The 57,671-nt window shown below is 53.5% G+C and carries 49 protein-coding genes and 1 tRNA gene (1 of these 50 running past the window's edge); 20 read left to right on the top strand and 30 right to left on the bottom strand.

The window, feature by feature from the left end; translation table 11 throughout:
• Positions 1-482: 482 nt before the first annotated feature.
• From CHB83_RS22035 to rpmH, 9 genes are all read right to left on the bottom strand, one after another.
• A complete protein-coding gene (locus CHB83_RS22035; protein WP_179225605.1) occupies positions 483-1,760 on the bottom strand; it encodes a serine hydrolase in 1,278 nt (425 codons plus the stop codon).
• 145 nt (positions 1,761-1,905) lie between these two features.
• Positions 1,906-3,138: a hypothetical protein gene (locus CHB83_RS22040; protein ID WP_089334323.1), complete on the bottom strand. Its 1,233-nt coding sequence runs from the start codon at positions 3,136-3,138 to the stop codon at positions 1,906-1,908.
• A gap of 67 nt (positions 3,139-3,205) precedes the next feature.
• Positions 3,206-4,036 carry an ion transporter gene (locus tag CHB83_RS22045; RefSeq protein ID WP_089334324.1) on the bottom strand — a complete coding sequence of 277 codons (831 nt, stop codon included), beginning with the start codon at positions 4,034-4,036 and terminating at the stop codon, positions 3,206-3,208.
• Between the two features lie 26 nt (positions 4,037-4,062).
• Positions 4,063-5,394, bottom strand: a complete 1,332-nt coding sequence (locus tag CHB83_RS22050; RefSeq protein ID WP_089334325.1) for an APC family permease — start codon at positions 5,392-5,394, stop codon at positions 4,063-4,065.
• A 161-nt stretch (positions 5,395-5,555) separates the two neighbouring features.
• The gene (locus CHB83_RS22055; RefSeq protein ID WP_045689545.1) at positions 5,556-6,074 is read right to left on the bottom strand and encodes a DUF2480 family protein; all 519 of its coding nucleotides are present in this window, start codon (positions 6,072-6,074) and stop codon (positions 5,556-5,558) included.
• A 58-nt stretch (positions 6,075-6,132) separates the two neighbouring features.
• Positions 6,133-6,849: a tRNA (adenosine(37)-N6)-threonylcarbamoyltransferase complex dimerization subunit type 1 TsaB gene (gene tsaB, locus CHB83_RS22060; protein ID WP_089334326.1), complete on the bottom strand. Its 717-nt coding sequence runs from the start codon at positions 6,847-6,849 to the stop codon at positions 6,133-6,135.
• Positions 6,850-7,060: 211 nt separating this feature from the next.
• A complete protein-coding gene (locus CHB83_RS22065; protein ID WP_089334327.1) occupies positions 7,061-8,770 on the bottom strand; it encodes a S41 family peptidase in 1,710 nt (569 codons plus the stop codon).
• A 26-nt stretch (positions 8,771-8,796) separates the two neighbouring features.
• Positions 8,797-9,225, bottom strand: coding sequence for a ribonuclease P protein component (locus tag CHB83_RS22070; RefSeq protein WP_089334328.1), 429 nt, complete (start codon positions 9,223-9,225; stop codon positions 8,797-8,799).
• Positions 9,226-9,259: 34 nt separating this feature from the next.
• Entirely contained in the window at positions 9,260-9,418 is a 159-nt protein-coding gene (gene rpmH, locus CHB83_RS22075) for a 50S ribosomal protein L34 (RefSeq protein WP_045689549.1), read from the bottom strand.
• Positions 9,419-9,648: 230 nt separating this feature from the next.
• Here rpmH and CHB83_RS22080 point away from each other — a divergent pair, with 230 nt between their 5' ends.
• Entirely contained in the window at positions 9,649-11,382 is a 1,734-nt protein-coding gene (locus CHB83_RS22080; protein WP_089334329.1) for a M61 family metallopeptidase, read from the top strand.
• 13 nt (positions 11,383-11,395) lie between these two features.
• Complete coding sequence (locus tag CHB83_RS22085) at positions 11,396-12,214, top strand: TolB-like translocation protein (RefSeq protein WP_143437248.1); 819 nt, start codon at positions 11,396-11,398, stop codon at positions 12,212-12,214.
• Positions 12,215-12,300: 86 nt separating this feature from the next.
• Here the strand turns inward: CHB83_RS22085 and CHB83_RS22090 are convergent, their stop codons facing one another.
• The 3 genes from CHB83_RS22090 to CHB83_RS22100 all read right to left on the bottom strand — a co-directional run bounded on the left by CHB83_RS22090 (position 12,301) and on the right by CHB83_RS22100 (position 13,873).
• A complete protein-coding gene (locus tag CHB83_RS22090) occupies positions 12,301-12,576 on the bottom strand; it encodes a hypothetical protein (RefSeq protein WP_045689551.1) in 276 nt (91 codons plus the stop codon).
• 133 nt (positions 12,577-12,709) lie between these two features.
• Entirely contained in the window at positions 12,710-13,645 is a 936-nt protein-coding gene (locus tag CHB83_RS22095) for a PfkB family carbohydrate kinase (protein WP_045689552.1), read from the bottom strand.
• A 154-nt stretch (positions 13,646-13,799) separates the two neighbouring features.
• A tRNA-His gene (locus CHB83_RS22100) sits at positions 13,800-13,873 on the bottom strand.
• 167 nt (positions 13,874-14,040) lie between these two features.
• Between CHB83_RS22100 and CHB83_RS22105 the strand changes: the two genes are divergently transcribed.
• Entirely contained in the window at positions 14,041-15,471 is a 1,431-nt protein-coding gene (locus CHB83_RS22105; RefSeq protein ID WP_089334331.1) for a DEAD/DEAH box helicase, read from the top strand.
• A gap of 137 nt (positions 15,472-15,608) precedes the next feature.
• On the opposite strand, the gene CHB83_RS22110 is transcribed toward CHB83_RS22105, so the two are convergent.
• The 3 genes from CHB83_RS22110 to CHB83_RS22120 all read right to left on the bottom strand — a co-directional run bounded on the left by CHB83_RS22110 (position 15,609) and on the right by CHB83_RS22120 (position 17,919).
• Positions 15,609-16,022 carry a hypothetical protein gene (locus CHB83_RS22110; RefSeq protein WP_045689563.1) on the bottom strand — a complete coding sequence of 138 codons (414 nt, stop codon included), beginning with the start codon at positions 16,020-16,022 and terminating at the stop codon, positions 15,609-15,611.
• A 230-nt stretch (positions 16,023-16,252) separates the two neighbouring features.
• Positions 16,253-16,978 (bottom strand): uracil phosphoribosyltransferase, encoded by a 726-nt coding sequence (upp, locus tag CHB83_RS22115; protein WP_082455614.1) that lies wholly within the window; start codon positions 16,976-16,978, stop codon positions 16,253-16,255.
• Complete coding sequence (locus tag CHB83_RS22120) at positions 16,966-17,919, bottom strand: GNAT family N-acetyltransferase (protein ID WP_179225606.1); 954 nt, start codon at positions 17,917-17,919, stop codon at positions 16,966-16,968. The genes upp and CHB83_RS22120 overlap by 13 nt, the downstream gene beginning before the upstream one ends.
• A 177-nt stretch (positions 17,920-18,096) precedes the next feature.
• On the opposite strand from CHB83_RS22120, the gene CHB83_RS22125 reads away from it, so the two are divergent.
• The 7 genes from CHB83_RS22125 to CHB83_RS22155 all read left to right on the top strand — a co-directional run bounded on the left by CHB83_RS22125 (position 18,097) and on the right by CHB83_RS22155 (position 26,388).
• Positions 18,097-19,986, top strand: coding sequence for a hypothetical protein (locus tag CHB83_RS22125; protein ID WP_143437249.1), 1,890 nt, complete (start codon positions 18,097-18,099; stop codon positions 19,984-19,986).
• Positions 19,987-20,097: 111 nt separating this feature from the next.
• Positions 20,098-20,457 carry an ADP-ribosylation/crystallin J1 gene (locus CHB83_RS22130; RefSeq protein WP_089334334.1) on the top strand — a complete coding sequence of 120 codons (360 nt, stop codon included), beginning with the start codon at positions 20,098-20,100 and terminating at the stop codon, positions 20,455-20,457.
• Positions 20,458-20,516: 59 nt separating this feature from the next.
• Positions 20,517-22,364 (top strand): ABC transporter ATP-binding protein, encoded by a 1,848-nt coding sequence (locus CHB83_RS22135; protein WP_089334335.1) that lies wholly within the window; start codon positions 20,517-20,519, stop codon positions 22,362-22,364.
• A gap of 150 nt (positions 22,365-22,514) precedes the next feature.
• Positions 22,515-22,961: a hypothetical protein gene (locus CHB83_RS22140; protein WP_143437250.1), complete on the top strand. Its 447-nt coding sequence runs from the start codon at positions 22,515-22,517 to the stop codon at positions 22,959-22,961.
• Positions 22,962-22,970: 9 nt separating this feature from the next.
• Positions 22,971-23,558: a D-sedoheptulose 7-phosphate isomerase gene (lpcA, locus tag CHB83_RS22145; protein ID WP_089334336.1), complete on the top strand. Its 588-nt coding sequence runs from the start codon at positions 22,971-22,973 to the stop codon at positions 23,556-23,558.
• A gap of 147 nt (positions 23,559-23,705) precedes the next feature.
• Positions 23,706-25,244, top strand: a complete 1,539-nt coding sequence (locus tag CHB83_RS22150; RefSeq protein ID WP_089334337.1) for a YifB family Mg chelatase-like AAA ATPase — start codon at positions 23,706-23,708, stop codon at positions 25,242-25,244.
• Positions 25,245-25,356: 112 nt separating this feature from the next.
• On the top strand, positions 25,357-26,388 hold the full coding sequence (locus tag CHB83_RS22155) for a quinone-dependent dihydroorotate dehydrogenase (protein ID WP_045689383.1): 1,032 nt from the start codon (positions 25,357-25,359) through the stop codon (positions 26,386-26,388).
• Positions 26,389-26,443: 55 nt separating this feature from the next.
• Here CHB83_RS22155 and CHB83_RS22160 read toward each other — a convergent pair whose 3' ends face one another.
• The gene (locus CHB83_RS22160; RefSeq protein WP_089334338.1) at positions 26,444-27,553 is read right to left on the bottom strand and encodes an acyloxyacyl hydrolase; all 1,110 of its coding nucleotides are present in this window, start codon (positions 27,551-27,553) and stop codon (positions 26,444-26,446) included.
• 291 nt (positions 27,554-27,844) lie between these two features.
• On the opposite strand from CHB83_RS22160, the gene CHB83_RS22165 reads away from it, so the two are divergent.
• The 4 genes from CHB83_RS22165 (at position 27,845) to CHB83_RS22180 (ending at position 31,337) form a co-directional block, all read left to right on the top strand.
• Complete coding sequence (locus tag CHB83_RS22165; protein ID WP_089334339.1) at positions 27,845-28,600, top strand: porin family protein; 756 nt, start codon at positions 27,845-27,847, stop codon at positions 28,598-28,600.
• 156 nt (positions 28,601-28,756) lie between these two features.
• Positions 28,757-29,419 (top strand): porin family protein, encoded by a 663-nt coding sequence (locus CHB83_RS22170; RefSeq protein ID WP_089334340.1) that lies wholly within the window; start codon positions 28,757-28,759, stop codon positions 29,417-29,419.
• 139 nt (positions 29,420-29,558) lie between these two features.
• Positions 29,559-30,251 (top strand): porin family protein, encoded by a 693-nt coding sequence (locus CHB83_RS22175; protein ID WP_045689387.1) that lies wholly within the window; start codon positions 29,559-29,561, stop codon positions 30,249-30,251.
• 174 nt (positions 30,252-30,425) lie between these two features.
• The gene (locus tag CHB83_RS22180) at positions 30,426-31,337 is read left to right on the top strand and encodes a porin family protein (RefSeq protein ID WP_179225607.1); all 912 of its coding nucleotides are present in this window, start codon (positions 30,426-30,428) and stop codon (positions 31,335-31,337) included.
• Here CHB83_RS22180 and CHB83_RS22185 read toward each other — a convergent pair.
• The 11 genes from CHB83_RS22185 to CHB83_RS22235 all read right to left on the bottom strand — a co-directional run bounded on the left by CHB83_RS22185 (position 31,275) and on the right by CHB83_RS22235 (position 48,698).
• Positions 31,275-32,639 carry a dipeptidase gene (locus CHB83_RS22185; RefSeq protein WP_089334342.1) on the bottom strand — a complete coding sequence of 455 codons (1,365 nt, stop codon included), beginning with the start codon at positions 32,637-32,639 and terminating at the stop codon, positions 31,275-31,277. The genes CHB83_RS22180 and CHB83_RS22185 overlap by 63 nt on opposite strands.
• Positions 32,640-33,144: 505 nt before the next feature.
• Positions 33,145-33,786 carry a glycerol-3-phosphate 1-O-acyltransferase PlsY gene (gene plsY / locus CHB83_RS22190; RefSeq protein WP_089334343.1) on the bottom strand — a complete coding sequence of 214 codons (642 nt, stop codon included), beginning with the start codon at positions 33,784-33,786 and terminating at the stop codon, positions 33,145-33,147.
• Positions 33,787-33,936: 150 nt separating this feature from the next.
• Positions 33,937-39,129, bottom strand: a complete 5,193-nt coding sequence (locus CHB83_RS22195; protein ID WP_089334344.1) for a hypothetical protein — start codon at positions 39,127-39,129, stop codon at positions 33,937-33,939.
• Positions 39,130-39,374: 245 nt separating this feature from the next.
• Positions 39,375-40,211 (bottom strand): 50S ribosomal protein L11 methyltransferase, encoded by an 837-nt coding sequence (prmA, locus tag CHB83_RS22200; protein ID WP_089334345.1) that lies wholly within the window; start codon positions 40,209-40,211, stop codon positions 39,375-39,377.
• A 99-nt stretch (positions 40,212-40,310) separates the two neighbouring features.
• On the bottom strand, positions 40,311-41,681 hold the full coding sequence (locus CHB83_RS22205) for a hypothetical protein (RefSeq protein ID WP_089334346.1): 1,371 nt from the start codon (positions 41,679-41,681) through the stop codon (positions 40,311-40,313).
• Positions 41,660-42,421: an ABC transporter ATP-binding protein gene (locus CHB83_RS22210; RefSeq protein ID WP_089334347.1), complete on the bottom strand. Its 762-nt coding sequence runs from the start codon at positions 42,419-42,421 to the stop codon at positions 41,660-41,662. Before CHB83_RS22210 ends, CHB83_RS22205 begins: the two co-directional genes overlap by 22 nt.
• Before the next feature lie 158 nt (positions 42,422-42,579).
• Positions 42,580-42,960: a DUF6150 family protein gene (locus CHB83_RS22215; protein WP_245855409.1), complete on the bottom strand. Its 381-nt coding sequence runs from the start codon at positions 42,958-42,960 to the stop codon at positions 42,580-42,582.
• Between the two features lie 74 nt (positions 42,961-43,034).
• Entirely contained in the window at positions 43,035-43,799 is a 765-nt protein-coding gene (gene tpiA / locus CHB83_RS22220) for a triose-phosphate isomerase (protein WP_045690406.1), read from the bottom strand.
• A gap of 88 nt (positions 43,800-43,887) precedes the next feature.
• Positions 43,888-44,706: a tryptophan-rich sensory protein gene (locus tag CHB83_RS22225; RefSeq protein WP_089334348.1), complete on the bottom strand. Its 819-nt coding sequence runs from the start codon at positions 44,704-44,706 to the stop codon at positions 43,888-43,890.
• Between the two features lie 169 nt (positions 44,707-44,875).
• On the bottom strand, positions 44,876-47,710 hold the full coding sequence (gene uvrA / locus CHB83_RS22230; protein ID WP_089334349.1) for an excinuclease ABC subunit UvrA: 2,835 nt from the start codon (positions 47,708-47,710) through the stop codon (positions 44,876-44,878).
• A gap of 298 nt (positions 47,711-48,008) precedes the next feature.
• Entirely contained in the window at positions 48,009-48,698 is a 690-nt protein-coding gene (locus CHB83_RS22235) for an SGNH/GDSL hydrolase family protein (RefSeq protein ID WP_089334350.1), read from the bottom strand.
• A 382-nt stretch (positions 48,699-49,080) separates the two neighbouring features.
• Between CHB83_RS22235 and CHB83_RS22240 the strand changes: the two genes are divergently transcribed.
• A complete protein-coding gene (locus CHB83_RS22240) occupies positions 49,081-50,547 on the top strand; it encodes an alpha/beta hydrolase family protein (RefSeq protein WP_179225608.1) in 1,467 nt (488 codons plus the stop codon).
• Between the two features lie 198 nt (positions 50,548-50,745).
• Here the strand turns inward: CHB83_RS22240 and CHB83_RS22245 are convergent, their stop codons facing one another.
• Entirely contained in the window at positions 50,746-52,017 is a 1,272-nt protein-coding gene (locus CHB83_RS22245) for an MFS transporter (protein WP_089334352.1), read from the bottom strand.
• Positions 52,018-52,267: 250 nt separating this feature from the next.
• On the opposite strand from CHB83_RS22245, the gene CHB83_RS22250 reads away from it, so the two are divergent.
• From CHB83_RS22250 to nth, 5 genes are all read left to right on the top strand, one after another.
• Entirely contained in the window at positions 52,268-52,690 is a 423-nt protein-coding gene (locus tag CHB83_RS22250) for a hypothetical protein (protein WP_089334353.1), read from the top strand.
• A gap of 66 nt (positions 52,691-52,756) precedes the next feature.
• Positions 52,757-53,338 carry a DUF6799 domain-containing protein gene (locus CHB83_RS22255; RefSeq protein ID WP_143437251.1) on the top strand — a complete coding sequence of 194 codons (582 nt, stop codon included), beginning with the start codon at positions 52,757-52,759 and terminating at the stop codon, positions 53,336-53,338.
• Between the two features lie 327 nt (positions 53,339-53,665).
• Positions 53,666-54,301, top strand: coding sequence for an RNA polymerase sigma factor (locus CHB83_RS22260; RefSeq protein WP_045688220.1), 636 nt, complete (start codon positions 53,666-53,668; stop codon positions 54,299-54,301).
• On the top strand, positions 54,240-54,470 hold the full coding sequence (locus CHB83_RS22265) for a hypothetical protein (protein WP_045688213.1): 231 nt from the start codon (positions 54,240-54,242) through the stop codon (positions 54,468-54,470). Before CHB83_RS22260 ends, CHB83_RS22265 begins: the two co-directional genes overlap by 62 nt.
• Positions 54,471-54,623: 153 nt before the next feature.
• Entirely contained in the window at positions 54,624-55,343 is a 720-nt protein-coding gene (gene nth, locus CHB83_RS22270; protein ID WP_089334355.1) for an endonuclease III, read from the top strand.
• Positions 55,344-55,386: 43 nt separating this feature from the next.
• Here nth and CHB83_RS22275 read toward each other — a convergent pair whose 3' ends face one another.
• Both CHB83_RS22275 and gldB read right to left on the bottom strand, forming a co-directional pair.
• Positions 55,387-56,601, bottom strand: a complete 1,215-nt coding sequence (locus CHB83_RS22275; RefSeq protein WP_089334356.1) for a glycosyltransferase family 4 protein — start codon at positions 56,599-56,601, stop codon at positions 55,387-55,389.
• A 71-nt stretch (positions 56,602-56,672) separates the two neighbouring features.
• A protein-coding gene (gldB, locus tag CHB83_RS22280) for a gliding motility lipoprotein GldB (protein WP_089334357.1) crosses the window boundary here: on the bottom strand, positions 56,673-57,671 show its 3' portion. The gene runs 30 nt beyond the window's last position; 999 of the gene's 1,029 nt are visible here — the last part of the coding sequence; its start codon lies off the right edge, out of view; its stop codon occupies positions 56,673-56,675.

Genomic DNA, 57,671 nt, shown 5'->3' on the forward strand with positions numbered 1-57,671 from the left:
GCTAGTTTCCAGTTGAAACTAACCCTGTGCCGCGCTGAGCGTGGCGGCTGCAACTCCTTCGAGCCGTAGCGGGCTGCAAAGGTACGAAGCATTTTGCTATTCGCAAGAAAAAGAAGGAAAAATTTTCTCTTTCTTTTCTGCTTACCCTCTTCCGATTGAAGCGGGCTGCAAAGGTACGAAGCGTTTTCGTTTGTGCAACTAGTAGTAGAAAATATTTTCTGTTCTCTTGGCTGCTGTTCCCCTTCCTACTGAAGCGGGCTGCAAAGGTAACATCTACTGTTTTGCATTTCCAACTTTCGAGCGCAACTTTTTTTGTTACTTCTCGTTGCCCGCCTCCGTTCGATTCGGGAGTGCAAAAGTAGTAGATCTTGTAGAGAAAACAAGATTTTAAATTAATCTTTCGATTATTTATTTACCCCTTTTTCGGCAGCTGCTATCAGTCAGGATATTGCGAACTACCAGACTCGATTATCGGTTCCCAGTCAGCGCATTTTTCTGCTTTTATCCTCTGGCAATTCTTGTTGACTTTCCTTTTCAGGAACATTGTGTGGCCGTTTTAGCTCGAATCTGTATATATGCTGGCCTAAAGCAGCTAGAAAGGGGTAACCAATGGAATCGTATTCATATACACCATCATTAAGAACGCCATCCTTGTTAACGTATAGAACAGCACTAAGCATAAATTCTACCGCTTGTGTCTTATCTGTTATGTAGGCCACGTCCGCTACGTAGCCGTGTGACAAGCCAACTACATTATATATGTGTATGCCGGGCTCATTAGTAGCTGTCCGCTGGCGCCCATAATAGAGGTATTTCTTATAGGCATCAAAGTACTGCGCAGAACGGTAGGGTGTATATCCTGAGGCGTGGGGAGTATAGCGGAGGTACTGACGAAGAAAACCGTAGTCGGCGGCGGTGAGTTGGAAACGGTTAGCAGCAGATACCGCTTCAGGGAACAGGATTGCTTTCAACATGGTAGTCACCGTTTCCAATGGCAGGTAGTTGGCTGTAGTGAAATCATAGGGCTTAGTGACAATATGCCCCCCGGTCTGATACGCTCGTCCTTTGGTGATGCGCCCTAAAGGGAAACCTAATGACTGATGATTTGTGGCTGGCGGCTGCTGGTAGATGATTTGCCCAGCTGCATTCTTAAAACTGATGGGATTAGTATGACGGTTAGCAGCCGTATCGCACGGAGCAAATCGGCGGACGATGCGTGCTTCTGGATAACCAAGCTGCCATAACCGTTCGTTGAGTGGGCGTTGCCCCACAAATTCATACAAGCGGTTGTATGCTTGGTTGTCACTTACCAGGAGCATCCGCTTAATATAATTCCCGACGGAATTGATTCTATCCGAATCAGGAGAGCTGACGAAAGGGGCAGCAGTTTGGCAACGGAAGGCCGTTCCGGTAGACATGGCGGCATTGCGCGTGAGTCCGGGAATATTCAGTTGGTGCAGCTTTTCTAAGGCAAGCGCTGCCGTGGGCAACTTCACTAAGCTAGCTGGGTTGAAATACTGACGGGAATTAACATGAAAGGAATGCTGAGTGAAGTGCGGTTGATTCTGGTTGTCACGGTCAATTTGGATATAGATAACTTGAAGCTCATATGCACTGGCTTGGCTTACTACTGGCAGTAGGCGAGCATCCGCACGCAGTAGACTATCAAGCAGTGGGCTATCTGGAAGAGATGCCGGCAAAGCTGATGCTGGAAGGGCAGCTTGGTGAGATGCAGGAAGAGCTCCTAGCAGCAAGACCATAGGTAGCAGCTTAAGACGAGTCAACATTGTATATAAGACGCTAGTGAGCGAAGGCAAGATCTTACGAGTTTCTATGCTGTACTTGATCTTTAGAAAAGCAGAAGCCGCATTCCTGTTAACAAGTGCGGCTTCTGCTTTTTTAGTGCTACTGTACTTCTTGCGCCTGCACTGGTTGGCGACGGTGCGCTAACAAGAGGTTGGAGTCGTTTTGACGCCAGTTGTACCCGGTACCGAAAGGCAACGGGCGCGGAGGGTTGGCCTTGTCAGTATAAGTAGCGGTTAGCTCGGGTTGGTAGTGCTTGGCAAACAAGTTGATGGGACGCTTGTAGGTACCGTAATACGTAAACTGCCAGTCGGAAGCAGGGAAGTACTTCATTGCAATGCCGGAATCGTCTTGCAAAACATAGTTGCTACGTTCCAAGATGAGGTTTCGCACTTTGCTGAAATAAGCCTTGTGCATCAAATACGTCGCCGACTTTACATAGGTAGTAAGCGGCCCGAGCGTGCGCACGTACGTTAGAGCCGCTTCTTTGGTAGTACCCAATTTCCAGTCACTCAGATCAGCAGACAGGTAGAGCACCGTTTTCTCGGGTCCGTTTTTAGCTTTAAGCTTCATTTCCACACCAGGAATGGTCTTGAGGCTGGGTTTGCGGATTGTAGCCGAATCGGCTTCGATGAGTTCTCCCTGCGGGCTCAGTTGGATGTAGCGTACGCCTAGCACTTGGTGATTTGTGCGAGCCGCAAACAGCATCATTAAGGGTAGAGCCCCATCCAACTCCACTGATTTTAGGTCTACGGCCATATCATTGGTGCGAAAGAAGCTAAAGTTCAGCACCGACCACAAAGACGCTTTGAGCGCAGTGAACAGATTGGGGTTTTCAAGGGTACTGCGTTGGGGCACCGTACCAACAGGCTCCAAACCCATCAACACGTATGTGGTGCTGGTGGGGAACATTGTGGTGACATTCAGGAAATCGGGGCCGCTGAAGGGATAGAAAATGGTAGGGCTAGTAGCTTGCACAGAGTCTAGTTCAGTAGCTGCCCAAGCCTCTATCTTGGCTGTGCGCGTGCTGTCGTAGGTAGCCCAGCTTTTGTTAGAGGTTGTGGCATAGGCTTGCCAGCCAGGCTGGCCCTCCAATGTGCGCAAGCTGCTCTGACGGCTACTAGGTAACCCGGCTAGGTAAGCGGCCACATTATGCACGGCGCTAGTATCGGGTGCGGGTGGTTGGGCCGGAGCTATTGCTGGCTGAGCAACTGCGGTATCGGAGGAGGTAGTTTGGGCAACTTGCTGCTCGGCTGAGGTGGATTTCTGGTCGGAGCAAGCAGTAACAGCAGCTAGAAGCGCCGGCAATAACAGCCGGATAAAGAGAAAGCGCATACGTGAAGCAGAATGTTCAGGAAAGGCGAAAGTAAGCAAACGCCTTAAGCTGCCTGAACTAGTTACCCTAGAGCTTTTCGCCGCAACGCCAGCAGTACTCCGCTTCCGGATTGTGCTCGGTGGCCTGGCACACGTGGCAGATTACTTGTTTGTACATGGGCGCAGCTTTACTAGGAGTAGCCATTTGGGCCGATACTATACCGGTAGGCACGGCAATGATGGCGTATCCCAAAATCATCAGAACGGAGGCCAGCGTCTGACCGAGCACTGTTACGGGTGAGATGTCACCGTACCCGACAGTTGTAAGCGTAACAATAGCCCAGTAGATGCTCTTTGGAATGCTGGTAAATCCGTTTTGCCCGCCTTCTACCACGTACATCATCGTGCCGATAACTACCACGAGGGTAAGTACAGCCGTCAGAAACACCAGGATTTTGAAGCGGCTAGCTTTAAGAGCAAGGACAATGAACTCGCCTTCACCAACAAAACGCCCCAGCTTGAAAATGCGGAATACCCGCAGAAGCCGCAGCGTACGGATAACGATAAGGTATTGACTACCTACTAGAACTAGGCTAACCAAAGTGGGCGCAATGGCCAAGAAGTCAATAATGCCTAGTAAGCTGAGCGCATACGTGAGTGGGCGGCGCACTACCAGTAGCCGAGCTATGTACTCAACGATAAATAAGCCGGTGAAAAGCCATTCGACGGCCCGCAAATAGGGTCCGTACTGGGCGTTAATGCTTCGCACACTTTCCAGCATCACAACCAGTACGCTGAGCAGAATAGCTATTAACAGTCCAATGTCAAACGCTCGTCCGGCAGAAGTATCCGATTCGAAAATAACGCTGTAGGCTTTCTGTTTCCAGCCGACGGCCAATGGCGGAGAAGGTGCTTCCATACGCTAGCATAAAGCTCTGCTTACGGCTAGTTTGCACTCTGAGGTTGGCGAAATACGCGCTGACTTCCAAAATACACCAGCAAGCCCAAGCCAAGCGTAGCTAATCCATACAGGGTTTCGGTCGGCTTATCCTGAGCTATGAAGCGCAGCGTCCAGCCATTGAGCAGCAGGAACAGTAGCGGTGTGAGAGGATAGCCCCAGGCTTTGTAGGGCCGTGGCAGCGCTGGCTGGCGTACTCGGAGAATGAATAGCCCCAGCACCGTCAGGAACGTAAATAAGTTGAGCACAAAGCCCGCATATACTACTACCTGCGCAAACGAGGACTGAAGCACGAATAGTAATGTAAGAGCGGTTTGAAAGATCAAAGCCCGCACGGGTACGCCGCCTGGGCTCCGGTAAGCAAGAAACCGCAGGGCTGGCAAGTCCTCCCCCATCACCTGCACAATGCGAGGGCCAGCAAAGATCATAGAGCTGATAGTGGAGACAAGCAACGCCGCAATGAGGCCGCCCATCAGCCTCCCTCCTGCCGTGCCAAATAAGGATGTAGCTGCTACAAACCCTACCTCTACTTGTCCCTTCAAACTCGTAATGGGAGTTGAGTGCAGAAAAATAAAGTTTAGTCCTATATATAATAGGAGTACAGTACCTGTACCGATGAGTAAGATGCGCGGCAAATTACGCTGCGGTTGCTCTATTTCCCCTGTGAGGTATACCGCTGCATTCCAGCCGGAATATGCGTAGGAAACGAAGATGAGCGACACGGCAAAGGCAGGACTAAGAAGTAACTGCCACTCGGGCGAACCCTGAGGCGTGAAGACTACTGGCTGGGGAACCGCAACAACTAACCCGACCCCAATGAAGCCAACTAGGACGGCTACTTTGACAAGTGTGACGACTACTTGCAGACGGCTGCCTGCCCGACTACTACTGGCATGCACCCCAGCTAGAGCTAGCACCACCCCTACGGCAAGCCACTTGGGTGGTAAGGTGGGCCAAACGCTGGTGGCATACTTTTCGAGAGCCATGGCTGCCGCCGCCGTGGGAGCAGCAAAGCCTACCGTAGCCGACACCCAGCCTGAAAGGAAGCCGAGGGCAGGGTGATAGATGCGCGATAAGTAATGGTACTCGCCACCCGAGCGGGGCATAGCAGCAGCCAGTTCACCATAGCAGAGCGCACCGCATAGCGCAATAACACCTCCTACCAGCCACAACATCAGCAAGGCAAAGCCACTCTGAATATCAACCACCTGAAAGCCCAGGCTGGTGAACACACCCGTACCAACCATATTGGCTACTACAATGGCAATACCAGTTACTACGCTGATTTTGTAGGGCTTTACAGAAGTAAGGTTGGACATACAGGGCAACGTTTAGCGAGCTAAGATGGCGCAAAAACGCGTCATCCTGCCCACGGCGGGAGACTTCCTACAATAGAACGAGTCGCAAACACGGCCCTTGCTCTAGTAGAAATACCTGCGCGCGGCTCAGGATGACGCGTTTTCTTAGGGGTTAGAAGACCCTAGCTTACAGCAACTTTCGGCCGCTTATAGAGAGGCACCGTGCTGCAGGGCTCGCCATACATAATGCTGGACGTAACGGGCAACAGCTTCTGCATAATGGCGACGTAGGCATAGGTAGGCACAGGCTTTTCACCGCAGCCTTTCACTACCACCTTAGCGTCGCGATACTGCTCGATATCCACCTTGGCAATTGCCTCATGAAACAAGTCTTGTTCCAGCGCCTCTAGGCTACCGAATACGTAGCGGTGCGCATGGTTTTGTAGCTTCGAAGCCAGCAGCATATAAGCCCACGTGGGCACAATAGCATCGGCGGAGCAGATGATGGCAACGTTTTTACCATCGTACTGGCTCCAGTCATACGTTTTGATGAACTCGCGGAAATCCTTTTCGCGGAGGATAAGTCCATGAAACAGGTTTTCCTTAATGTCATAAACTACCCGCTCGCCCGGATGAATAAACTCCTCTAAGTTGAGCGTGGTAAGGGCGCTTTGCGCAACGCGGTTGATAAACTCTTCCATGGTATAGATAGAAGTGAGAGGCTGAAGACTGAGCCGATTTAGCGGCTTTGGTTGCTCACTAACCCTTTTTCGGGAGGCTAGCGGCTTTAGGAGTGGTGGTGTACACCTCCTTCAGATAAAACGGCTCGTAGTAAGCCACGCTCCGGAAATCCTGCCGACGATAAGCCTCCACTGCCAATGCACCAACGGCCACGGCCGATGGCTCAATGCCAGTGAGAAACCCCGCCCGCGGGTGCTCAGCAACGAGAGCCTGAAACTTGGCTGCCCCGCTACCAAAGAACAACAAAGACTGGTGGGCTAATTGTTCGGCCAAGGTGTCGGCATCCAAAATCAGAGGAGTTGGAGCCAGCACTTCGGCCCCCGTACACTGGTAGAGGGCCGCATACACTTCCATCCGGCGAGCATCCAACATGGGGCAGAATAGGAACTGCTCGGGGCGGGCCGTGACGCTAGCTACTTGGTGCGCCATACTCTGCAAGGTACTAATAGCTACTAGCGGAATATCCAAGGCGTAGCATAGTCCTTTAGCCGCCGCGGCCCCAATGCGCAACCCCGTATAGGAGCCAGGCCCATCGGAAACGGCTACTGCCGCCAGATCAGCCAGCGTGTGCAAAGAATTTTCCAGCAACTGATTGATGAGTACACTCAAGTGAGAAGAGTGTGACTTCTCTAGTCGCAACTCCGATTGCCCCACTAGCGCGCCCGTTTCCATGCGGTGTAAGGCAATAGAGCAAATGGGGGAGGAAGTTTCGAGGGATAGTAGCAGCGTGGACATAGTGCAAAGGTACAGCAGCTACCGGGAAGCTCGCTACAGTGCTTTTAGCTACCGCTTCTTACCAAAGCTTTACCACATCCTTCTCTATACATTTCTCCTTAGTACCTCATTTAGGTAACCGTTAGAAGTAAGGCTATTCACTTGGAGTAGGCACAAATAAAAAGCAGCCCCAAGAAGAGGCTGCTTTCTGTGGTTCCCAATAAGCTGTTTCTTACTTCCCGCCGGCGGTGCTGCGCTTGGCTTCGGGGCGGGTTTTAGCTTCTGCGGTACCCGGCTTGAGCAGGGCACCATACCGCAACGGGTCTTTGAGCACGTTCATCGCCATTAGGATGTTAGGGTCGTCATCAAAAGAAGCTTCTACACTTCCTTTCTGGAAGTAATAGCGCGACACAATCTCCTGCTCTAGCAACTCCCGAATTTCGGGTTTGAAGCGCATCAAGTCGTTGGCTTTATTGGTCGTTACCTTGCGGCGCATGGCTTCCAATTCCGTTTTCACGTCGTCGTAGTGCTTCTCGTCCTTCACTTTTTTGGTGAGGTCAGCTAAGGCTTTCTCCGCGTCGGTGCTGTAGTTGATGTCCTTATTTTTGAGGTAATCAACAAATTTCTGGTAGTCAGCATCCGTCAGCGCAAACTGCCGTGCCGGCGCAATGCTAGGATGCTCAGCTCGGTAGCGGGTAGCATAGTCAAACAGGTAGCTCTTTTGCAGTAGTACCCGGGTAATGTCCGCAATTTCGGGATCCTGCACCTCCACATCGGGTGCTACACCGCCGCCGTCGTATACCGTGCGGCCAGCCTGCGTTTTGAAAGCTGTACGCAAGGAATCGGGCACCTTGCCTAGCGTACCATCATCGGCACGGTGGCTGTAGTCAATTTCTTGAATGCAGCGCCCACTGGGAATATAGTACTTGGCCGTCGTCACTTTGAGCTGTGAGTTATAGCTGAGCGGACGAGTAGCCTGCACCAAGCCTTTACCAAACGTTCGCTCTCCTACCAGCACTGCGCGGTCGTAGTCTTGCAACACCCCCGACACAATTTCAGAAGCGGATGCCGAACGATTAGAGGTAATCACTACGATTGGCATCTGCGTATCCAAGGGCGTATCCAAGGCTTTATAGGTCTTGTTCCAGTCCGTTACCTTGCCCTTAGTACTTACGATATCCAGCCCCTTATCTACAAAAAGGTTAGAGATATTAACGGCTTCATTGAGTAGGCCGCCCGGGTTATCCCGAATGTCAAGTACCAGCTTCTTCGCGCCTTGTTCCTTCAGCTTAGAAACAGCCATGCGCACTTCCTTGCCAGCATCCATGGTGAAGCCGGTAAGCTGGAAGTAGCCCACCTCAGGCGTGAGCATGCCATAGTAGGGCACGTTATCGACCTGAATTTTATCACGGGTAATATTTAGCTCCACTGGGGCATCCTGCCCGTAGCGGGTTACCATCAGCTTCACCTGCGAGTTGGCTTGGCCTTTCAGAAGCTTACTGATATCGGAGTTAGACTTCTTGTCGACGTTTACGCCGTTGATGGTCAGGATTTCATCGCCGGGGAGGAGGCCAGCCTTTTGAGCGGGAAAGCCCTCATAAGCGGCCTGCACGACCGTCTTGCCGTTGCGCTTCAACACCACCGCGCCAATGCCACCGTACTGTCCGGTAGTCATCGTGCGGAAATCCTCAATATCGTCCTCGGGAATGTAATTGGTGTACGGGTCCAGCGACTTGAGCATGGCGTCAATACCCGTCTTCACCAGTTTGGCCGGCGGAATCTCATCAACATAGTACGTATTGACCTCTTTAAAGAGGGTAGCGAAAATGTCGAGGTTCTTGGCTATTTCGAAATACCGCTCATTATCGGAGGCTGGGCGGAACGATACGAGTAGTGCGGCGCCGCCGAGCAAGGCAACAGCAGCCAAAGATTTTTTGCGCATAAAGGGGCTGGCAGCTAGTAAAAATCCTACGAAGGAGACGCCGCCCGGGCTTGCGGGGTTGCGTCAGTCAGCAAACGCTCCAGCCCTGAAATTAATTTTTTTTCGACCAGCGTGAAAGGCTTTTTTTCCTTCCCGGTATAGATAATAGCTAGCTGCCCTACCCGGTGCCCACCGGGGGCCTCCAACAGGCGGTATTTGTTGAGTCGGTAGGCTTCCCGCATGAGGCGCTTAAAATAATTCCGATCAACGGCCCGCTTAAAATTGCGTTTACTGACGCTCACTAGTACTTGTGGAGCAGCAGTGGTAGCATCTGCGGTAGGAAGCCACACTATACGCAGAGGATACAAACCAAAAGAAGAACCCCGGCCGAAAAGCTCGTCGATGAGCTTTTTGCGACACAAGTGTTCTTCTTTCGGAAACGAATAAGAGCGCGCGCCCGGCGTAGAGTTTACCATCGTCAGGAGCGGTGCGGCAGGCGCCGTCAGCGGCTTAGCGCTTATGACGACCTTCGTCGGATACAGTCAGGCGCTTGCGGCCTTTGGCACGACGACGAGCAATTACGCTGCGGCCGTTAGCGGTTTCCATGCGAGAGCGGAAACCGTGCTTGTTGCGGCGTTTGCGCTGCGAAGGCTGAAAAGTACGTTTCATGGTATTGTTAAGTGGCTCAGTGACAGGTAAGGCCGGCAAAGGTAAGAGTATGTTTCGGAAAAGACAACGCTTAGGCTTGCTTTTTCCACTTTTACTATCCTCCTCCTCGGCTACCCACCGTACAAAACCCGCACTGTTTTATGGTGGAAACCGTATGATAAGCCGGGCATCCCGGCCCGCAATTTGTAGCTTTACGTCAGGTTTACCGGCTGTTGCCGTTCCGCGCTTCCATGATCCACTATTACGCCTCTTTCGAGAACCCGCTTACTTTCTACGTGCAGATACAGATGACCTTTGAGGTAGCCGCTGATGCTACCCAAGCACTGGAACTGCAACTTCCGGCCTGGCGCCCGGGCCGCTATGAGCTGCAAAACTTTGCTCAGAAGCTACAACATGTTGTGGTGGAAGATGCCGCATCGGGCGAGCCACTACCCTCGCGTAAGCTCACGAAAGACCGATGGCAGGTAACGGAAGTAGCCGGCCGTACCGTGCGGGTGCGGTACAACTTCTACGCGCACCAGATGGATGCTGGTGGATCTTGGCTAGACGAGACCCAACTGTACCTGAACCCAGTGCAGGCCTTTATGTACATCGAAGGCCGTGAAAAGGAAATGTGCCAGCTCACGCTCGACTTGCCAGAAAGCTGGCAATTGGCCTGTGGTCTGCCCCAGAGCGGACCTAGTACCTTACAGGCCCAAAGCTTTGACCACCTAGCCGACTCCCCTCTGATTGCCAGCCCCACGCTGCAGTATCGCAACTACGAGGTCAATGGCCTTCCCTTCTACATCTGGATTCAGGGTGAGTGCCCAGTAGATTGGGCGCATCTTGTAGAAGACTTCCGGGCATTTAGCGCCGAGCAGTTAGCGTTATTTGGCTCATTTCCGGCCCAAGACTACCACTTCCTCAACCAGATTCTGCCTTACAAGCACTACCACGGGGTTGAGCATCTCAACTCCACCGTAATTATGCTGGGCCCTGCGGAGCTGTTGATGACGGAAGGGCTGTACAAAGAATTACTAGGCGTGAGCTGCCACGAGCTGTTCCACGCGTGGAATATCAAAAGCATTCGGCCCGCCGAAATGCAGCCTTACGACTACGCCCGGGAAAACTACTTCCGCACCTGCTTTATAGCGGAAGGCATTACAACCTATTATGGGGAGTATCTGCTGGCCCGGGCAGGGGTCCGCACTGCGGAGCAATACTTTCAGGAGCTGAATATTGTGCTGCGCAAGCACTTCGACGATTATGGCCGCTACCACCTCTCTGTGGCCGATGCCAGCATGGACCTCTGGCTGGATGGCTACAAGCCAGGCATCCCCGACCGTAAGGTTTCTGTGTACCATAAAGGAGCGCTGGTAGCCCTATTGTTGGACCTCACTCTACGGCAGCTTTCGGGTCACAAGCGTAGCCTAGACGACGTTATGCGCCGCCTTTGGGAAGATTTCGGCAAAACTGGTGTAGGTTACACCGAGGACGACTACATCCGCATTGTGCAGGAAGTAGCAGGGCGCGATATGCAGGCCTACTTCGACAAGTTTATCTATGGCACTGCTGCACTAGAGGACCCGCTCAACCGTGTGTTAGGCTTTGTGGGCTGCCGGTTGCGCATTGAAGAAAATGCTTCCACTTCCGAAGGCATGTATGGCTTCCGGGCCGCAGTTAGAAATGAGCGGACTCTAGTAACCGACATTTTACCTGATGCTCCCGCTGCCCTAGCCCTTACCGTAGACGACGAAATAGTGGCCGTAAATGGCCGCCGTGTCGATATGAACCTGCACAACTTGCTCAGCGACGGCGCAACCCAGCACGACGTGACGGTATTTCGCCAGAACCGGTTGCTGACAGTACCGTTAGTAGCTGATGCTGGCCAACGCTTCTGGCAGAAAATCACGATTGAGAAATTATCCACTACCACGCCAGAGCAGCAAGCCAGCTTCCAGCAGTGGCTAAAGCAAGAGTTTTAAGCGCCACCCGTAGTTGAAAAAAGTCATGCTCCGGCTGCGCACCGTCGCTAAAGTTTTGCCCCTAGCTGTGGCCTTGCCAGCGTGCACCTTGCGGATGCAGCCGGCCGAGAAGCCACGGCCTGGTACGCTGGTGCAGTTGCCCAAGCCACCCGTTCCCCCACGCATCTACCGCCTGGAGCACCTCGACACTCTGGTGCAAGTGCCGGGCCGGGTATTGCGTATTTACCCGGCTGCGCGGCCAGTCTACGAGCAGCTACCCGCTCCTACGTGGGTTGCTTCCAAGCCAACATCGGCTGAAGAAGAAGAATCTTTTCTTGATTTTACGGTAGAAGAGAAGCGCCGACTAGCACAGGCAGGCCCTCGAGTGCAGCGCACGGGGCGTTTGCTACGCCTTCGGCCCACGGCTGGGCGCGAAATACGCCTCGTGAATATTCCGGCGGAAGATGAGCGAAACGTTTCGTACGAGTATCTAGCAAGCCTACCGCACATCCGGCAGTGGCTGCTGTCGGTGCACTTGTATGAGGGCGGCTACTATATGTTGGTCGATCAGCGTACGGGCCACCGCACCCAACTCTTGGCTCCGCCAGTTATTTCCCCAGATGGTCGGCATTTCGTGTGTGGCAACTCCGATGTTCTAGCACGCTTCGAGCCGAGCGGGCTCCAGCTTTGGTCGGCGGAGGGTAGCAAGCCCGAACTGCTCTGGGAACGGCAAACCGACTGGGGCTGCACGAACCCGCGCTGGCTCGACAACAAGACCATTCTATTTGAACAGGACTTCTTCGATAAAGGCGACGTGGACACCCGCGTAGTACGGTTGAAAGTAATCCCCTAGCTTATTGAGCTAAGAGTTTGTTTCATACAAAAAGCCCTTCCTACAGTGGCAGGAAGGGCTTCTTTATTCGCATGCGCAAGCCGCAATTACTTTTGGTTTTGCTGGCTAGGATTTGGATTGCTACGAGGCTTATTGGTCCGGGCCGAGCGCACTGTGTTGAAGTTGCCACCCGGGGTATTGTTCTTAATCTGATTACCACTTTCCGTAATCATATTTTGGTTCAGGTTCTGAGTCTGGTTACCTCCGCTGTTCGAGTGGTTACGGGTTTCCGGATCTACCGGGGCCGCATTGGGCTGCATAGCGTCAGGACCTTGAGGAGTATCTTGCAATTTATCGGAAGGCTTATTCTCTTGATTTTTCATGGCGGTGGGTACTTAAGTGAAAAAATCTACTCTCTTGTACCGCATTACTTTCTGCAAGGTTGCCAAAATCGAACGGCCCTCTGCTTCAGGATTCATCCCGAGGCAGAGGGCCGTATACCGTTGCTGTTGAGCTTTATGCGTTCTGCACTGCCGTAGCGGGCACCACAGCCACGAGGTCGGCAAACTGCTGTTCGCGGGCTTCTATTTCCTCTTGGCTTAGGTTGAGCAAACGCTCCGTACCAAACTTCTCCACGCAGAAAGAAGCCATAGCCGAGCCATGAATAACGGCGCGCTTCATGTTGTCGAAGCTGATGTCGTCGGTAGCAGCTAGGTAACCAATAAAGCCACCCGCAAAAGTGTCGCCTGCGCCGGTAGGGTCAAATACCTCCTCTAGTGGCAACGCCGGAGCATAAAACACCTTGTTTTTGTGGAAAAGCAAGGCACCGTGCTCCCCCTTCTTAATAATCAGGTACTTCGGCCCCATACCCATAATGATTTTGGCAGCTTTCACCAGCGAATGCACCCCGGATAGCTGACGAGCTTCCTCGTCGTTGATGCTGAGCACGTCTACCATTTCAATGGTCGTCTTCAACTCGTCGAGGGCTACATCCATCCAGAAGTTCATTGTATCCATCACAATGAGCTTTGGCCGATTTACCAAGCGCTGAATAACGAGGCGCTGAATTTGGGGCGTGAGGTTGCCCAGCATCAGATACTTGCAGTCCTGGTAAGAATCGGGCAGAATGGGGTCGAAATCGGCCAGTACGTTCAGCTCCGTTGCTAGCGTTTCACGGGAGTTTAGGTCGTTGGAGTATTTCCCCGACCAGAAGAACGACTTTTCACCCTGTTTGATCTGCAGGCCTTCCGTGTCTACGCCGTGCTCCTCGAGCAGTAGGATATCAGACTGCGGAAAATCGTCACCTACTACGGCTACCAGCTTTACCGGCTTAAGCGAGTAGGAGGCCGACAGGCCGATGTAGGTAGCGGCGCCACCAATAATTTTGTCGGTTTTGCCGAAGGGAGTTTCCAGGGCGTCGAAGGCCACCGTGCCGATAACAACCAGGCTCATAAGCAAGAGGGGGAAAAGTGATTCATGCAATTGTACAGTTGCGGGTGCAACACCACAAATATCCAAATCCTTCCGCAGAAGGGCGAAAAAGAACGAGGTATACCCGAGCTGATAAAAAAAAGGCCTCTCCTTACCAGGAGAGGCCTTTTCGGTGGGTAAGTAATGGGGCTCGAACCCACGACCTTCGGAATCACAATCCGACGCTCTAACCAGCTGAGCTATACCTACCGTGTTAGGTATTGGAGCGACAAAAGTAGCCGCCGGCCGGGGATTTGCAAAGGTTTAGCAAAGTTTTTTTCTAAGTTTTTGCTAACTCCTTACTCCCCTTGTTGTAGAGTACCCGCCTTTGCCGCCAAGATTACCCGTACCTTTGTGGTTTCTAATGCCTTTTTGCCATGTCTGATACGCCGCAGCCTCTTTCCTTCGCCGACTTCAAGCTTAATAAGCAACTTCTCATGGCCGTGGAGGAGGCCGGCTTCGAGCAGCCTACTCCCGTGCAGGAGCAAACCATCCCGTTATTGCTGGCCGGCCACGACGTGCTAGGTATTGCTCAAACGGGAACCGGCAAAACTGCGGCTTTTGGGTTGCCTTTGCTGATGAAGGTAAAATATGCCCAGGGTACGCACCCACGGGCCCTCGTGCTGGCTCCTACCCGGGAGCTAGCCATGCAACTGGAAGGCCATATAAAGAAGCTGGCCGTTCATACCGACCTACGCATTTTTGCCATCTACGGCGGCCTAGGGCCCAAAACTCAGATTGAAACCATTGCCAAAGGCGTTGATATTCTGATTGCGACGCCCGGCCGCCTCATGGAACTGTACTTGAAGGGCGATTTGGTGCTGAAAGAACTGAAGACATTGGTGCTGGATGAGGCCGACAAGATGATGGACATGGGCTTCATGCCCCAAATCCGGCGTATTTTGGAGGTGATTCCGCGCAAACGTCAGAACGTGCTGTTCTCGGCTACGATGCCAGATAAAGTGACTACCCTAAGCGAGGAATTTCTGGAGTTTCCAGTGCGAATTGAAGTAACCCCCGCCGCTACTTCGGCCCAAAATGTAAGCCAGAGCCTGTACGAGGTGCCCAACCTGCTCACGAAGATTAACCTATTGGAGTACCTATTGCTTGACTGGGACACGTTCCACCGGGTTATGATTTTTACGCGTACCAAGGAACACGCCGAAAACGTAGCGAGCTTCCTCCAGCGCAAAGCGCACGGAGAAGTACGGGCCATTCATGGCAACAAAGGCCAGAATGTGCGCATCAATGCCATGGAGGCGTTCAAGGCCGGCGATATCCGCTTCCTTGTGGCGACGGACGTGGCGGCCCGTGGCATTGATGTACCCCAGGTAAGCCACGTCATCAACTTCGACGTGCCATTAGTGTATGATGACTACGTACACCGCATTGGCCGTACGGGCCGAGCCCAGCATACAGGGGCAGCCATTACCTTCGCGAATGAGGCCGAAATGCACCACATGCAACGCATTGAGGAGCTAATTCGGCAGCCTATTCCATTGCTACCACTGCCGCCGGAGGTAGAAGTGGCCAAGACCTCCTTTGAGGAGCAGCAAAGCATGGACCGCGAGAAGGACGAACGGCGTAAGCGCGAAGATCCTAGCTTCCAGGGTGCCTTCCACGAGCGTAAAGAGTGGATAAAGCCGGGGGTAACCATTGATAAGCGGACAGGGCGCGAATACGTAGCTGGCCCCAACCGTAGTCAGAAAGGGCAGAAGGCAAACCCATCGAAGGGCAAAGCGTCCTCCCCTTCTGCCAAGGCCTTCCGGGCTGCGCAGGGCCGTGCCCGCAACCGCCGGAGCAAATAGCTCGGCAGCGCCTGAGAGCTATTGGGTGTGGTATACTTGCCGGTCAAGAGCAACTAACAAAAGGCCGCTTCTACTAGAAACGGCCTTTTTGTTTAGTCAGATAGCAACTCAGCTGCCATGCCTTATCCGTGGTTCAGCTACCGATAATGGTCAAAGATGGGGAGGTGACTAAATTTGATAGCCAACAAGGTGAAGGCTCCACCCCAAAACATGGCACTCCATAGCATGTGCACCAGAATGCGCCAGCGGGGTACGTGCAGTTGGGTAGCAATGACAGTACCCCCAATTGGGCTAAACAGAATGGGGGTCAAGAATGCAATGCCTACAATGCCGAAACGGCGGTAGATGCTGACAATGGTGCGACTCCGTCGGCTAAACAATGGCTTGCCTTTTTCCGCGCGTTTACGCCGCTGGTGCATTGCCCATGCCTTTCCCAAGCCTGAAACCAACAGGACAGTTGTCATCATCCCGGCCACGGAAAGTATCCAGATGAGTTGGGGCGCTACGCCCGCGGCTACGCCTGCAACGGGCGCTGCCACGAATTTGAACATGCCAATGGCAAAAACGGAAGCGTATTTGAGCAGAGTAGGTACCACGTTTGTTAAATCTGAACTACCCGATGCTAGAGAAGCGGCGCGAAAGTTGGGGAGGAAGCTAGTTAAGATAACACCCCACCATCAGAAGGGTTCGACTGGGCGAGTTAGCCCTTTGTTATCTTCTCTATGAATAACGGCACTGCCTTGCAAATACCTTACCGGCTAAGCAGTAGTCCATCAAATAGTTAGAGCTTACTACCATATGATAAGTCGCCGGCATCGCCCAAGCCGGGTACGATGTAGGCCTGCTCGTTCAAATGGTCGTCGATGGCAGCCACCCAGAGGTTGGCTTCGGGCACTTCGCGCGTAACGTACTCCACGCCCTGTGGGCTGGCAATAACGGCCGCAATGTGCACCTGCCGGGGCGTGCCAAAGCGCAGCATAGCTCGGTACGTCTGCACCAATGACTTACCCGAAGCGAGCATGGGGTCAGCCAAGATAAGCACCCGCTCATCAAGACTAGGAGCCGATAGATAGTCGACCTGCACTTGTACCTGGGCGGTACCCTCAATGCGGTACGCCGCCGCAAAAGCAGAGGGCGACTGATCGAAATAGTTGAGGAACCCTTGGTGAAAGGGCAGGCCCGCGCGCAGTACCGTAGCAAGCACCGGAAAGTCGTGAAGTTGCTTGCTGCTGGATTCGCCCAAGGGGGTTGTCACCGTTTTATCAGTGTAACTCAACTGGGAGCTGATACGGTAGGCAATGATTTCGCCGAGGCGCTGCAAATTGCGGCGGAAGCGCAGGGAATCATGCTGCACTGTTACGTCGCGCAGTTCCGCTAAGAAGTGATTGGCAATGGAGGGCTCGGCACAGACAATGTGGACGCGGCTAGAGTCGTATAGAGGCTCCGCTGGCTTGGAAGGAGCGGCGGCGACGGGAGTAGTGGCAGGAATAGGCTTCAGCGCATCCATTTCAGGTACCAGGGGCGTTGGGTGAATGATAAGGCCGCGTATGGCACGGGCACGGCCCCGAAATTGGCGAAAAAACGGGCAATAGACGGTATCATTCCGCCTTCAAAATCAAGAATCAGCTCCGGTGTGCCGGCGTAGCGACGGATTTGCGAGTCGAGCAGCAACACAGGAGCGCCTACCTTCTTCCCCGCCTCCGAAGCCGCCGCAAACAGATATACTAAGCGGGTGCGATAGTGCACGAACAGCGCCCCAGCCAGTAGCTCATCCGTTTCGGGCTGGCGCACTTCCAGAACCTGTAATACTTGCTGCTTACGTAAGCTTGTCACTAAGCGCCGCATCATGCGGTAATGACGACTGCGGAGGTCGGCGGCTTTTCCTTTCGTTTGCTGGAATAACGTCAGTACTGGCTCCGCATCGTCCGTTGCCGTGACCAGGAGCGGCACTATGGCAGCTTCATTGAGACGCAAACGGCGACGGTAATCAGCGGCGTAAGCAGCCCGCACTGTGGCGTAGGGCTGGTCGAGCGGTAGGTGGTAGGTCTGGCGCGTTTGCCAGGTTAAGCTTAGTTGCCGTGCCGGTGCGGAGTCTTGTAGAGAGAATAGGCCATTAGCGTCATTTAGCTGGGTATAAAAGCTGGTGTAGTGGCCTGCTATGGTAGCAACTCCCCGGAGCAGTGGCCAAGCGGCTCCAAGTATACCCAACTGCTGCGTAAAGGGCGGCTGGTAGACTTGCTGGCCCCAGGGCCGCCATTTCACAGGTAAGGGCCATAGGCTTAGGTAGCGGCCAGTCTGCTCGTCTACTTCCACTAGTGCATCCCACCGGCCGGCGGTGGCCTGCAACCACCATGAGCACGCGTAAGGCACCACTTGCTGGGCCGAGTGTACGCACGCATCCCAGGCAGCTAGGTCAATTTCGGAATAGCGGAGCAGGCGCGGCAGCATAATACCAAAGGTAGGCGCGGTGGCGTTGTAACGCAGATTTTCCCGTGGTGTACACCTCATACTGCCCGCCACGGGCACTCTATCTTCCTCATCTAGCCCGAAGTAGCATCCCATTCTTGCGCTAAGTCCGTAGGTTTGTTGTCCCGCTCGCCGGCTCTTGTATAAGCGGCTCTGTTTATGAGAAAATCCTACCTTCTAGTATCAGGCCTTTCGGGTCTGCTCACGTTATCAGCCACTGCCCAGGACACCCCGCCTACCCGGCCTATCGACGGACAAGGCAACTGGCTAACCTATGACGACCCGCCCAAGGAGCCGCGTCCGGTCAAATCAGCGAACTGGAACATCACCTCAAAAGGGGAGGCTAAAACAACAATGGGTACGACGTACGTACCCTTGGACGCCGATATCTACCGGCTTATCGACCGGTATGCGATACAGTATGGAGCTGACTCGTTATCCGACCTGCACACATCGGTACGGCCCTACACGAGAGCATCGGTAGCGCGGTTGGCAGAGCGTATTCTCCGCGATTCAACAGCGGGTTTGTCGCGCCAAGACCGCTACAACATACGCTACCTGCTGCGCGACAACTGGCACGATGCCCGCCAAGACTCGGCTATCAACCTGCGCGAGAAACCTATTTTAAAGCACTTTTACGAGCGGCGCTCCGACTTGTACAGTGTGGAGCTGCCCAATTTTTCACTGCGTATAAACCCAGTTTTGGGCTTAAGTCTGGGCAACAGTGATGGTAGCAAGAGCTATAGCTTCCTGAACACTCGCGGCGTACAGGTAGAAGGTACTATCGACCAGCGCCTTGGTTTCTACACCTTCCTGGCCGATAATCAGATGGCTGTGCCAGAATACGTGCAGCAGCGTGTTGAGCGGGACCAGGCCGTACCACATGAGGGCTTCTGGAAGCCGTTCAAAGCTACTCCGGGTCAGTATGATTTTCTCTCGGCACGGGGCTACCTTACCTACGCAGCAGGTAAGCACGTTAGCCTACAGCTGGGCCACGACCGGAATCAGATAGGCAATGGATACCGCAGTCTTATTTTATCGGATTATGCGGCGCCCTACCTCTTTTTAAAGGCACAGACGCGCATTTGGAAATTTCACTACGAAAACCTGTTTGCCCAGATGACGGCCGACGCGCCGAATGTTGACGCTTCGTACGACCGAAAGTATTTGGCTTTCCACCATTTGAGCTTCGACGTGCTGCCCAATTTAAATGTGGGCGTGTTTGAAAGCGTAGTATATAGCGGCTATTCCGCTACCAACGACACATTATTAGTAACCCGAGGTGGCGTACAGCAACAAGTAATTCAGCCCCGTCGGCGTGGTTTTGAGCTGCAATACCTCAATCCTATCATCTTCTACCGGGCAGTAGAACAGGGTACCGGCTCCGAAGACAACGCGCTGCTAGGTTTAGATTTTAAATGGAATATTAAACGGCGGGTACAGCTCTATGGCCAATTAGTACTCGATGAGTTTGTACTCAGTGAGATTCGGGCTGGTGATGGCTGGTGGGCTAACAAGCAGAGCATTCAGTTAGGGGGCAAGTACCTTAACGTAGCAGGCATTCGCAACCTCGATATCCAGGGAGAATTCAACTTCATTCGCCCTTTCATGTACGAACATGAAGATAAGTTCCGCAACTACCAGCATTACCAGCAACCGTTGGCGCACCCTATGGGAGCTAATTTGTGGAAACTGATTGGCATTGTCAGCTACCAGCCACTGCCCCGCCTGAACGTGGTGGCCAAAGGATTTTATGTCAAGCAAGGACTCGACCCTAATGGCCAGAACTACGGCTCAAACCCCAATTTACCATACACCTCGCGCCCTCAGGAGTATGGCTTCCAGGTAGGGTCGGGCGTCACCTCTTATCTTTTCCATGGTGACTTCACGGCTTCTTATCAAGCCGCCCATAATCTTTGGTTAGATGGTAAGCTGATTGTACGGCACCGCACGCTCGACCAGCCTGTATCCTATTTCACGGCCGGCACCGATGCCTTAGCCTCTGTGGCCTTGCGATGGAACATCGCCCAGCGCCTACACGAGTTTTAGGCCCATCATAGAAGAAACGAATACAGCTGCACGAGGCGAAGCGCCTTCTTCGTGCAGCTGTATTCGTTTTTTAGTGCCTGCCCAACCATACAGCCTCCTTACAGCCCTTTCATGCGTCACGACCCCGCTTCTATATTCCTGTACCGCCCCGTCAATCAGCAGGAGTTAGATTTGATTGCCGCAGCGGGATGGACGGCTTTTCCGCTGCGTAGGCCAGAGCAGTCTGTTTTTTATCCGGTGCTGAATGAGACGTATGCGGCCGAAATTGCCCACGGCTGGAACGCGCCCGCCGCTGGCGTGGGCTACGTGCTACGCTTCGCCATAGACGCCGACTACGCCAATACATTTCCGGTGCAAAACGTGGGCGGCCAAGACTATGACGAGCTATGGGTACCGGCCGAGGAACTAGCGGAGTTTAACAGCTACATCGTAGGTCAGATTGAGGTAGTAGGTGTGTTCAAGGCCGACTAGCGCCTGTTGGGTGCAGCTGGGCACAGGCCACTGGGAATGCGCTACCTTTGCCGCTTCCAATGAAGACCTACCTCCGCATTCTGCAATATGCCCGCCCGTGGGCGGCTTTTCTACCGCAGTACCTACTGTACACGGTGCTAACTATCTTTTTCAGCATCGGCAACTTCACGCTCATTATCCCGCTGCTGAAGGTGCTGTTTGATACGACGGATAAAGTGCCGTTGCAGGCTCCTGAGCATTTACCTTCTTTCCGTCCTACCATTCAGTGGGTTACGGATACTTTCAACTACTTCTTTGCCGATGTACTAGCGGCACGGGGTAAGCTTGGGGCTTTGGCTTTTGTGTGCGTGGTAGTGGTAATGTCGGTGTTGCTGAGTAATGTATTCCGCTACCTGAGTTTGCGGCTGCTGGCCAAAGTACGCGCCCGCGTCATCCAGAATTTGCGCCACGACCTCTATCACCGCATTATTGGTCTGCAGTTGAGCTTCTTCGGCAATGAGCGCAAGGGCGACCTAATGTCGCGCTTCACGAGCGACGTGCAAGAAGTGGAAACGTCCGTGGTCAACACCATGACGGCCGTAATCAAGGAGCCTCTGACTATTGTGGCCTACTTCGTGGTGCTGTTTCATATTTCGGTGCCACTCACGCTGTTCACCCTCATTTTGCTGCCTATTTCGGGTGGCGTAATTGCGGGCGTGGCCAAGCGGCTACGCACCCAAGCAAAGCAAAGCCAGAGCACCCTGGGAACTATGCTTTCAGTGATTGATGAAACGCTGGGCGGCATTCGGGTTATCAAGGCCTTCAATGCCCAAGATTACATCAAAGGCAAGTTTGAGGAGCAAAACAACCAGTATGCGCGCACCTCGCGGGCCATCGATAATACCCGCGACTTGGCTTCGCCCTTTTCGGAATTTGCCGGCGTTTCGGTGGTAGCCGGGCTACTGTACTTTGGTGGCACCCTGATCTTAGGCGGACAGTCGAACTTGAATGGCGAAACGTTTATTGGCTATGTGATTCTGTTTTCACAGGTGCTCACACCGGCCAAGGCTCTATCGTCCTCGTTTGGCAACATCCAGCGCGGCTTGGTGGCTGGCGAGCGGGTACTTAGCATTATTGATACCGAGCCGATGATTCGGGACCGGGCCGATGCGCAGTTGCTACCAGCCTTTGAGCACCATATTGAACTCCGCAACTTACAGTTCGCCTACGGTGATACCCCTGTACTACAGGACATCAACCTTACCATTCCCAAAGGAAAAACGGTGGCGTTGGTAGGACCCAGCGGCGGGGGCAAAAGTACGTTGGCCGATTTGCTGCCGCGTTTTTATGACCCTACCGGCGGACAGTTGCTCATTGATGGTCACGATGTACGCGACTGCACTATCCACTCCGTGCGCGACCAAATGGGCATCGTAACTCAGGAAAGCATCTTGTTCAACGACACCATCTTTAACAACATCCGTTTCAACACTCAAGCCACAGAATCGGAGGTAATAGAGGCCGCCCGCATTGCCAATGCCCACGATTTTATCATGGCCTCGCCGGAGGGGTACGCTACTATCATTGGCGACCGAGGCAGCCGGCTTTCGGGGGGGCAGCGCCAGCGCCTGAGCATTGCCCGGGCCATCCTACGCAATCCTCCTATTCTAATTCTGGATGAAGCTACTTCCGCGCTCGACACGGAAAGCGAGAAGCTGGTACAGGAGGCATTAACCCGTCTCATGCAAAACCGAACCTCACTGGTTATTGCCCACCGCCTCAGCACGGTGCAGCACGCCGACGAGATTGTGGTACTCCAACACGGCCGCATTGTGGAGCGAGGCACGCACGAAGAACTGCTGGGCCGCGAAAACGGCCTGTACAAGCGCCTAAGCCTAATGCAAACCAACAATGCAGCACTAGTCTGATTTGCAAGACTACCACCACACGGCGCATCCTAGCCAAGCAGAACAATACGCCACACGCAAGAGTAGGCAAAGCCCTATATTTAGTCCGTTAAGTTGGCTTCTGCGTACTAGGGCCAACGTTTCTTTCTTCACCTAGCCTTCCGAAACTCCATGCTTGCTCTCAAACGCCTCGTCACAATACTCGTAATGGTGTTCCTGCTGCTGGCTCTGCTGTTGCTATTGGTTCCCTCCGTGCAGGCCTCTTTTGCTGGTATATTTGGCTCTCCCCAGGGGCTATTTCAGGGCCTCTTTATCACGGCGGTTGTGCTGCTAGGCTTGCAATTGATTACTGAAAATCTTGACAGCGTAATTTTACGTCGCGACGTAGCAGCCCGGGAAACCAAAATCAACGAGCTTAAAGCGCGTCTTTACGATCAGCAGATGGAGCAGCAGCGCGCCGCCGACCGTCCTCAGAGCGCCCCGCGTACCGGCGTAACTACTTACCCTGAACCGCGCACGCCCGTGTACCCCGAGTCTGACCCGAGCCTGCCGCACGCCCCCATTGATCAGCCTACTTCCACTACCCCACCGAGCAGCACGAACCGCCCGGTGCAGTAATTCTTCTCCGTGACCCAACCTTCGCTTTCTGACCTCATCCGGGCTGAGTTGACGGATGCCCAGGCCGTTCTCAACCGTTTCCTACAGGACCCTGCCCACATACAAGCCATCGAGCAGGCGGCACGCTTAATGGCCACGGCCCTCACGCAGGGCGGCAAGATTCTAAGCTGCGGCAACGGCGGCTCCCTCTGCGACGCACAGCACTTTGCCGAAGAACTAAGCGGCCGCTACCGCAACGACCGTCGCGCCTTAGCGGCTATTGCTCTTACGGAGGCCTCGCACATGAGCTGTGTGGCCAATGACTACGGCTACGACTACGTGTTCAGCCGCTTTGTGGAGGCCCTAGGCCGCCCTGGCGACGTGCTGCTGGCCATTAGCACGAGCGGTAATTCTCCTAATATTCTGCGCGCGGCCGAAGCTGCGAAGGCCAACGGCATGGTGGTAGTAGGGCTTACTGGTAAAGATGGCGGAAAGCTAGCCAGCCTGTGTGATGTTGAAATTCGGGCTCCACACTCAGGCTATGCCGACCGGATTCAGGAAATTCACATTAAGGCCATCCACATCATGATTATGCTGATTGAAAACTTGGTGTCGTAATCAGGTTCATGTACACGAAAAAAGGCCACCCTGGGGTGGCCTTTTTTCGTGCATGCAAAGTTAGACTTTATGTATACCAACGGACCAATGATATTAGTAACTTCGCTTTGCGTAGCACCCATTTAACCATTAGATCTATCCTGTTTCATGCTTACTAAAACCTACGGCTCTGCCGTGCAGGGAGTTAATGCTTATACTATTACTATTGAAGTAGTTGTATCACAAGGCACTGGTTTTTTCGTTGTGGGCCTGCCCGATAATGCTATCAAAGAAAGCCAACAACGGGTAGAGGCCGCTCTCAAGTTTAAGAACTACCGGATGCCCCGTACCAAGGTAGTCGTAAATATGGCTCCTGCCGATATTCGCAAGGAGGGCTCCGCGTATGATTTGCCCATTGCGCTAGGCATTTTGCACGCCTCCCAACAGCTTACTACCGAGCGGCTAGGGGAGTATATAGTAATGGGCGAGCTAGCCCTTGATGGTGCTCTACGTCCAGTTCGCGGGGTGCTTCCTATTGCTATTCAGGCGCGCAAAGAAGGATTTAAGGGTTTCATTCTGCCCAAGGAAAACGCCCAGGAAGCAGCCATTGTCAACAACCTCGACGTCATTCCCGTCGATACCATGCAGGAGGCCGTCGACTTTCTAGAAGGTCGCCAAGTTATTGAGCCGGTGATGATAGATACACGGGAGGTTTTTCAGCATACGGCCAATCAATACGCCGCCGACTTTGCCGACGTACAAGGCCAAGAGAACATCAAGCGGGCTTTGGAAATTGCTGCGGCTGGTGGTCACAACGTTATCATGATTGGTCCTCCTGGTGCGGGCAAAACCATGCTGGCGAAGCGGTTGCCTAGCATCTTGCCTGCTCTCAGCATGCAGGAGGCCCTGGAAAGCACCAAAATACATTCCGTGGCTGGCAAGTTGGGAGCCAACGCCTCCTTGCTGAACATGCGTCCCTTCAGGGCCCCGCACCACACGATATCCGACGTAGCGCTAGTAGGCGGGGGCGGTAATCCACAGCCGGGCGAAATCTCCTTGGCTCACAACGGCGTGCTTTTTCTAGATGAGCTACCCGAGTTTAAGCGGACGGTGCTGGAAGTAATGCGCCAGCCGCTGGAGGAGCGCCGCGTAACTATTTCACGGGCCAAGCTGAGTATTGACTTTCCCGCCAACTTCATGCTCATTGCTTCCATGAATCCGTGCCCCTGTGGGTACTACAACCACCCGGAGAAAGAGTGCGTGTGCGGGCCAGGAGTTGTGCAGCGCTACCTTAACAAAGTGAGCGGGCCACTGTTGGACCGAATTGATTTGCACGTGGAGGTGACGCCGGTCACGTTTGACCAAATGACGGAAACGCGGCGTTCAGAATCTAGCCACGACATTCAGAAGCGGGTAGAACTAGCCCGGCAGTGCCAAGCTAAGCGCTTCAGGGACTTTCCTGATATCCACTCCAACGCCATGATGCCGTCGCAAATGGTAAAGGACATTTGCCGAATTAACCCGGCGGGCCTTACGCTACTTAAAACGGCCATGGAGCGCCTGGGCCTTTCGGCCCGCGCGTACGACCGTATCCTGAAAGTAGCGCGTACTATTGCCGATTTGGCGGGCACCGACGACATCGAGATTCAGCACTTAGCCGAAGCTATTCAATACCGCAGCTTAGATAGGGAAGGCTGGGCCGGCTAGGAAGTAATTCAGGCTACAACCAAGTAGAATAGCAGCAGTGTCGTTGACTGTGGCGGCAGAGCCTCCGCTTCACATCGCTACTTCTCAATTTCACCCGTAGCTTTGCAACACCATGTATAAAGCGCTGCTCAAACCGTTGCTGTTCCGGCTAGATGCCGAGCAGGCTCACCATTTGGTACTCGACAACCTGAAACGGGCCAGTGCAGTACCCGGCGGCATGGCCCTCCTGCGGGCACTGTACGACTTTCAGCATCCTAGCTTAGAGCGCGAAGTATTTGGGCTTCCGTTCCGCAACCCCGTTGGGCTAGCAGCTGGCCTCGATAAGAACGCCATGGTTACAGATGAGCTAGCTGCGCTCGGTTTTGGTTTTGTGGAAATTGGAACGGTAACCCCGCGTGCCCAGCCTGGTAACCCAGCCCCACGCTTGTTTCGGCTACCCCAGGACGAAGCCTTGGTCAACCGCATGGGCTTTAACAACGAGGGGGCCTTGGCTGCGGCAGCTCGCTTACGCAAACGGCAGTCAGACATCATCATTGGCGGCAACATTGGCAAAAACAAAGACACGCCCAATGAGCTAGCGGCCCAGGATTACGTAGCGTGTGTGGAGGCCCTGCACGAAGTGGTCGATTATTTCGTGGTCAATGTATCGTCGCCGAATACGCCAGGCCTGCGCCAACTCCAAGAGCGGGAGCCGCTTATTCAATTGCTACAACAGGTGCAGGAGCGCAACCAGTCCCTACCCCGCCCTCGTCCCTTGCTGCTTAAAATAGCACCTGACCTCACCGACTCCCAGCTTGATGATATCTTGCTTATTGCGCGGGAAACGGACTTGAATGGTCTCGTTGCTACGAATACCACCATCAGCCGGGACGGACTGAGTACGCCAGCAGACCATGTGCACACCCTTGGGGCCGGCGGCCTGAGCGGGCGGCCCTTGCGCCAGCGCGCTACCGAGGTTATTCGCTACCTGCATTACCACAGCCAAGGCCACCTTCCGATTATCGGGATTGGTGGTATCCACTCTCCGGCCGATGCGCTAGAAAAGCTGGCGGCCGGTGCGTCTCTGATCCAGCTCTATTCGGGCTTTATCTACGAGGGGCCAGCCCTTATAAAGCGCATCAACCGCAACTTGGTAGAAGCATAACCCTTCGTCCTACATAGCCTGCCCTTACGCGTGGAGCGTACCCAGGTATATTAACCTACAACCGGGCCCCGACCCGGAATTCTATTACATCGGCGGAGCCACGGTGCACTTTCAAATCTACGTTGCCGAATACCCGATCAGTGAAGTAGTATTTTAAGCCCAGGCGCTCGTAGTAGAACTTGTTGGATTTATAGGGATTATAGACGTAGAAGCCCAGGTGCGAAACGAAGGAGAGCCGACCAAATAGGAGTTCGTGCCCAATGTATACGCCTGCTTTTTTTACGTCTGGGAGCTTTTCGTTGGTGCGGGCGGTATCACGCAATTGGGCCGACAAGCTCCGGTCGTAAAAACCCTCTAAGCCCGCCGTGAGCAGACTTTTGCGGTTGAGGCGGCGAGTTGCGGCGAGTGTGAGTGAGTTGACTAGGTACTTGCGCCGGTCGGTTTCGTTGCGTTGCTTTATTCCCACAGTAGTGCTCAGCTCCACTCGATTGTGGCCCACATCGGTAGGCTCGGAGGCGGGGTCGGGGGGTAAGGGCGTGAAGGGCCGCTGCTGGTGATAGTTGAAGCCCAGGAGTACGGTGGGCAAGTTAATGCCAAAGTTGGGCTTCGTGGTGGCACCATTGGAGTAGTGATTGAGGCCAGCACCCAGCATAAGCCCAAGATGCTCGGAAAGAGCTACGTCGTATTCAGCCCGAAACTGAATGGTAGCATTCAGGCGAGAGCTGATGATGGTGTTCTTGTGGTTGGTGGCTTGGTCGTAGCGAATGGGAAAGAAGCCCACACCCGTACCTAGGCGAAAGCTCAGTTCCTGCCGCTGCGTGCGCCAGAAGCTCTTGTTGATGTACATGGTAGCCGCGTAGGAGCGCCCTAGTACAGTATTGTGGTAATCGTAGTACACCAGAGCAAGCCCCACTTTAGGGTAGCGGTACCACGCATGCCACGGCGCCGACCCGTTCGTTTGACGCTGTACGTTCAGCTCAAGGCCCGTAGGGTGCGATACGGCGAGGTGCTTTACGGCAGGAGTGTGCGCTAGTATAAAGCTTCCTTGCGCGTAAGCACCTAGCACTAGCGGGCCCACTGGCGTTTGCTGCTGTTGTGCATGGGCCTTGCCTACCCCCACTATCCCGAGCAACCCAGTTGCTACTACTCTAAGGCGAATCGTCATATGGAAGCAAAACCAGCGTTTCAAAAATAAGAAAACTGACCGGATGCGCGACGGCAGCAACCGAAGCTGAACAATGAGGTCAGAGTTTTATCAAAAATTGCAACGTGCTCTTGCTGTTGTACTTCGCTAATACTTGCTAGTTACTATTAGGCTAATTCTTACCTAAATCAGGACTTAACCGCAACTAAACCCCTGTTTTTACGCTATGATGCCTTGAAAACCACGAGGAACGTGGCTGTAGTGGTCAGTGAAGTGGTCTTTGTAGGTGTTGTTTCCCATTCTTCTTTTCCCATGAAAAAAATTGCAGCTCTCACGGTAGTTCTAGCTTCGGCCGCTTCATTGGCTCACGCCCAGGACGCCGGAGGTTTCCGGATCGGCGTTAAAGTTGGCGGTACATATTCCAATATCTCCGGCGACAACGTAAGCCAGATTACCGGTCCGAACTACAGCACCGACTTAGGCGACTACAAACTAGGTTACAACGGTGGTATCTCCTTGACCATCCCCCTGAGCAGCGACGGCTTCTTCTCTTTCTCACCCGAACTTCTTTACAACCGGAAGGGCTACGAAATTCAGTCGAAGCAGACAGGCAACCTAGGTACTGAAAACGGTAAGACCGTTGAAAGCCGCGAAATAGAACAGAAACGCGTGCTGCACTACTTGGATGTGCCGCTGCTTGCCAAGATTAACGCGGGCGGTCTGTTTTTCGAACTAGGCCCACAAGTAAGCTATTTGTTTGGCTCGAAGAACAAGCAGCAAACGACCACTAAATACACAGACGGCACCAAGAATAAGGCTGACAACGACGGGGGCTTCTTGGACTACAGCGGCATCAAGCGTGGCGAGTCGTCTAAGTCTGACTTAGCACAGTTCGACATCAGCGGCGTGGCTGGCATAGGGTACATGACCGACGGCGGTGTTAGCCTGGGCCTGCGCTACGCTCGTGGCTTCAACTCCCTCATTGACACGAAAGACCAAGACAACGAGCCGAAGGCATTCAACAACGCCTTCACTCTCCAGCTTGGCTACCTCATCCCTACTCGCTAGGCGACTAGAACAATCAAGCAAAGCTGCCCTGGCGACGGGGCAGCTTTTTTGTTTACGGAACATATTCTTTTTTCGAGCCGCCTCGTTTAAGCTACTACTGACGTGCTTACTTAGCTTGTTAGCGGTTCATTTTCAAACATTTGCTTTTTTATCATCATGAAAAAAACCGTATGCGCGCTAGCTTTTGCGCTGGCTGCTGTTGCCGTAACTTCCACTGCCCAAGCGCAGGGAGTCCGTTTAGGAATTAAGGGGGGAGCCAACTTGTCCAACCTGTCGGGCGACCTTACCAACGATGATGGGTACGACAACAAAGTGGGGTTTCATGGCGGCCTGATGCTCAACGTAGGCTTGCTTGATGACGGGTTCCTGTCCTTGCAGCCAGAAGTGTTGTTTTCGCAGAAAGGCTTCGATTATAATGACAGCTACGCCTTTGGCGTGTACAAGAACACCGGTAGCGTTACTTACAACTACATTGATGTGCCAGTGCTCCTGAAGCTAAAGGCCGGTGGCTTGTTCTTCGAGGCAGGCCCGCAGTACAGCTACTTGCTGAAGGTGAAAGATGAGTCGACTCAGACACTTAACGGCAACGTTATTGCCCGAGGCTCGGGAGAAGCCGACCTCGACAATGTGAACCGCAACGAGATTGGGTATGCTGCCGGTCTGGGCTTTCAGTCAGATATAGGAGTGTTACTGGGTCTGCGCTACAATGGCTCGTTCACGGACTTTGCCAAGAACAATAGCTACCGCAATGGTGAGCTATCAAACGCTCGCAACTCGGTGTTTCAGCTTTCCTTGGGCTACCTTATTCCCAGTAAATAGCATTGCGCATTTACAGTGGCAAAAGCCCCATCCAGCTACCTGGGTGGGGCTTTTGCGTGGTAGTAACGGGTACTTGGCACACTTTTAGTCTAGTCTAAACACGTGCACATTTTCTCACCTTCACCACTCTAGTTGCACCATGAAAAAGAAACTGCTAACTGCCGCTGTCCTGCTTACTGTAGCCGCAGCCTCCTCTGCCCAAGCCCAAGGCGTACGTCTGGGCCTGCGTGCCGGCGCTAACTATTCCAACCTAGCTGGTAACGTACGCAACGAAAACACTTACAATAACAAGCTAGGCTTGCTAGGGGGCGTGATGCTGAACGCCGATGTCACCGGCGACGGATTCTTTTCTATTCAGCCCGAAGTTCTGTACTCACAGAAGGGCTTCGAGAACAAGCCAACAGAGTATACCAACCTGATTGGAGCTAAGCAGAAGCGCGAAGGCAAAGTAAACTACAATTACCTCGACGTACCCGTTTTGCTGAAAGTGAATGCGGGCGGCTTTATTGTAGAAGCAGGCCCGCAGTATAGCTACCTGCTTAGCGCTAACAACGAAACCAGAACGACTACTTATCCGGCCCTTGGTGGCTCGCCTCGTACTTCTGAAACGCAGAATAAAAAGGATTTGGATGGCCTAAACCGTAGCGAGCTTGGATATGTGGCGGGCATCGGCTACCAGGCCGATAATGGTGTGAGCCTAAACCTGCGCTACACCGGTGCCTTCAGCGACTTTGTGAAAGGTGATAACGGCACCTATTTCGACGGTGACTTGCAAAACGCTCGTCATTCAGCAGTTCAGCTTTCCTTGGGCTACCTCATCCCTAGCAAGTAGCTTGCAGCTAGCTTCCTAGCCAACTACCCGATCTTCTACTGCGGAGGTCGGGTAGTTGTGTGTTATGCGGGTTGGGAACTACGCATTGGCTTATACTAAGCAGTGCGGCAGTACCGTTTAATAAAAGTATATATATATATATCTCTTATACTTATGCGTATCGTCTATTGCTTTTTGCTTGCATTCCTTTTGCTAGGCACCTCTATTGTTCAAGCTCAAAGCGTGTTGACAGGTCTTAAAGGCGGAGTTGCCATTGCCAATGCCATTGGGCGCGATGCTACCGGCAGTACCCTTCGGTTTGGCTGCCAGGGTGGGTTAGCTCTTCGGTTGAGGCCTTATAAGCACCTAGGCATACAAGTTGAAGCCCTCTACGCCCAGCGCGGCGACAACAGTACTAGCTACGGTCCTTCATTAGGCCATCAGCTAAATTACCTCACCATCCCAGTAGTAGCCCAGTACCACTTTGGTGATATTTTCTTTGAGGGCGGCGGGCAGTATGGTCGTCTTCTGTCGGCCAAGCCGGTGCAGGAGCAGCGTACTGCCATCGGCCGTGCGGCCTTCAACCCTCAAGACATGGGCTTTCTGGTAGGGTTTGGCTACCAAGATACTACGGGCCTGATGGTAGGATGGCGCTACATAGGTGGCCTCAGCAACGTGTATCGTCGCGTAGACTTGGCGGGTAGTAGCCAGGTACAACTCCGTAACAGCGCCATGGAGTTCTACCTAGGTTATGTGGTAGAGCCCATCAAAATAGTAAGGGGCAGCGGCCACTTTGCTGTAGGAACAGCCAAGCTAGTGTTTGTGAAGACGCCGGTTCTACTCTTTAAAGGAGTTAGGTTTTTACTTTACACAGGGCCCTCTAAGCTGGTTCGCGCCATCCGAGGCAAAGACCGCCCAGCCCCCACAGCTCCAGAAGTGTCCTCTACTACCCCAGTCCTACCCGCTTCTCCTACCCCAGCAAACTGGAAGAGGCATCCGCTGCAGCGGATGCCTCTTCCAGTTTGCTGGGGTAGTGGCCCAGACTTACTGCTGTACTGCTGCCGCGTAGTTGCGGTAGAAATGCGGAATCGTCTCAATACCCTTTAGAAAGTTGAACACACCGTAGTGCTCATTGGGCGAATGGATGGCATCGGAGTCCAAGCCGAAGCCTAGCAGCACCGTATCCAGCCCTAGTTCAGTTTTGAACATAGCGACGATTGGAATAGAGCCTCCCCCACGGGTAGGAATAGGCCGCTTGCCAAAAGTAGTTTCCATTGCATCGGCGGCGGCTTTATAGGCTACTGAGTCGGTAGGCGTTACTACCGGCTCTCCGCCATGGTGAGGCTTTACTACTACCGTTACGCCAGCAGGCGCAATGCTCTCGAAGTGCTTCTGGAAGATTTCCGTGATTTCATCGGAGGTCTGGTGGGGCACCAGGCGCATAGAAATCTTGGCGTAGGCCTTGGAAGCAATAACGGTTTTAGCACCCTCGCCGGTGTACCCACCCCAAATGCCGTTCACATCCAGCGTGGGCCGGATGCCGATGCGCTCCACTGTGGTGTAGCCTTCTTCCCCGTACGTAGCGGGTAGGCCGATGCTTTGCTTAAACTCTTCGTCAGAATGCGGTACGCGGTTCAACTCGGCCCGCTCCTCCTCACTCAGCACGGCTACCTTGTCGTAAAAGGCCGGGATGGTGATGTGGTTGTTCTCGTCGTGCAGGGAGGCAATCATCTTGCACAGCACATTGATAGGATTTGCCACGGCACCGCCGTAGAGGCCGGAGTGCAGGTCGCGGTTTGGGCCGGTTACTTCTACTTCGTGGTAGCTCAGGCCGCGCAACCCTACCTCAATGCTGGGCTGGTCGTTGGCTAGCATACCCGTGTCAGAAATCAGAATAACATCGGCCTTGAGCTTCTCCTTGTTGTTGCGCACGAAGATGCTTAGGTTATTGGAGCCGATTTCCTCCTCCCCTTCAATCATGATTTTGACGTTGCAAGGCACACCGCCTTCCTGGTTCATCACCTCCAGGGCTTTCACGTGCATGTACACCTGACCTTTATCGTCGCAGGCGCCACGGGCGTAGATTTTGCCGTCTTTAATAACAGGCTCGAAAGGTCCGGAGGTCCATAGCTCGTACGGGTCGGCAGGCTGCACGTCGTAGTGGCCGTACACCAGCACCGTAGGCAGGCTGGGGTCGATCATTTTCTCGCCGTATACAATGGGATTACCAGCCGTGGGGCACAGCTCCACGTTCTGCAGGCCCACTTCCTCGAAACGGGTTTTCAGGTACTCGGCGGCGCGCAGTACGTCGCCATGAAACTTAGGATCGGCGGATACGGAAGGGATGCGGAGCCAGTCAATCAGCTCACTCAGGAAACGCTCTTGGTTCTGCTCGAGGTAAGAAGCCATGCGGCGGTGGGGTTAGTTGGAAATGCGGGGGTAAAGGTAACAGATGAGCACTGACTCCATTTATCCTTAAAAACTGAGTAAGTTCTTCTGCACTGGTGATAGACGGGGCAGAAACAGGCGTTTTTCCCGTCGCGCGTCTCTACAACATAGAGGATAAGAAAGAGACAGTACCTGGATTTAAGAGCGGCACATGGATATGTTAGTCCTTTTCTACAACGTTTAATTATTAGCTCTTCTTCCGTCAGATATACAAAATGGATTAAGTAGCTTATCACTAATGATCATATCAGCAGAAGTAGGGATAGGATAAGCGGTACTACTATGTCGGCGGGAAACTTACCCTACTCAGTCATGAGGACAGTGGCCATAATTGTTAAGAGGAACATAAGCGGTATTCCATATTTCGGCCAGTAGGTAAGCAACGTGTGCAGTCGAATTCTGGAGTTACTGTTTGCTTCTAGCTTTTACTTGCTAATTGTCCAGTCACTCTCGCTGACAGTGTAAGTTACTTTTTATCCCAGGGCATGGGCACGCGGCTTTCGGTGCCGGTGCGCAGGCGGCCGATGTTAGCGCGGTGGGTGTACACGAGCAGGGCGGCCAGCACGAAGCCAAACCAGAGCAGCAATGAGTTGTCGGGCCGAAACTGGGGTAGCAGCTGGAGCAGAGCAAATACAACTCCAGCGGTCATGGACGACAGGGACACGTAGCGCGTGGCTAGTAGCATGGCAATGAATACCAGAATGCAGACGCCTACTGTGGCGGGCGCAATAGCCAGCATCATGCCCAGTACCGTAGCTACTCCTTTCCCTCCCCGGAACCCCGCGTAGATGGGATAAATATGGCCTAGCACGGCTAGCACTCCACATGCCAGTTGGAAGTAAAGCAACTGCTCTGGCTGAATAGCCCCCTGGTTGAGCATTACGCCAGCCAGGGAGGTAGCGGCCCATCCTTTCAGCACATCAATGGCCATTACCACGGAGCCGGGCTTTTTGCCCAGTACCCGAAAGGTATTGGTAGCGCCGGAGTTGCCGGAGCCATGCTCCCGAATGTCGAGGCCGTAAAACCAGCGTCCTACCCACAGAGCCGTTGGGATGGAACCAATAAGGTAGGCTGCTAGCAGCAACCCTAAAATGAGGGGAAAATTCATGGACGGGTGGGAGTAGGTGTCGAGCTATAGGACAAAGATACGCGGCAATAGTAGAGGGGTTGGGGCAGAGTATTCTCGGCAGAGTATTGTTTGCTTTGGCCTCCCTACAAACAAAACCGCCCTGCTAGCAAGCCAGCAGGGCGGTTTTGTTTATTCGTCGCCGAAGGGGTCGTTGGGGTCTTTTTTCTTCTCCTTCACTTTCTTTTCCTTCTTCTCTTTCTTCGGCTCATCCGCTGGCGCCGTGGCATCGTCTGCTGGGGCTACATCGGCCTTCTTGTTTTTCTTTTTGCCAGTGTCCTCCATGGGAGCATCGGCCGGGTCAGCATCAGCTGCGGGTTCATCCTTTTTCTTCTTTTTCTTACCCGTTTCCTCAACTGGCGCGGCATCAGCGTTAGCATCGTCAGCTACGACGTCCTCTTTGTTTTTCTTCTTTTTCTTCTTGTCGCCACCTTCCATAAAGTCGAAGTTGCCGGTGCTCTGTGGCTGGGCCACGTTCACTTTGCGCTTACCTGTTTCTTTAAGGAAGTCTTTGCGGAAGTGGTTGAGGAAAGTTTGCACCTCTTGGTCATCTCCGAGGTAGAAGCCGTACTCCGTGGCCGTGTTGTAGTCGCCTTTCGCTTTCAGACCAATGATTTCATCGAAGGAACCATGTTGGGCTTTGGCCAGCATCACGTTGTTCTGGTACTTGAGGTAGTACCACGTCTGGGGCTCGGCCTCCAAGTATAGCTCTACCGCGTCGCCGGTGCTTTCCCGCTTGATTTCAATGTAGCCGTCAATCATGGCATTGATATCTTTCTTACCAATGCTCACTAGGCCAATCTTTCCAACTGAGTACCAAGCCTTGAACTTCTCGTTCCAGCGCAGCTTCACCTCGCTAAGCACCAGTGTATGCAGAAACTTAGGCGACACCTTTTGTAGGGGCGTATAGTTCCCTTTGCGGTTGCTGTATTCCAGGGTAGCCTTGTTGCCAATGAACTCCGCCATCTTATACAGCTGCGCCTGTGAGCCAACCAGCGCCTCAGGCAAGCCCTTGGCATTAGTAGCCATATCGTTGCCCATAGCTTCCACCGCTTTTTCAGGCAGGTTAATATCGAAGGCCAAGAACGCGTCTAGGTCGTAGATGGCGCTGTCGGGTTTGGCATAGCCTAGGCCGGCGCCGGCCAGCGTGTAGTCTTTGTTGGAGTTGATTAGGTTGAGCTTACCCCGGAAATTCAAAGCTCCAGTTGAGTCGTTCAGGGTCATTACGGCGCCTTCGTACACATCTGGGTCGGTAGCCTCGTGGCGGCTGATGGCGTACTGCCGTTTCTTCTGGTCGTACGTCAGTGTGCCATCTACTTCAAAGATGTTCAGGTCGGTGACGCCGGGCTTGGGGGCTACAAACAGCGGGTACACCTTCGTCGTATTATCGGCCAAGAACAAGCCTGTGAGCATGGGGGTACCATCCTCCGCCTTGGGCTCACCTAGCTTGATGCGAATGCCTTTCGGGTCAATACTATCCTGCACCGCAAACCAGTCCGACGAGGCTGGGTTTTTCACAAAATCCAGCTTGGCTTGTCCATCGAAAATAAAGCCTCGCTTCTGCGAGTTCATCTTCACGCCACCACGGTAAGCAATGCGCGGAGCCAGTCGGAACTTGTCGGTGGCGAGTAAGGTAGCAACGGCCGTCGTAGGCGGCGACGCTGGTAGCTCATCCCCCGTTGTGTTGCGCTTGAGCAGGCCACGGCTTGCTTTGCCAGCTTTGCCGCTCATAGCTAGCATAGCCGTAGAATCGACGGCGAAGTTGGCGAACTTGATGGCGAAGGAATCAGCAGAAGCGTTTTTATAGCTGTACAGGGCATTGCCGGTAAAAGCATTGCGCGACTGAATTTTGATTTCGCCTTTGTACAAGCTGTGGTACTTGTGCAGGGTATCCATCACCACTTCGGCATTTTGGAAGGCCCGCATTTCCGCGTTGGGCAGGATGTACACTTTGTTGGAGTCGGGCGAAATCCAGGCGTCGGCGGCGGCAATGCGGGGCACTCCACCCGCTACCAGGCGGTAGCGGCTCAGGTCGTACTGGCCCGTAGCGGCTTGGAACTTCAAGCCATGCTGCTCGGGCTTGGTGCTGTAGAAGAAGGAACGCGAGGAGTCGGCGCCGGGCGCTACGCGCAACTGCACCAGCTTCTTTTTGTAGTCCCACTTACCACCCGAGAGGGTAGTTCGGTACTGAGAGTACGGCAGATCAATGCTAGACTTGTTATCGCCATCCTCCCGGGCAAATTCCGTGTTACCCGCTTTTAGGTCCGAGGTAAATGATACGTTGTTGGCCGTCAGAGCAGGCTTGTTCACCTCCGCAGACTTAATACTAAGGGTGGAGTTTTTGCCGGTGTAGCGCGTAGGCTTAAACAGCAGCGCCGTAGAACGAATAAACGACTGCGGACCATCTACCCGGCCGTTTCCGTAGAGGCCGCCTGGTGTGTAGGCCAGTGTACCTCTGAAACCGTAGGTATTGTCGTACAGCTTTAAGTTCTGGGCCTGGCTACCGTCGGCACTGCTCAAATACATAGAGTCTTGCTTCACGGCCCACTTCATTTGGTAACCGGGCAGCAGGCTTACTTTCGCGTATTCCGTCCCGTTCAGCGGACCGGGCAGAATAGTACCCGACTTACCAACCGTTACCACTGAGTCTCGGTAGAAAATAAACTGGTCGCTGGTGAAGTCGCCAGTCAGGTACTTCACGTTGCCAATCCCTTGCAAGCCACGGTTGCTCATGGTCACCTTGTTAAATAGGCGCCCTTTGCCACCGTAAAGCGGGAATCCTTCTTTCGGCACGTTGTAATTAAAACCCAAAGAGCCATCTTCCTGTAGGGTGAGCTTGGTTTGGAAGTTAGGCATGATGCCACCGCTCACAAACGTTCCCTTAAATCCTACCGCTGCCCGGTTCTTGTTATTCAACGAGTCGAGCTTAAACGGCGGAATGTCGAAATACATGGTGGTGTCGTAAGCGCCACCTAGCACTTCTGGCTTGTCGAAGAATACATACGCCCCGGTGCTGGCATCGAAGGAAGGGTAGGCCCCCAGCTTTTTACGCCCCGATTTATTGTTGGGAGCATTGATGTAGAGACGACCAGCCGAGGTTTTCTTTTTGTTGGTAAGCGTAAAGTCGGTGTCCTTGCGCGCTTTCATTACCGAACCCCGCGAGCCTTTACCCTTTACAATGATGGAGTCAATCTTTACCAGATCAATGTAAAAGCCATCGTAGTCGAACTTAAACTCTTTTCCTTTGAAGATAAAGGCCGAGGCGACTACCGTACCATTGAACAGAACTCCCCGGTTTTTTTGGATGCGAATGACGCTGGAATCGGGCTTCACAAACACGGTCACCGAGTCGTCAGAGAAGTTGAAGCGGTCAACACCGCGCACCAATAAGTCATTGGTTTGCAGGTTGAGGGTAGCATTCTTACCCGAAGGCGACAAGCTCTTGATGGCAATGTGGTCGTAGTCCTTCTTACCCCGTGAAGAGTTTACGTAGTGCGTAGCCTTGGGAAACAGCACTACCTGATCGGTTTGGGGATACCACTGTATGTAGCCGTCACGGGCCAAGCCCGCCATAGCTGAACGCAAGTTATCCGGCTTCAGACTCAAGGCCGTGGCCATGTCCTGAATGGTAAACAACCGTACGTTGCCGTGGCTCTGGCTGTAGCCTACTACCATCTGCAAGGGGTGAATCTTGTTGATGGCCTTGATCTGCTGGTAGCGGGTGTTGGTGTAAAACTCCTTCGATTCGAAGTTGGCGGTAACTTGGTTTTTAGCCGTCAGGATAGAGAAGTCGATGTAGGGGGTCCGCACGGGCCAGGTCAGCAACTCCGCCGCCACCTCCATTTGGTGGTAGGAGTCGTAGTAAGGCGTCGATTTGTACAGGCCTTCCTCGCGGGTTAGCTGCAATACTTGCTGCTTCTTGGTGTACTTCAGCTTTACGCCGGGGTGGGTAAGCGAGTCTTGCTTGTCCTGGTAGATGGTAACGCCAGCATGCTGGGCCGTGATAATTGTGTCGCCGAGAACGTACGCGCGGGAAGAGGCCTTAAACTTAGGCTTGCCGTCCACTTCCACAATAATGCGCGACAACGCCCCATCAAGCGACGCTGAGAGTGCACGGTTGCCGGATAAAGAGAAACCACCATAGTAGCGAATGTTGTCGCCGATGTTCTTAACCCGGGCGTTGTTAGTGGCAGAAATAAAGCGCGGGTAACCCGTATCCGTTGTAGCTGTTTTTTTCTTGATGCTGCGGTAGGCAAACCACCCTTTCACGGGTGATTCCAGCACGGCCGGGTACGTGAGCGTCACAGGGTTAGCCACAAATTCGGCCCGGCTGATGTCAAAGTCGTACGCCGCCAAGTCTGCCGTCACGGGATTGTTGTTTACCTGCCAGGCGTATTGCCCGCCGTAGCCGACAAAGCGGCTGCGAGTAGGAATTACTGCTCCACTAGTTTTACGGATGTAGATAGAGTCGCTCCCCGACGCCATAAACAGGTCGGCGTCTTTAATGATGAGTACTGGCCCGCGCGTAGAGGGTGCCAGGTAGGTATCATATGAAGGAGTGGCGGCAGCGTCCCAGCCAGAATCGGTGGCTTTGGTAGTTTTCTGATCGTCGCCCCACAAATCTTCATCGCCCCAGGCGTCGGCCTTCTTCTTGGGGGTTGCTTTGGTATTGAGCGGCTTGGTGGTGACGGCCGCTGTTACTGGGGCTGCCGGAGGAGCCGGGGGCGCCATAGAAGGCATGTCGGTTTCGTTGTAGGCATAGCTGAATGTGCCCCCTACTACCCGCAACGTGTTGTAACGGGATTTGTACAGAAACTTCGTATCCAGAAACTGCGCGGAACCGGCCAGAAACTTCTCGGCGTCGGTGGGCTGCTCCTTCTCCAACGTTTTGCCTACCACATTCAAGAACTCCGTCATCTGCTGATCGGAGAAGTTCTGTACTTGCGCGCCCGCGGCAATGGCCGTGTAGAAATGCTCGAAGTGAGGCCGGGGCCGGAACTTCCGCGTGAGCATGTACTGGCTCAGTGCAATAATGTAGCGCTGGTGCGTAGCCGTGAGTTTATTAGTGGCCCACAGTTGCTGCAAACGCGTGCCGGCGGCCTTAGAGGCAGTATTGTTGGTGGTAGCCATCATTGACTGCACATCCACCATGAATTGTTGCGGCTCACTGCTCAGCTTGCCCGTAAACTTGGGCAATGCTGGTGCCGCCGGAGCCGCCCCGGCCGCTTGTTTAGAAGGTGGCTGGGTCTTTGGCTGCTGCGCCCAAGCCGAAGAGCTCAGGCTTACTAACAGCGCACAAACCCATCCAAAAACGGTACGCTTCATATCAAATTCGTCAAAGCCTTATTAATCGCCTACAATTTCGACAAAACCCTGCACTTTTTAGGCCACTTCGCCTCTCCCCTAACCACAATCATAAGGGGCCCTACTTTTGTACCATTCTGAGGCTCAACCGGGTGCCCTTAGCTCCTACGGCTCGGCATCGTGCCGCTACGGTAGCTCCTAAAACGACACCACCCGCGCAAGATTGTTGCGCGGGTGGTGTCGCTTCTGCCTTCGTGCGTAAGGCGTTATGCGGGCTGCCGAAACACGGCCGAAACCCAGTGATTTTGGGTGCGGTGACTTTCATACTGGAAGCCTGCTTTCTCGGCCGCCGCGCGAATCAGCGGGAGGTCTTCTTCATAGAAACCAGAAAACAGAATGGGGCCACCCGGCTTGAGGTAGCCTGCATACGCACCCATATCTTCCAGCAATACATTGCGGTTGATGTTGGCCAGAATGATATCAAACGGAGCTTCTCCTTTCAGCGCGGTTACGTCCCCCAAGCGAGCTTCTACCTTGTCCTGCACGTTGTTCTCTGCGGCGTTGTCGGCAGCGTTTTCGGCGGTCCAGGGTTCTACGTCCACGGCTAGCACGTAATCGGCGCCGAGCTGCACGGCCATTACGGCCAGAATGCCGGTGCCGCAGCCCATGTCTAATACACGCTTGCCTTGGTGGTCGATGTGCAGTTGATTGGTAATCATGAGAGCCGTCGTGTCGTGATGGCCGGTGCCGAAGGACATGCGCGGCATTATCACAATTTCGTGCTCCAGATCGGGTCGGGCCTCGTGGAAGGGTGCCCGCACCGACACCTTATCGGCAATGACCAAGGGCTGAAAATTCTTCTCCCACTCGGCATTCCAATTTTGGCGGGTGATAACCCGATGAGAATACTCCAGCTCCCCTATTCCCTCGTAGCGGCTCATGACCTCCGCCACATCATCGGGGTTAAACACATCCTCCGTCGTGTAGGCGCAAAAGCCATCATCGTTGTCCTCGAAGGTATCGAAGCCAAGCTCAGCTAACTCAGCTACTAGTATATCAGACAGCTCGCGGGGAGCCTTCACGCTCAGTTCAATAAAATCCATGGTTGGCAGAGGGGTATCAGGAGAAACGAAAATGCCGCCCAACTAACCCGGACGGCAACTTCAGTGCAAAAATACAGATTTGATGCGGCCAATAGAGGCTTAGAATTTCAAGTTGTGCCAGAGCTGGCGCCGGAGAGCACCCTCATTGCGCATTACACGCCTAATCGGCACCCAAGCCGTAGCCATTGCCAGCGCAGCAAAACCTACACGTACCCACCACCACGGCACAAAATACAGCACTGCCCCAGATGCTATGCTAAGCAGGTTTATCAGGGTAGAAGCATTGCCTCGCATGTTCGTAAAGTCAATGCTTTTGCTGATGACTTTGGCCTTGTAGAGACTACCCCATAGGCCTAGTACTAGCAGAGTGCCCGCTGCCAACGGTAGCAGGCCCAGTAAATTCCAGCGCCCCTGCGGGAACAACGCCAGCAGTGCCACCGCTGACACCAAGCAGTCAGCCAATAGCACTGGGCCCACCAGCCGCAAGTACAAGTGCAGTAGCCGTTTCGTTAGGCCCAACCGAGCAATTTCATTCGCAGCCACTGCCCCTACTGCTCCGAAAAGATTATTGTTAACGTAAGTGAAGCTAATGGTTGGCAGGAAGGCCATCCAAAAGATACCGTTCAGTGGATCACCATGTTTGGCTGTCATTCTACTGCTAAGGACCAGAATTGTCACTTTGAAAACGAGTGCAACAGACAGTGCCGGCCAGCACTTGCGCAGGTAAGCCTTCCACTCTGGTGAAAGACGGGCCAGCAATCGGTTTGCGGTCTTGTTTTCAGGGGTCGTGGCGAGGTAACGACTACTAAACTTCTCCCCTAATCCGGCCAGCGCCACGCCCCACAGCACTAGTGGGCCTGCTATGGCCAATGTGGTCAGCGCGGTAGTAGCGAAGGGAAGAGTAATAAATGTGCTCAGCCAACCAGCCGCCGCTACTAGGCACAGTAGGTTTAAGGCAAACAACGAATGACGCCACCGCCCCATTGATAGCAGCAGGCGTAGATTGAAGCTAACCGTAGCTGCACTGAGTAGAACTAATAGGTTGAGGCCAAGCGGGCGCCAGGCGTGCGGAGTGCCTACCAGTGCTACCAGCAGAAACAGAAGCAGGATAAGCCGACGTATGGTAATTAAATCCAGTAGAAAGGCCGTAACCATGTTATACTTTCCCGACACCGGAAAATGGTCGGGTAAGGGCCGCTGCACGGGTCTGTAGGTGGGCATAAAGTCTACTAGCAAGGCCGACAGGTAGAATATGCCATTTATCAGGAATAGCAGTTGCTTGGCAAAGCCCTCGGGTAGCGACGCTTCTCGGTTCAGCATGAAAGCCATGCCCACCCCGTTGAGCACACACAACGACGCTATCAAGATGAGGGCAGCGCGCCCTCCGCCAGCATCGGGCCAGAGCACGGCTTTTAGGCGGCGACTCAGCAAATAGGGAAGAAAGTGCCCTAGCGTTCCGTCGTGAGCCATGTCAGGTCCTGGGCAGAGGTGGATGCCGGGTGCAGCAGTTGAAGCAATGCGTTGTTGAGGTAAGCCTCGCGCCCGCGCAGGAAGTCGGCCATCGAGCCCCAGTATTTTACTTCGCTGTCGTCGAGAATCAACAGATGCGTGGCTATTTTCTCTATGTGCGCCAAGTTGTGTGAGGACACGAACGTGAGACACTGGCTGCGGTAGCTGCCTAGCAGCTCCAGAATGCGCTCCGCCGAGAAGATGTCCAATCCGTTCAAGGGCTCATCAAGAATCAACAGCTCAGGACGGTGAAGCAGGCAGGAGGCAACGGCCACTTTCTGCTTCATACCAGTGGAAAAGGAGCTAAGGCGCTTGCGTCGTACATTGTCGTAGTCTTCCAGCAAGTGCCCGAGCAGACTGTTGATGCGGGCTGTAGCGTCGGGTAGCTCATAGATTCGGGCTACGAACTGCAGGTACTCTTCGGCGGTGAGTTGCTCTACAAGGTGCCCTTGGTTGATGAGGGCGCCAATACGGCGCTTGACCGCCACCGGAAATGTTTCGCCCATAGCAGTACCGTCTAGCAGTATTTCACCGCTGGTGGGCAAGAGCACATTGGTAAGCAAATTGAAAAGCGTGCTTTTGCCAGCTCCGTTGCGGCCTAGCACACCTACACAGTAGCCCGTGTGGGCGCTGAGGCTTACGTCACGCAGGATACTTTTGGCCCCAAAAGCTTTCGTGAGCTGACGAAGTTCTACTTCCATTGACAACAAACTGCGTGGTAGATACTAAGCATTCTATACCTATATCGGGTAGGCCAAGGTAGTAACTTCTGCCTGGGCAGACACTGTGTGACTAGCAGCAAAAAGCCCCGCCCTATTGGCATAGGACGGGGCTTTTCATTTTGTATAGCTGCTCTTCACTACTGCTGCCGACAGCCGGCAAAGGAACGTACCTTGGTGAAGTAAATGGCAAAGTCGGCCAGGTTACGCTGGGGCGTTACAAACAAGGAGTAGTCCGCGAAACTGGGAGAATCGGTGATGTACCATAGCCCGGCTTTGTCGGCGAAGAGCTTGTTGGTTTCCTTGTACACTAGCACATCAGCGAAGGTGTCCTCGGCCTCTATGTAGAGAGTGCCAAAACAGTAGTTCTTACGACGCGGGTCCGTTTCCAGGTACACCGACCCATAGATGCGGCAGGGCTCAACGCCCACCGGTTGGGTAGCTGCCACGAAGGGCACGCGCGGGGCCGGCTGAAATGGGCTGAGCGCCAGCAAACCAGAAAACAGAACAGATGCGAGCATAGCAAGGGGATATACCTCGTCCCAAGGACAATTATCCGACCAAGTTTAGTTCGGGCAAGTATGCCACCACGTGCTTAGAACGACTTGATGATTTCCGTGAAATCGCGCGACTTGAGAGAAGCGCCGCCAATGAGACCTCCATCTACATCAGGCTGACCAAATAGCTCCCGAGCATTCTGGGCGTTGGCCGAGCCTCCGTAGAGAATGGTGGTGTTTTCAGCAGCCTCTGCGTCGTAGGCGCGGGCAATCTGTTCGCGAATGAAGGCGTGAACTTCTTGTGCCTGTGCACTAGTAGCCGTTTTGCCGGTGCCAATGGCCCAAATGGGTTCGTAGGCAATTACTACTTGGTCGAATTCCTCGTTAGAGAGGTGAAACAAGCCGTCTTGCAGCTGCTTGCTGATGAAGTTAAAGGTATCATCCGCCTCACGGGTTTCCAGGCTCTCACCTACGCAGAAAATTGGTTTCAAGCCAGCTGCCAGAACTGCCTTTAGCTTCTGGCTCAGCAGCTCATCGTCCTCACCGAAATATTGACGACGCTCGGAGTGGCCCAGAATTACGTACTCGGCTCCTACCGACTGCAGCATTTTGGCCGACACTTCACCAGTGAAAGCACCACTTTCTTTCTGGTGACAGTTTTGGGCACCCAGGTGGAATCGGCCCCCTTCGGGGAGTTGCTTGCCAATAGTCGTCAGGAATGGGAAGGGCGGGCACACCACTACCTCCACTTGGGAGCCAGTTACTTCGTCCTGCACCATGTTCACAATTTCGGAAATCAAGGCCTGACCGTCTTGCAACGTGGTATTCATTTTCCAGTTGCCGGCCACAATATTCTTACGCATAGCGGAAAGGGTTGAGGTTGGGGTTGACCCGCAAGTTAGCAGGATGTGCTCCAATGAAAGCAGATTTACCTGCCGGCAGTTGCTACTGCTACCGGCTACGGCTAGCCTTGCGCCTACCCCACCACACGAGTACCAGGCCAACAATGACTACCAGCGCAGCCGCGGCCAGCGCCATCCAGGCCAGTACCAGCGTATCGGCAGCGGCACGGCGGGCGGCCCAAATGCCCAACAGACCCCAGGCTACGGCAGCGGGGTAGGCAAACTCCCGAAATTTCTTGGTCACGTTCAGGGCCACGCCGGCTGTAATGCCTACCAGCACAATAGCTATTTCATTGGCTTGCGCCGCCGCTGGCTGCCACTTGGTACCTATGCCCAGGGTTACGTTTACTACCGTTGCCACCGATATCCACCCTAAGTACAGGCCAAATGCTACGCTACTATACCACGGGGCCTCGCCCCGCTGCACGAAGTGCCGCGTCCGACCATATACCACCGCTAGGCTAGCCAAGATTAGCAACATTACTACCATGCTCGGCACCAAGAGTTCATACGCAAACATTACCAGCCATAAACTTGTCATCAGGTTTGCAAGCACCAAGGGCCGCGCCACAGCATCGGGAAGCAGGTTACGGCGCTGAGCGGGAAGTAGCTGCCAAATGGCGTAAAAAGCTAAGCCCAGAAATATCAGCCCCCAGATGCTGAACGCGTAGCCTGCCGGCGTAAGTGGCGTTGGGTATTTATAAGATACCTGCCCGTTTGTTTGCCCATTGAAGGGGTAGCGTTGCGACACGTAATTGAGCGCGAGGTTGGCGGCAATGGCAGCCGTAGCAGCCCAGCGCCAAACACGACTTTGGGTGGGAGCTACAAGAGCATCAAAAGCAGCTTGGGAAGAGAGATGCGAATTCATGAAGTGAAGAACAAGGAAGTAGTCCAAATCTCCCTACGCAAGCTTTACAGACTTTAGTCGAAGTGCGGCTCGCACCAACTCGACATTCTATCTCACTCTACCCCCACAACAAGAAGCCCGGTTGTATCCTTGTAGATACAGCCGGGCTTCTTGTTGTGGAGAGTCCGCTTTACAGCTTCTCGGCCAAGAACCGTGCTGTGTGGTTGGTATCCTTGAGCTTAACCATTTCTTCTGGCGTGCCTTCAAACAGCAAGTGCCCGCCGTTGATACCCCCTTCCGGGCCCAAGTCAATAACCCAGTCAGCGCACTTGATGATGTCCATATTGTGCTCAATGATGAGCACCGAGTTTCCTTGCTCCACTAGTGCATTCAATGCCGTCATCAGCTTGTTGATGTCGTGGAAGTGCAGGCCGGTGCTAGGCTCATCGAAGATGAACAGAATTTTATCGTTCTGTAGGGTATTGCCCTTGGTCAGGAACGACGCCAGTTTCACGCGCTGAGCTTCGCCACCCGACAACGTGTTAGCCGATTGCCCCAGGCGGATATAGCCAAGTCCGACGTCGTCCAGGGGCCGGAGGCGCTCCACGATTTTAGGCTGGTCCTTGAAGAACTGAATGCTGTCTTCAATGGTCATTTCCAGCACCTCGTTGATGCTCTTGTCCTGAAACTTCACGTCCAGAATATCTTGCTTGAACTTGCGTCCCTCGCAGGCCTCACACGTCAGGTAGATATCGGCCATGAACTGCATCTCAATCTTTACTTGGCCTTCGCCCTGGCATACCTCGCAGCGGCCGCCATCAATGTTGAAGGAGAAGTGCGACGGTTTGAAGCCCCGTGCTTTGGCTAGTTGCTGGTCAGCAAACAAAGTCCGGATGGCATCGTATGCTTTCACGTACGTCACCGGGTTTGAGCGGCTGCTTTTGCCAATAGGATTTTGGTCCACAAACTCTACGTGCGTCACCTGCCCATTCACACCAGTTAGCCGGTCGAATTTGCCGGTAGCTTCGCCCGCTCCACCGCCTAGTTGCTTGAGCAGAGCCGGAGCCAGAATACGCCGAATTAGGGTAGACTTGCCCGAGCCCGATACGCCCGTCACCACGGTCATCACATTCAGCGGAAATTTCGCCGATACGTTCTTGAGGTTATTCTCTCGGGCACCCGTCAGCTCTAATGCGTTGCGCCAAGGCCGACGGCTTGTGGGCACAGCTACTTCCATGCGGCCGCTCAAGTACTGACCCGTGTAGGTATCGGAGGCTAGTACTTCGGCATAAGTACCCTGGAACTGCAGCATGCCACCGCCACTACCCGCTTCGGGGCCAATGTCGATGATCTGATCAGCCTGTTCCATCATCTTGTCCTCGTGCTCCACTACAATGACGGTGTTGCCAAGCTGCTGTAAGGAGCGCAGAACGCCTATAAGCTGCTCCGCATCCTTGGGGTGCAGGCCAATGCTGGGCTCGTCAAGGATGTACATGGAACCTACCAGCGCCGAGCCGAGCGACGTGGCCAATGAAATACGCTGGCTTTCCCCACCCGAGAGCGTGCTGCTCAAGCGGTTTAAGGTAAGGTAGCCTAACCCCACGCGGTTTAGATACTCCAGGCGGTTGGTTACTTCGGTCACGAGGCGCTCGGCTACCTTAGCCTCGTGCTCAGGCAGGTCGAGGTTCTGGAAAAACTCTAGGGCTCGGCTCACAGGCAGCAGTACCAGATCCGTGATGCTGTTGCCATTGATCTTGACGTACTGAGCATCTTTGCGCAAACGCGTACCGCGGCAGTCGGGGCAGGTAGTGCGGCCCCGATAGCGGCTTTGCAGCACTCGGTACTGGATTTTGTGCGTCTGAGTCGATACCCAGTTGAAGTAGGCATCAAGTCCTTCAAAGTACTTATTGCCTTTCCACAGCAAGGTGCGCTCGGCTTCGCTGAGTTCGTTGTACGGGCGGTGAATGGGGAAATCGAAGCGGATGCCGTTTTTTAGCAGGGGCTTCAGCCACTCACTCTGCTTATCAGTACGCCAAGGAGCAATAGCCCCTTCGTATACCGTCAGGCTCTTATCCGGAATTACGAGGTCCTCGTCGATGCCTAACACGGAGCCGAAACCTTCGCAGGTCTGGCAAGCACCGTAGGGATTATTAAAGGAGAAAAAGTTGACGCTGGGTTCTTCGAACACCAAATCATCCAGTTCAAACCGGTCGGAGAAGGTGCGGGTTTCCTCATCCAGCTTTACTAGGCAGGTGCCATGCCCCTCAAAGAAAGCCGTCTGTACGGAGTCCGACAGGCGGAACATCAGGTCTTCGTCGCCGGGTTGAATAACAGCCCGGTCAACCATAATGAACACGTCGCCCTGCACTTCCGGCTGGCCTTCCGCAATCAACTCCTCAATGAAGGCCGTCTCGTTGTTTACAACAACCCGGCTATAACCTTTCTGCAGAAGCAAGTCCAGTTCCTTACTCATCGGCCGACCGTCTTCGTTAGGCAACAGCGGCGCCAGAATCATTGCTCGCGTGCCTTCGGGCAAACGAAAGAGGTAGTCTACTACGTCGGCTACGTTGTCCTTCCGAACCTGCTCGCCGCTCACCGGCGAAAACGTACGACCCACGCGGGCAAACAGCAACTTGAGGTAGTCGTAGATTTCGGTGCTGGTGCCTACTGTGGAGCGATTATTCTTGATGCTGACCTTCTGCTCGATGGCAATAGCCGGCGAGATGCCGCGGATATAGTCTACGTCGGGCTTGTCCATGCGGCCCAAAAACTGGCGGGCATACGACGAGAGGCTCTCCACGTACATGCGCTGCCCCTCGGCATACAGCGTGTCAAACGCCAGCGAAGACTTACCAGAGCCCGACAAGCCCGTGACAACGATGAATTTATTGCGCGGCAGCGCCACGCTCAAGTTTTTGAGGTTGTGAACCCGGGCGTTCTTTATCAGGATGAACTCGCGCGGGTCGAGCTGGTCAATGGGATCAGCCGCGGGGGCGGCTACTTGCAAAGCGGAGTTATCGGCCATAGGTCGGTAAACAACGACGGCCGGGGGTTTGGTTTCCGGCGGAAGCGGTTTAGGCAGGCGAAGGTACAGTGGATAGCTGCGGGTAAGAAACACCTCTGCACAGAACCACTACTTGCTGTCCGCAAATTCATAACATTGTAGCACCGCCTATCTAGTAGCTACAATCCCTTATCCTCTCTTTATAGCAAAAGGCTTAGGAGCTAGCCTCAGCAAGCAGGGCTATGTAAGCAAGGCACTATACGTTTTTGAGAAGCTACCAGAGCAAGAAAAGCTATATATCTAGCCAGTAGATTTTTAACTACCTTTTTAGCCCCTTCCCTACTACTGCCTTCCACACAGTGTATCCCGCGGGTGTCATATGCAGGCTGTCCGACACGTAGAACTGGGGGCGGGGTCTGCCGTTGGGGCCGAGCAAGGGGGTAGCCGTGTCCACAAAACGCAGGCGCTTTGGGTGCTGCTCGATGTAGTTTTTAATCAGGCGGTTGGCCTCCTGCACTTTGGGATAAAGCGCCCAGCGCGAAGGACTAGGCTTAATGGCCAAAAATACGAGCGGCACATTGGGGAGCTTCTGCTGCATCAACTTCTCAAATGCCAGAAACGACTGAAATACCTCCTGAGGCGTGGCACCGGAGCCAATGTCGTTGTCGCCCTCATAGAGTACTACTTGCCGTGGCTGATAGGCTACCACTAGTTTATCGAAGAAATACAGGGCATCGGGGAAGCGGGAACCACCGAAGCCACGGTTGAGCACTGGCTGTCCAGCGAAATCAGCCTTGAGAGTTTCCCATTTCCGAATCGAAGAACTACCGTAAAACAGGATAGGATTTTTGGGTGGAGGATTGCTACTGTCCTGCTGGGCAAAGGCACGCAATTCGTTGGCCCACTGCTGGGGGTTGATGGGTGGATTAGTTTGGGCTAAGGTTGGGAAAACCGCACGCAGTGCTAGCAAAAGCGCGCCCCCAAACCCACGGATGGTAGCAGTAAGCATAGGTAAACAAGGAAATGGACAGATACGAAGTCACCCAAGGTACTAGGTTGAGTGCAAACTACCGTTGTTGTCATCCCATTATGAGACTTTACACCTCATAGCATTCGTAAGATTATTGATTACTAGCTTTATTTGCCACCATAGTGATATAGAACAAGTATAGTGCAAACCAGATGCGGTTTCAAGTGTTAGACAGATTCTCGTGCCCAACTTTTTCGGCCCTTTCAGCTGTGCTGGCGCCCTTCTTGCTAGGCGAGCCGCGTGTGGCTGGTATGTATTCGGTAAAGTTGGTATTTTCCGTTCTCTTACTGCCCTATTACGGTAAGATACCATTGTTGAATTTGACTTTATGAGGAAAGCTCTATTCGTACTGTGTTCGTTCTTGCTCGTTCTGGGACACGTACTCCCAGTATTAGCCAAGCGCCTGCCTTCGCCTGATCCGGCCCCTATCCTAAACGGACAATGGAAGGGCCCGTTGAAAGTACCCGGTGGTACGCTTGACCTAATTATTACCCTCGTGCCCTTGACTAATGGCACGTACTATGCGGCACTGGATGCTCCTCAGCAGCGCATCAGCCGGATGCCAGCCGAAGTAGTACTGAAGGGAAATGACATCACGCTTAACATTGAGCAAGCTGGTAGCCGCTTTGTAGGTAAAGTCAAGAATGGTGGGGCTCAACTGGAAGGCACCTGGACGCAACCAGGTCTTTCCGTTCCTCTTACACTCATGCGCGCAGTTTCTGCAACAGCTACCGCCAGTAAGAAGCCTCGCCTCACCCCGCCGTACCGCGAGGAGGAAATCATGTTTACGAATGCCGCCGCCAAAATCAGGTTGGCCGGCACCCTCACCATACCTGCTGGCCCGGGTCCGTTTCCGGCCGTAGCGCTACTTTCTGACTCGGGCCCCCAGGACCGCGACGCCGAGCAGCAGGAGTATCGCATGTTTGGCATGCTGGCCGACCACCTTACTCGCCGCGGCATTGCTGTACTCCGCTTCGATGACCGCGGCGTGGGTAAGTCGCAAGGCAACTATCTGACTGCTACTACCGCCGATTTGATGGGCGACGCTCAAGCAGCCATGACGTTCCTGCGCGCCCGCAACCTAGTGGACCCGCAGCACATCGGCCTAATTGGTCATGGTGAGGGTGCCAACGTAGCGCTGCTGGCAGCTGCCCAACCTGAGCCAGCAGCGCCGGCTTTCGTTGTGTCATTGGCCGGCTATGGTCTGCCAGGCCGGGATGTTTTGGTGCGTCAGCAGGTAGAAATTTTGCGGCTCATTGGAGCTAACCCCGCCCAGGTAAAGGCTGCGTTGGACTTCCACCAGCACATGATCGATATCATTCGGCAGACGCCCAACGACAACCAAGCTCGTGGTAAAGTAGCAGCCTATCTACGCCTCAATAACACCGACCTGGACCCCCAAATGGCGCGGGCGCGGGCCGCTCAGCTTACCTCGCCTTGGTCGCGTTACTTCCTAGACTTTGACCCGGTGGTGCTGCTTCCAAATGTGAAGTGCCCCGTCTTGGCTCTCAACGGCACGGCTGACCTCCAAGTAGACCCCGCCCAAAATTTGGGAGTTCTGAAGAAGGGCCTGCACAACTCGCAGGTGAAGTCGGATAAGCTTGTTGGGGTAAACCACTGGTTTCAACCTGAGGCCAAAGATTGGCCCTTGATAAACGGCACCCAGCAACCTACCTTTTCCCCTAAGGCGCTCGACATCGTTCGGGAGTGGATCTTCGACAATACAAAACGCCCACAAGCTACCCCCACAACGGTGAATAAGGCCGCCTCGCAACCCGCTAAGAAAACGCCTAAGAAACCCACTAAATCAGCACAAGCAAGTCGGTAACGGACTTATCGTTCTTAACCCTGTGCTCAGGGATACATAAGGCCCCTACTTAGCCATTCAGCTTCGGTAGGGGCCTTTTATCATGCTGATACTGACGAGCAAGGTGGATAACAGAGTAGTTATCCACACAGTTATCCACATTTCGCCTGCCTATTCTCTATATTCTCCAAGGCTTTAGGTACCCACTGCTAAGTGCTGCTAGGCAGAAACGCGGTCCGGAGTCATATCAAGATTACGCAGCTTATCGGCACGTAAGGCGGTAAACGCTACAACTAGCATGGTTACGGTTCCGCCGAATATGACGGATGGCACCACTCCTAAGTGCTTTGCCGCCACGCCCGATTCAAACGAACCTATTTCGTTGGAGGAGCCAATAAAGATGTTGTTTACCGCTGATACACGGCCTTTCATGTGCTCTGGCGTAAAGGTGTGAATCAAGGTTTGGCGAACTACCACCGAAACAGAATCGAAGACCCCAGTTAGAAACAGCAGGAATAAGGACAACCACATGGTAGTGGATAGTGCGAAGCAGATAGTAGCTGCCCCAAAACCAGCTACAGCCCATAAAAGCTTACGCCCGGCATGACGGCGTAGCGGATAGTAGGTGAGGAAAGTAGCCATCAGGACTGATCCTACGGCTGGGGCAGCCTCCAAATGACCGAGGCCAGCCGCACCCACCTTCAGAATATCTACTGCAAAAATTGGCAGTAGAGCCACTGCTCCCCCAAATAGAACTGCAAATAAGTCGAGCGACAGGGCGGCAAGTACTAACTGGTTGTTCCAAATAAACCGCATACCACTCAGTACGCTATCCTGCAGGCTAAGCCGTTCTCCTTCCATTACGGGAAGAGGCCGTGAGGCAATGAGAACAAACTGCGCCAAAGCAACAGCAAGTAGCACTGTGGCTACGAGGTAGGAGTTGGCGACATCTAAATGCGCGATGAGGTAGCCGCCTACCGCCGGGCCCAATACCGATGCCGCTTGATACGTGGTGCTGTTCCACGTGATGGCATTGGCTAATTGGTCACGGGTAGGCAACAGTTGAGGCATAAAGGAAAACAACGCTGGCCCCAGAAAGCCCCGTGCAATACCACTAACGAATATGACTCCGTACAGGGCATGCTGCGAAAGCAAGGATGCCCCGTAGGATGAGAAGAAGGTTAGTGCCACGGCACACAGCAGCAACGCCGTAACCGTGACTACAATAATATTTTTTCGTCTTACGGAGTCGGCCACGTGACCGGCATACAACGACACAGCGATGCTAGGAATAGCTTCCGTCAGCCCTATCAAGCCCAGGGCTAATGGGTCTTCGGTCAGCTTAAAGATCTGCCAGCTCACTACTAGCCCCTGAATACGGGTAGCCATAGTGAGGCACACGCGCGCTGAGATTAGCCGACGAAAGTCTGGAATTCGCAGGGCAGCGTATGGATCATGAGGAGCATCGGAGGAATTGGAAGGCACGGACATGGCAGCAAGACAGAGAAACAGGTGTAAAGGTAGCCCCTACGAACCGGCTCACTGGCACAATTGGCCCCTTGTGTCAAGTAGATGTTGCTTGGGTAGCCAAGTTCTGTTCGGCCATTTGATACCGTCCGTCGTATGAAATACCTGAGAAAGGCCGAGCTAGCACTTGCGAAAGAACTTGCAATTCGCGGCACGAGCGAGTTCTCAGAGCTTCTTGCCTGCGCCTGCTTTTATCACTCTCTGCTACTCCTACATGGCTGCTCCTACCCCTGCTCCCGACTACCTTACCCTTCACCACCGCGACGACCTAGGCGTATTGTTGGTTCGCTGGCAACGGCCCTTGAGTGGTCTGGAAGTGCAAGCCGGCTATGAGGCCATTGCTACCCACGCTGTAGCTTGCCGCAGTCGTTACTGGCTACTTGACTACCGAGGCCGTAGCGTGCCCACTGAAGACGATACTGACTGGTTTCTAACCCAATTTATTCCTCCGCTTGCCGGGCGCTTGGGCGGCCGGGTTTACCTAGCGTTCTTGATGGCTCCTTCCCACCTCAGCGCTATTGACCAGGAGGATGGAGTGCCCCTGGCCTCCGATACCCATTGCCATCTTCGTATGTTCACGGAGGAAGGCTTAGCCATAGCGTGGTTGGCGCGACGTCAGCATTACGAAAGCGCGTAACGCAACCCGAGTTCCTACTGCCTTTCGTATTCTCTTTTGTACTGTTTGCCTCTCCCCCTTCCAACTATGTCCTTCGCCTCTTCTGCTTTTCGTGTCCTCTTGCTAGCTGGTTTGTGGACAGCTGTTCCTGCCGCTAGCCAAGCTCAATCCTCTACTAGTACTACTGCCAATGGATTTGCCCTGAAAGATGGGGCCTACCGGCTGAATGGGGTCGTGATGCAGCTACAGGCCGGGCAGTCTACTCGACTTTCTGCTCCTCTCAAATTCACGAATGGTCTTACTTTGCGACCGGATGGTATTATGGTTGCGAAGGACGGGGCCCGTCAGCTATTGGGTGAAGGTAAAGCCATTAACCCGCAGGGCGATGTAGTAAACCTGCGCGATGATATGATGGCGGCAGAGGCTATTCAACAGTACGACCAGAAAGTCACGGGTGCTACTCCTACTGTTGTGCCAAGTCGTTCTATTCCCGTTGACCCTACCATTACTGCCACACTGCGGCAAACCGAAGCCCGGCTCCAAGTTCTACGCCAGCTAGCCGACCGGTTAAACCAGCGTGCTAGTACGGCTCTGGGCACCAATTCTCAGGCCGAGGCAGCCCAATTAGATGCGAAACTACGCACCCTGGATGCGCGGCTGCGCCGGTAGCTGGCACAACTTTGGCACTCTTTTTTTCAAGCCCGCAGATGCGGGCTTTTTTCGGCACTATTCTTTTTTTATCTTGTTTTTCAGCGCTTCACAAAAGCTGATATACCAACAAATTATATATATAATATGCTTTATGTTAAGGTTTCATTAGTGTAAAATTTTTTTCTTTTTACACTAGCCACCCATTGTGTTTAGCCCTGCTGTTTTCTACATTTGATTTCTACACGGCACTTCACCCTTCCTTCACAATTCCCGAACTCTTTAGTTCTCACCGGCAACTGCATTCTATGGCCTAAAGCTCTACGTTCTCTAATTCCCGTAGCCTTTATGGAAACCATGCAGCCGAGCGACTCCGCTCTTATCTCGCTTTATATTGCCGGCCAGGAAGAGGCCTTTGCGCAGTTGCTCGAGCGGCACAAAAGCCGCGTGTTTACTACTATTATGCTTATCGTTCGTGATGAGGATGTAGCAGAAGATTTGCTGCAGGATGCCTTTATAAAGGCTATTCACACCATGAAGAGCGGACGCTATAATGAGGAAGGAAAATTCTCTTCTTGGATTTGCCGTATCGCACACAATCTGGCCATCGACTTTTTCCGGCGTGAAAAACGTAGCCCTTTGTTGAACTTGGATACAACAAGTCACGCCTTTAATTCGTTGTCGCTGGCAGAAGAAGGTGCTGAAGCTACCATGACGCGGGAAGAAACCCACGCCAGGCTTCGGGAGCTGATTCAGGAGCTGCCCGCGGCGCAGAAAGAAGTCCTGATCATGCGTCACTACGGCGACATGAGCTTTCAGGAAATTGCCGATGCAACGGGGGTCAGCATTAATACTGCGCTAGGGCGGATGCGTTATGCGCTGATCAACCTGCGGAAAAAAATGGCCGCACAACCCGTTTTCTATGATCAAAACTTTACCCCACGAGACACTGCTCCGGTACGTGTACAACGAATTGCCAGCTGAGCAGTACAAAGAAGTAGAGCAAGCGCTACTTCATGACCCTGAATTGGCTGCCACTTGCGCCGACCTGCTGCTTGCCCAGCAAACGCTCAATGGTATCCAGCGCACTCCTAGTCAGCAGTCTACTGCGGCCATTTTGCAATACTCGCGCACCTTCATGCGCCAAGGCTAGGTCTACTTCTGATACAGTTCATCATGCATGCGGAGTACCGCGAAGCGTACCATCTGGTAACTTCGCGGTACTCCGCATTTTTGCGTTCAACGACGGGCTACGCACACCAGCTACTAGCCTCTCGCATACTTGCTGGTAGCTTACTTTCTTCTCATGCGTAAATCCGAGCGGTTTCGTCTTTTTATTGAGTACTTCACTACGCACTTTCCAGAGCCCAAAACGGAGCTTACTTACTCTAACCCCTATGAGTTGCTCGTTGCAGTAGTACTAAGTGCCCAGTGCACCGACAAGCGGGTCAACCAGGTCATGCCGGCCTTGCTTGAACAGTTTCCCACGCCTGAGCAGCTAGGAGCCGCCTCGGCCGAGGATATTTTCCCTTTCATTCGAAGCGTCTCTTACCCAAACAACAAAGCCAAACATCTTGCGGGGTTAGGCCGACTACTGATTACAGAGTTCGGAGGCGAAGTTCCTAGTAGCATTGAGGAGTTACAACGCCTTCCCGGCGTGGGGCGCAAAACTGCTAATGTAGTGGTATCCGTTATCTACAACCAGCCCGCAATGGCGGTAGACACACACGTGTTTCGGGTATCACACCGGCTGGGGTTGGTAGCCCGCAGCGCCGCTACGCCATTGGCAGTTGAGAAGGAGCTAATGCGCTACACTCCGACCGAATTAGTACCAAAAGCTCACCACTGGCTGATTCTTCATGGTCGCTACATTTGCGTGGCCCGCCAGCCTAAGTGCGTTATATGCCCACTAAAAGAGTGGTGTAAGTACTATACCGACGTAGTATCAAAAGGATTGTTGGTGGAGTCTCCTAAGCTTTCCAAACGCAAATCATCCCCCAAGATGGATGACCTAGGCACAACTTAGTCTATAAGTAGTTCTAGATAGTCCAAGATATAAAAGCAGGCTGCTACCATGTCATTTGATGAGTGTAGGCATCCTCCAATACTTGCTCAATAACATTTCCTATCTGTTGGCGGTCGAAATATTTCTGCGCTACTTCTTTGCCAGCATCACCAGCAGTCCGCAATAAGTTTTTATCTTGCAACACTGTTGCAATTGTAAAAACCAAGGCATCTATATCTTCTGAGGGGCTGTACCATCCGCAGCGGTGTTGCTCCACGAATGTTTTCGTCCATCCGGCATTGGTGACGATGACAGGCGTTCCGACGGCCAAACTATCGTAGAACTTGGCAGGCGAATTAGCATCTAGCACGGGCAAGCCTAAGAAAGAAACTACCGCTACGTCAGCTAGGCGAAACCACGTAAAGACAGCGTGCCGGGGCTGTGGCGCTACTAACCGAATGAAAGGGTAAGTAGCAGCGGCCTGCTCCACTATTTCCTGATGAAACCCATGCCCCATAAATAACCAAGTTACATCAGGGTGTTGGGGCGCTAGTTGAACAGCAGCCGCAAGTAAAGTTGGAATAGCATTGGCACGGCCAAAGGTACCTGCATACAAAATTACCTGTTGCCCTTCCAGACCTTGCTGCTGGCGCAATGCGGCTACCGCAGCAGAAGTAGCACTAGCGGCCAAATCGAGGTCAGTACCATTGAGTACAGTAGTAACCTTGTCAGCCGAGATGCCTAGCTGGCGCACGTAGCTTGTCATATCTGGTGACAAGGGCAAAACATGGCGAGCTGATTGGTACAAGCTTTTTTCGAGGTCAAAAAGACGCCGCTGAGCAAACAAATTTGGCACCGCTCCCATAGCAATGGGAAAGGATGGCCACAAGTCTTGCACTTCAAATACCCATGGTACCCGACGCAGCCGCGCTACTTGTGCCGCTGCCCACGCAGCGGTGAGAGGGGTGCTAATGCCCCATATAACATCAGGCTTTTCTAGGCGCACCCCTTCTCGCAGAGCATAGGCGGCATACTGCCCAAAAGACAGAATGCGGCGGGCTACCCCCATCTTATTCTCATAGGGAACCTCTGCCGCGCGCATCGTCACCCCCTCTGGCAGCCACGGAAACTCATAGGTGAGACGCTGTCGTTCCCATGTGCGGGTCGTGATGAGCGTAATGCGGTGTTTGCGGGCCAGTTGGGCCAGCAACGAATAATGCCGACTCGTCGCAGGACAGTCTGGGTTCGTATGGTACTGGCTAAAGACGGCAATGTGCATGCAAATGTCAATGAAAATTGCCGAGTGGAAGAATCTACTTACGAGTTTTGACCACCATGCTATCCTTGCTGCTACCGCTCGGCCCGGCGTGGTTTGGGGCGGTAGCGCGATTCGCTGAGGATGCGCTGCGCATTCTTTTCGCTCATCAACTGCCGCAGGGTTACGGCGGGATGCTCTGCCATATATTTCCGCACAATTTGCCACCCAACCCAGGCTCCTACCCGACCAGGACACGTCTTATCAATTTCGGGAATGTTGGGCCGCTCCCCCACGTACTTCTGAATGGTGAACGACTCAGTGTTGTAAAGCAAGCTCTTCTCAATGAAATGCGCCCATATCTTGCTTTCATTGAATGCCACCCCTGCCATTTCTTTATTGGTATAGCCAATCAGTAGAGAGTCGGCTGTGCAAGGCAACACTTTTTCGGCGAAGTACAGGCTCTTACCATAGTATACCATCTCGCTAAGCATGGTCGGGTTGACGGTCTGCTTCTGATTGTATTTGCTACTAATGGCCAGGGCTATTGTGGGCATTAGGTGGTCAGGCGTGTACCGACGCAGCATGTAGTCCGGCATCTGGGGCCGGTACTTAGCTGTTGGTCCCACAAAGAAATCAGGACTAATCATCAGCAAGCTATCATTTACAAATAGATGCTGGCTAAGACCCGTCACAAACGTTTCTACTAGCGGCGGCTGGAAACTGGGGAAGTAATAGCGAATATGCTGAAAGAGCGGCTTCAGCCCTGCTTCCAGCTTGGGCGTAGTAAATATACTATCCGCTTTCAGGTACAGGCGTCGTAGATCAGGGTTAGAGGCGAGGCGGAGTAGAGTGGCGTTCTGTGCCTGGGCAGGGTACTGCTGCACCTGCAGAATTTGCCGGGCAAACAACGGATGCGTCTCCACGAAGCGGTTTACATCGGCATTGTTTTTCAGTTGAAAGAAAGGCACCTCCAACCGTTCCAATTGCACCGAAACGGGCACTTTGGCAATTTCCGGGTCTAGCTCACAAGCATCTTCGCCGCGGTTACAGCTGGGCAGTACCAAAACGGCCGCTCCTATTAGGGCTGCAAG

It is taken from the genome of Hymenobacter mucosus (assembly GCF_900188255.1).
Lineage (GTDB): Bacteria > Bacteroidota > Bacteroidia > Cytophagales > Hymenobacteraceae > Hymenobacter > Hymenobacter mucosus.

What these genes read in the sequence shown, in the direction of transcription:
- CHB83_RS22035 (WP_179225605.1), bottom strand. Translation starts at nt 1,760, where the DNA reads ATGGTCTTGCTGCTAGGAGCTCTTCCTGCATCTCACCAAGCTGCCCTT.
- CHB83_RS22040 (WP_089334323.1), bottom strand. Translation starts at nt 3,138, where the DNA reads ATGCGCTTTCTCTTTATCCGGCTGTTATTGCCGGCGCTTCTAGCTGCT.
- CHB83_RS22045 (WP_089334324.1), bottom strand. Translation starts at nt 4,036, where the DNA reads ATGGAAGCACCTTCTCCGCCATTGGCCGTCGGCTGGAAACAGAAAGCC.
- CHB83_RS22050 (WP_089334325.1), bottom strand. Translation starts at nt 5,394, where the DNA reads ATGTCCAACCTTACTTCTGTAAAGCCCTACAAAATCAGCGTAGTAACT.
- CHB83_RS22055 (WP_045689545.1), bottom strand. Translation starts at nt 6,074, where the DNA reads ATGGAAGAGTTTATCAACCGCGTTGCGCAAAGCGCCCTTACCACGCTC.
- tsaB (WP_089334326.1), bottom strand. Translation starts at nt 6,849, where the DNA reads ATGTCCACGCTGCTACTATCCCTCGAAACTTCCTCCCCCATTTGCTCT.
- CHB83_RS22065 (WP_089334327.1), bottom strand. Translation starts at nt 8,770, where the DNA reads ATGCGCAAAAAATCTTTGGCTGCTGTTGCCTTGCTCGGCGGCGCCGCA.
- CHB83_RS22070 (WP_089334328.1), bottom strand. Translation starts at nt 9,225, where the DNA reads ATGGTAAACTCTACGCCGGGCGCGCGCTCTTATTCGTTTCCGAAAGAA.
- rpmH (WP_045689549.1), bottom strand. Translation starts at nt 9,418, where the DNA reads ATGAAACGTACTTTTCAGCCTTCGCAGCGCAAACGCCGCAACAAGCAC.
- CHB83_RS22080 (WP_089334329.1), top strand. Translation starts at nt 9,649, where the DNA reads ATGATCCACTATTACGCCTCTTTCGAGAACCCGCTTACTTTCTACGTG.
- CHB83_RS22090 (WP_045689551.1), bottom strand. Translation starts at nt 12,576, where the DNA reads ATGAAAAATCAAGAGAATAAGCCTTCCGATAAATTGCAAGATACTCCT.
- CHB83_RS22095 (WP_045689552.1), bottom strand. Translation starts at nt 13,645, where the DNA reads ATGAGCCTGGTTGTTATCGGCACGGTGGCCTTCGACGCCCTGGAAACT.
- CHB83_RS22105 (WP_089334331.1), top strand. Translation starts at nt 14,041, where the DNA reads ATGTCTGATACGCCGCAGCCTCTTTCCTTCGCCGACTTCAAGCTTAAT.
- CHB83_RS22110 (WP_045689563.1), bottom strand. Translation starts at nt 16,022, where the DNA reads ATGTTCAAATTCGTGGCAGCGCCCGTTGCAGGCGTAGCCGCGGGCGTA.
- upp (WP_082455614.1), bottom strand. Translation starts at nt 16,978, where the DNA reads ATGGATGCGCTGAAGCCTATTCCTGCCACTACTCCCGTCGCCGCCGCT.
- CHB83_RS22120 (WP_179225606.1), bottom strand. Translation starts at nt 17,919, where the DNA reads ATGCTGCCGCGCCTGCTCCGCTATTCCGAAATTGACCTAGCTGCCTGG.
- CHB83_RS22125 (WP_143437249.1), top strand. Translation starts at nt 18,097, where the DNA reads ATGAGAAAATCCTACCTTCTAGTATCAGGCCTTTCGGGTCTGCTCACG.
- CHB83_RS22130 (WP_089334334.1), top strand. Translation starts at nt 20,098, where the DNA reads ATGCGTCACGACCCCGCTTCTATATTCCTGTACCGCCCCGTCAATCAG.
- CHB83_RS22135 (WP_089334335.1), top strand. Translation starts at nt 20,517, where the DNA reads ATGAAGACCTACCTCCGCATTCTGCAATATGCCCGCCCGTGGGCGGCT.
- CHB83_RS22140 (WP_143437250.1), top strand. Translation starts at nt 22,515, where the DNA reads ATGCTTGCTCTCAAACGCCTCGTCACAATACTCGTAATGGTGTTCCTG.
- CHB83_RS22150 (WP_089334337.1), top strand. Translation starts at nt 23,706, where the DNA reads ATGCTTACTAAAACCTACGGCTCTGCCGTGCAGGGAGTTAATGCTTAT.
- CHB83_RS22155 (WP_045689383.1), top strand. Translation starts at nt 25,357, where the DNA reads ATGTATAAAGCGCTGCTCAAACCGTTGCTGTTCCGGCTAGATGCCGAG.
- CHB83_RS22160 (WP_089334338.1), bottom strand. Translation starts at nt 27,553, where the DNA reads ATGACGATTCGCCTTAGAGTAGTAGCAACTGGGTTGCTCGGGATAGTG.
- CHB83_RS22165 (WP_089334339.1), top strand. Translation starts at nt 27,845, where the DNA reads ATGAAAAAAATTGCAGCTCTCACGGTAGTTCTAGCTTCGGCCGCTTCA.
- CHB83_RS22170 (WP_089334340.1), top strand. Translation starts at nt 28,757, where the DNA reads ATGAAAAAAACCGTATGCGCGCTAGCTTTTGCGCTGGCTGCTGTTGCC.
- CHB83_RS22175 (WP_045689387.1), top strand. Translation starts at nt 29,559, where the DNA reads ATGAAAAAGAAACTGCTAACTGCCGCTGTCCTGCTTACTGTAGCCGCA.
- CHB83_RS22185 (WP_089334342.1), bottom strand. Translation starts at nt 32,639, where the DNA reads ATGGCTTCTTACCTCGAGCAGAACCAAGAGCGTTTCCTGAGTGAGCTG.
- plsY (WP_089334343.1), bottom strand. Translation starts at nt 33,786, where the DNA reads ATGAATTTTCCCCTCATTTTAGGGTTGCTGCTAGCAGCCTACCTTATT.
- CHB83_RS22195 (WP_089334344.1), bottom strand. Translation starts at nt 39,129, where the DNA reads ATGAAGCGTACCGTTTTTGGATGGGTTTGTGCGCTGTTAGTAAGCCTG.
- prmA (WP_089334345.1), bottom strand. Translation starts at nt 40,211, where the DNA reads ATGGATTTTATTGAACTGAGCGTGAAGGCTCCCCGCGAGCTGTCTGAT.
- CHB83_RS22205 (WP_089334346.1), bottom strand. Translation starts at nt 41,681, where the DNA reads ATGGCTCACGACGGAACGCTAGGGCACTTTCTTCCCTATTTGCTGAGT.
- CHB83_RS22210 (WP_089334347.1), bottom strand. Translation starts at nt 42,421, where the DNA reads ATGGAAGTAGAACTTCGTCAGCTCACGAAAGCTTTTGGGGCCAAAAGT.
- CHB83_RS22215 (WP_245855409.1), bottom strand. Translation starts at nt 42,960, where the DNA reads ATGCTCGCATCTGTTCTGTTTTCTGGTTTGCTGGCGCTCAGCCCATTT.
- tpiA (WP_045690406.1), bottom strand. Translation starts at nt 43,799, where the DNA reads ATGCGTAAGAATATTGTGGCCGGCAACTGGAAAATGAATACCACGTTG.
- CHB83_RS22225 (WP_089334348.1), bottom strand. Translation starts at nt 44,706, where the DNA reads ATGAATTCGCATCTCTCTTCCCAAGCTGCTTTTGATGCTCTTGTAGCT.
- uvrA (WP_089334349.1), bottom strand. Translation starts at nt 47,710, where the DNA reads ATGGCCGATAACTCCGCTTTGCAAGTAGCCGCCCCCGCGGCTGATCCC.
- CHB83_RS22235 (WP_089334350.1), bottom strand. Translation starts at nt 48,698, where the DNA reads ATGCTTACTGCTACCATCCGTGGGTTTGGGGGCGCGCTTTTGCTAGCA.
- CHB83_RS22245 (WP_089334352.1), bottom strand. Translation starts at nt 52,017, where the DNA reads ATGTCCGTGCCTTCCAATTCCTCCGATGCTCCTCATGATCCATACGCT.
- CHB83_RS22250 (WP_089334353.1), top strand. Translation starts at nt 52,268, where the DNA reads ATGGCTGCTCCTACCCCTGCTCCCGACTACCTTACCCTTCACCACCGC.
- CHB83_RS22255 (WP_143437251.1), top strand. Translation starts at nt 52,757, where the DNA reads ATGTCCTTCGCCTCTTCTGCTTTTCGTGTCCTCTTGCTAGCTGGTTTG.
- CHB83_RS22260 (WP_045688220.1), top strand. Translation starts at nt 53,666, where the DNA reads ATGGAAACCATGCAGCCGAGCGACTCCGCTCTTATCTCGCTTTATATT.
- CHB83_RS22265 (WP_045688213.1), top strand. Translation starts at nt 54,240, where the DNA reads ATGATCAAAACTTTACCCCACGAGACACTGCTCCGGTACGTGTACAAC.
- nth (WP_089334355.1), top strand. Translation starts at nt 54,624, where the DNA reads ATGCGTAAATCCGAGCGGTTTCGTCTTTTTATTGAGTACTTCACTACG.
- CHB83_RS22275 (WP_089334356.1), bottom strand. Translation starts at nt 56,601, where the DNA reads ATGCACATTGCCGTCTTTAGCCAGTACCATACGAACCCAGACTGTCCT.